Origin of the sequence: Streptomyces sp. LUP47B (assembly GCF_001746295.1) — a bacterium.
In the GTDB taxonomy this organism is placed as follows: Bacteria; Actinomycetota; Actinomycetes; order Streptomycetales; family Streptomycetaceae; genus Streptomyces.
Genome location: NZ_MJAH01000026.1, coordinates 1 through 56,177 on the forward strand (window position 1 = coordinate 1; position 56,177 = coordinate 56,177).

Genomic DNA, 56,177 nt, shown 5'->3' on the forward strand with positions numbered 1-56,177 from the left:
ATCTGGAAGCCCAGTAATGGGTGGAGGTGACCGGTACTAATAGGCCGAGGGCTTGTCCATATTTGCTCGCGTCCACTGTGTTAGTTCTGAGGCAACGACCGTGTCATGTTTCCGGTCGTAACTTCATAGTGTTTCGGTGGTCATAGCGTGAGGGAAACGCCCGGTTACATTCCGAACCCGGAAGCTAAGCCTTACAGCGCCGATGGTACTGCAGGGGGGACCCTGTGGGAGAGTAGGACACCGCCGAACTCCTTTTAGAGCTCTGGCTCTTGGGCACACAGCCCAAGAGCCAGAGCTTTTTTGCGTTGAGGTAGGGTCAGGGAGCATCGTTGGCACGTTTCCCACAGGAGGCCCCCGGGTGGAGGTCCAGGAGACCCGCGTCCAGACGGACCGGGTCCTCACCATCCCCAACATCCTCAGCATGGCGAGGCTCGTTGGGGTGCCGCTCTTCCTGTGGCTGATCCTCAGGCCCGAGTTCGGAGGGCCGAAGAGTGACACCTGGGCGCTGCTGGTACTCGCTCTGAGCGGCATCAGCGACTACCTGGACGGCAAGCTCGCCCGACGCTGGAACCAGATCAGCAGTCTTGGCCGGCTGCTCGACCCCGCGGCCGACCGGCTCTACATTCTCTCGACCCTGGTCGGTCTCACCTGGCGCGAGATTCTGCCCATCTGGTTGACGGCTGCACTGCTCTTGCGAGAGCTGGTTCTCCTGGTGATGGTGGGCATCCTCAGGCGTCACGGTTATCCACCGCCGCAGGTGAACTTCCTCGGCAAGGCTGCCACCTTCAACCTGATGTACGCCTTCCCGCTGCTCCTGCTCAGTGACGGATCTGGATGGATCTCGTCACTCGCTGCTATTTTCGGATGGGCGTTCGCAGGATGGGGTACAACGCTGTACTGGTGGGCAGGAGTGCTCTACGTGGTACAAGTCCGCCGCCTGGTCCGTGCGGACGCCAAGGCCGACTGACCCCGCCCATTGGCACGGCCGTGGCGGCTCGATGGCCCCCGGCAGAAAAGTGCGGGACAATCTGGACGGGTGAAGTCGGCTAGACCGTCGTCTCTTAAGGAGGACGCTTCCGACATGAAGGCCGTCGTGATGGCCGGAGGCGAAGGCACACGCCTTCGTCCCATGACCTCGAGCATGCCCAAGCCGCTCCTGCCGGTGGTAAACCGGCCGATCATGGAGCACGTTCTGCGGCTGCTCAAAAGGCATGGGCTCAACGAAACCGTCGTCACCGTCCAGTTCCTGGCCTCACTGGTCAAGAACTACTTCGGTGACGGCGAGGAGCTCGGCATGGAGCTCTCCTATGCCAACGAGGAGAAGCCACTCGGTACCGCCGGAAGCGTCAAGAACGCCGAAGAGGCGTTGAAGGACGATGCTTTCCTCGTCATTTCCGGTGATGCCCTGACCGACTTCGACCTCACCGATCTCATCAACTTCCACAAGGAAAAGGGCGCGCTGGTCACCGTCTGTCTGACCCGCGTGCCCAATCCGCTCGAATTCGGCATCACCATCGTCGACGAGGAAGGCAAGGTCGAGCGCTTCCTGGAGAAGCCGACCTGGGGGCAGGTCTTCTCGGACACCGTGAACACGGGCATCTATGTCATGGAGCCCGAGGTCTTCGACTACGTCGAGGCCGATGTGCCCGTGGACTGGTCCGGCGATGTCTTCCCGCAGCTGATGAAGGAAGGCAAGCCGGTCTACGGCTATGTCGCGGAGGGGTACTGGGAGGACGTCGGCACGCACGAGAGCTATGTGAAGGCTCAGGCCGATGTTCTGGAGGGCAAGGTCGACGTCGAGATCGACGGCTTCGAGCTCTCCCCGGGCGTCTGGGTGGCCGAGGGTGCGGAGGTGCATCCCGATGCCGTTCTCCGTGGTCCGCTGTACATCGGGGACTACGCGAAGGTCGAGGCCGGCGCCGAGATCCGCGAGCACACCGTGGTGGGCTCGAACGTGGTTGTGAAGAGCGGCGCCTTTCTGCACAAGGCCGTCGTGCACGACAACGTGTATGTCGGGCAGCAGAGCAATCTTCGTGGCTGTGTCGTCGGAAAGAACACCGACATCATGCGCGCGGCCCGTATCGAGGACGGCGCGGTCATCGGTGACGAGTGCCTCGTCGGCGAGGAATCGATTATTCAGGGGAATGTGCGGGTCTACCCGTTCAAGACCATCGAGGCCGGCGCCTTCGTCAACACCTCGGTCATCTGGGAGTCCCGGGGCCAGGCGCATCTCTTCGGCGCCCGGGGAGTCTCCGGCATCCTGAATGTCGAGATCACTCCGGAGCTCGCGGTGCGGCTCGCCGGCGCCTACGCGACGACCCTCAAGAAGGGGTCGACCGTCACCACCGCCCGTGACCACTCCCGCGGCGCGCGGGCACTGAAGCGGGCGGTGATCTCCGCTCTGCAGGCAAGCGCCATCGACGTACGCGACCTGGAAAACGTACCGCTGCCCGTGGCGCGGCAGCAGACCGCTCGAGGAAGCGCCGGCGGAATCATGATCCGGACCACGCCCGGGGTGCCGGACTCCGTCGACATCATGTTCTTCGACGGGGGAGGCGCGGACCTTTCTCAGGGCAGTCAGCGGAAGCTGGACCGGGTGTTCGCGCGCCAGGAGTACCGGCGTGCGTTCCCCGGTGAGATCGGAGACCTGCATTTCCCTGCCAGTGTCTTCGACTCGTACACCGGTTCTCTGTTGCGGAACGTCGACATCACCGGGATTTCAGAATCCGGGCTGAAGGTCGTCGTGGACGCGTCCAACGGCAGTGCGGGTCTGGTGCTGCCCAGTCTGCTCGGGAAGCTCGGCGTGGACTCGCTGACCATCAACCCTGGGCTCGACGAGTCCAGGCCGACGGAGACGGCGGACGCTCGGCGGTCGGGTCTGGTGCGGCTGGGTGAGATCGTGGCGTCCGCGCGGGCCGCGTTCGGGGTGCGGTTCGACCCCGTGGGCGAGCGGCTGTCCCTCGTGGACGAGAAGGGGCGGATCATCGAGGACGACCGGGCGCTGCTCGTCATGCTCGACCTGGTCGCCGCGGAGCGGCGCAGCGGCCGTGTGGCGCTGCCTGTGACCACCACGCGGATCGCCGAGCAGGTGGCGGCGTACCACGGCACGCAGGTGGAGTGGACGACGACCTCGCCCGACGACCTCACCCGGGTCGGACGCGACGACTCGACGATCTTCGGTGGTGACGGCAAGGGCGCCTTCATCATCCCGGAGTTCAGCAGTGTCTTCGACGGTGCGGCGGCCTTCGTACGGCTGATCGGGCTGGTGGCGCGGACGCAGCTCACGCTCAGCCAGATCGACGCGCGGATTCCGCGGGCGCATGTCCTCAAGCGGGACCTGGCGACTCCGTGGGCCGTCAAGGGACTGGTGATGCGCAGGGTCGTGGAGGCGGCGGGCGATCGCTTTGTCGACACGACCGACGGTGTCCGGGTCGTGGAGACCGACGGACGCTGGGTGATGGTGCTGCCGGACCCGGCCGAAGCGGTCACCCATCTGTGGGCCGAGGGGCCCGATGACGCGTCCGCGCAGGCCCTGCTGGACGAATGGTCGGCCGTCGTGGACAGCGCCGGCCGCTGAGACCCGCACGCGCGCGTGCCGGACAGGTGTCCCCAAAGGGGCCTGTCCGGCACGCCGATGGGGCCATTCGGAGGTAGGGGCCGCGACGTGCGACGATGTGCGGCATGCCGCAGCAGCCCCCCATTCGGAGCACCCCCACGCGCCACACGCGTCCGGACGCCTCCATGTCGCTGCTCACCAACGTCATGGACCACAGCCTCGACGACGGGTACGCCGAGGCGGCGGCCCGCACGAAGGCGGCCGGTGGCACTGGACTGCCCAGGACGCTGCGGGCGAGGCTGGGGCTGGCTGTCGGCCTGGTCCTCGCCGCTCTCGTGGTCACCGTGGGGGCGGCGCAGGCGCGGGTGGCGGCTCCGGTCGTGGCCAAGGAGCGCGAGGAGCTCATCGACCGAATCGACCGCGAGACCGAGACGGCGGACAAGCTCGAAAAGAGCGTCGACCAGCTGCGCGGCGACGTGAGCACGCGGCAGCGCGAGGCGCTCAAGCAGAGTGGCGGCAGCGGCCAGGCCGACCTCGTGGGCATCCTGTCGGGCGCGGTGGACGTGCACGGCCAGGGCGTCAAACTCGTCGTGAACGACGCCAAGGAAGCCAGCACGGGCGGCGACGGGAATCCGCGTGAGACGACGGGATTCTCCGACACCGGGCGGGTGCGCGACCGTGACATGCAGCGAGTGGTGAACGGGCTGTGGGAGTCGGGCGCCGAGGCCGTCTCCATCAACGGACAGCGACTGACCGCGCTGTCGGCGATCAGGGCCGCGGGTGACGCGATACTGGTCGACAACAAGCCGCTGGTTCCGCCGTATACGGTGCTTGCGGTGGGGGACGGGCAGCGGCTGAGCACCAGGTTCCAGGACAGTGCCGACGGGTTGTATCTGCACGCCCTGCAGGAGAACTACGGCATCCGGACCGCCATCTCCGTGGAGGACGACCTCCGGCTGCCGGCCGCACCGAGTGTGATCGTACGTACAGCAGAGCCGAGAACTGAGAAGGGCACATCGTGATCGCCGTACTGGGCCTCGTCGTGGGAGTCGTGGCCGGCCTCTTGGTCCGGCCTGAGGTTCCGGCGGTCGTCGAGCCGTATCTGCCGATCGCCGTGGTGGCGGCGCTCGACGCCGTCTTCGGGGGCCTGCGGGCCATGCTCGACGGCATCTTCGACGACAAGGTCTTCGTCGTTTCGTTCCTGTCGAACGTGGTCGTGGCCGCGTTGATCGTCTTCCTGGGCGACAAGTTGGGCGTGGGAGCCCAGCTCTCGACCGGTGTCGTCGTCGTGCTCGGCATCCGGATCTTCTCGAACGCCGCGGCGATCCGTCGACACGTCTTCCGGGCGTGAGGCCGATGAGCGACCAGGAAGAGACGCCCGGCAACAGGCTGCGCAAGGAACTGCCCGAGGAACTCCCGGCGACCCCTGCCGAGGAGACTGAGACCCCGGCGTCGGAGCCGGGGCTCACCGGCCGTCAGCGGCTGGTGAACGGGCTGTGGCCGCCGCGCGTGACCCGGGCCCAACTCATCGTCGCGGTGCTGTTGTTCGGCCTCGGATTCGGCCTGGCCATCCAGGTGGCCTCGAACAGCGACAGCGACAGCGCGCTGCGGGGGGCGCGGCAGGAGGATCTCGTACGCATCCTCGATGAACTGGACGACCGCACCCAGCGTCTTCAAGACGAGAAGCAGGGCCTCGAGAAACAGCGGGACGAGCTGGAGAACAGCTCCGACCAGGCCGAGGAGGCCCGCAAGCAGACGGTCGAGAAGGAGCGGCAACTCGGCATCCTCGCGGGCACGGTGGCCGCGCAGGGGCCGGGCATCACGATGACGATCGACGACACCAAGGGGACGGTCGAGGCGGACTTGCTGCTCGACGCGATCCAGGAGCTGCGCGCGGCCGGCGCGGAGGCGATCCAGGTGAACGGCGTACGGGTCGTCGCGGGCACCTTTCTGTCGGACTCGGACAAGAGCGTGAGTGTCGACGGGAACAAGATCACCGCACCCTTTCGTTTCAAGGTCATCGGCAATCCGCAGGACCTCGAACCGGCGCTCAACATCCCTGGAGGCGTGGTGCAGACTCTTGAGAAGGAGCAGGCCACCGTTACCGTCGAGCGGTCGGACAAGATCATCGTGGACGCCTTGCGAGCGGCGAAGCGGCCTGACTACGCTCGGTCGTCCTCCCGGTGAACCGGTGGTGCATGGGGGACGTCGGGCCAGGGCATGAGGTTGCGGGGGGTCGGCGCACCGAATGGGTGGTGCGTGGTGGAAACTGTCTGGTGGAAACGGACGTTGTGAGGATGTCCGGGTCAACCGGTGTGTTCAATCAGGGTTCGTCCTGCCCCACGGGCGGGTCTGTTTCGGTCAAGGGGAATCGCCCGTGAAGTTGTTTGCGAAGTTGTTCGGCAAGAGCGCGCGAGAGGGTAGCGACAACGCGACCGCTCGTCACCGCGCACAGCCCGACGCCGAGGGCCAGCGCCCGCTGTTCCGGGACCAGGTGGGCGGCCAGGGCGGCGACATTTCCGGAGGTCAGGGCGTGCCGTCTGTTGACCCTGCCCAGTCCGGCGGCATAGGTTTCGGGCAGCCGTCAACCTCAAGTACGGGTGGAGGGTTTTCCCCTATGTCGGCCCTGGTGTGTACGAGGTGCGGTAACCGCAACGCGGAGAACAGCCGCTTCTGCTCCAACTGCGGCGCCCCGCTGCGGGCCGGGGCCGTGCCCGAGCGTCCCTCGGAGACGACATCCACCATCTCCATCTCGGGACTCGAGGCGTACGACTCCGAGGTCACCGGCCAGACGCAGATGCCGGCGCTCTCCCCGGAGGCGCAGGCTGCCGTCGACGCGCTGCCGCTGGGCTCGGCGCTCCTGGTCGTGCGTCGTGGACCCAACTCGGGCAGCCGCTTCCTGCTGGACGGCGAGCTGACCACGGCCGGCCGGCACCCGCAGAGCGACATCTTCCTCGACGACGTCACGGTCTCGCGCCGGCATGTGGAGTTCCGCCGCGGTCAGGACGGCACGTTCACGGTGTCCGACGTGGGCAGTCTCAACGGCACGTACGTCAACCGTGAGCGGATCGACTCGGTCGCTCTGAACAACGGCGACGAGGTGCAGATCGGCAAGTACCGGCTGGTCTTCTACGCGAGCCAGCAGGGCTACTGACCCTCCCAGGGAAGGTCCATGCTTCGAACACCGAGCGGCGGTGCCGGACACGGCACCGCCGCGACGGACAGTGGGCTGATGAGCATCGGCACGGTGCTGAACGTGCTGCGCGACGAGTTCCCCGAAGTCACCATCTCCAAGATCCGTTTTCTGGAGTCCGAGGGCCTCATAGAGCCGCAGCGGACTCCCTCCGGGTATCGCAAGTTCAGCGCCCGGGACGTCGAGCGCCTCGGCCATGTCCTGAGGATGCAGCGGGACCACTATCTGCCGCTCAAGGTGATCAGAGAGCATCTCGACGCCATGGAGCGAGGCGAGGCCGTCGCGCTGCCGACGGTCGGCCGCCAGCGGGACGGAGAAACGGTCCTGGAGGTCCCTGAAGGCCCCACAGCGGCCCGTATCGGCCGGTCCGAGCTGCTCGCCGCCGCCGAGATCGACGAGTCCGAGCTGGCGGAGTGGGAGTCGTACGGACTCATCACGCCGTTCCCGGACGGGGCCTACGACGCCGAGGCGGTCACCGTGGCCGCGCTTGTCGTCGAGCTCGGCCGGTTCGGGATCGAGCCGCGGCATCTGCGTGCGATGAAGGCCGCCGCCGATCGTGAGGCCGGGCTGGTGGACCAGGTCGTGGCCCCGCTGAAGCGCCACCGCAACCCGCAGACCCGCGCACACGCGGAAGCGCGCGCCAAGGAACTCGCAGGGCTCACGGTGAAGCTGCACGCGGCGCTCGTGCAGACCGCGCTCGGGGTGCGCCTGCCCTGAGGGTGGCGGGGCACCGGATCGTCCCCCGTTTCCTGCCCGACTACCCAAACGTCCCGGGCACGGCCTAGGGTTGCTGTGTGAACGAGCTCGATGTCGTAGGTGTCCGGGTCGAAATGCCCTCCAACCAACCGATCGTGCTCCTGCGTGAAGTGGGAGGCGACCGCTACCTCCCCATCTGGATCGGGCCGGGGGAGGCGACGGCGATCGCCTTCGCGCAGCAGGGCATGGCCCCCGCACGACCGCTGACCCACGACCTGTTCAAGGACGTGCTGGAGGCGGTCGGCCAGGAGCTCACCGAAGTGCGCATCACGGACCTGCGTGAGGGCGTCTTCTACGCGGAGCTGGTGTTCGCCAGCGGGGTCGAGGTGAGCGCGCGGCCGTCCGACGCCATAGCGCTGGCCCTGCGCACCGGGACGCCGATCTACGGCAGCGACGGAGTGCTCGACGACGCCGGCATCGCGATCCCGGACGAGCAGGAGGACGAGGTGGAGAAGTTCCGCGAGTTCCTCGACCAGATCTCCCCCGAGGACTTCGGCACCAGCAGTCAGTGAGACAGCCGCGGCCGATCCGGCGGATCAGTGGTCCGTGACGGGTCGGCCGTGTCCGGTCGTCACTGAAATGCCGGCATTTGCCACCGGTGCGTGAGAGCGTCCTGCGGCCCGCCCGGAGCGCATTCGGCTAGCCTTTCCCCGCGGTGGGGTGCGGGAAACCACTCCTAGGGTGATTATCACTCGGCGTGCCGAGTGTGGCGATCGTTGACGCACCCCTGGTGACTGCCTACCGTCGAGAAGGCAGGTCAAGGACGGAGGTCGGCGTGAGAAGCAGCGGCGACGGTACGGCTGGGGGTGCCCCCGGACGGAGTCTCGGGGCGAGCGGTCCGTACCCTCCCCCAAGCTCTCAACTGCGTTCGAGTTGGGGGGACCCCCATCACGGCAGCGCGGCCGATCACGCACCGCAGCGACCGGCGGTCGTGCCGAGCAGCGGAGGGGCGACGTCCATGGCGTCCGAGCAGATCGGCTATCGCGGCCCTACGGCGTGTGCCGCGGCCGGCATCACCTACCGGCAGCTCGACTACTGGGCGCGCACCGGCCTCGTCGAGCCGACCGTGCGGCCCGCCCACGGGTCGGGGACACAGCGGCTCTACAGCTTCCGGGACGTCGTCGTCCTGAAGATCGTCAAGCGGTTCCTCGACACGGGTGTGTCGCTGCAGAACATCCGCACCACGGTCCAGCACCTGCGTGAGCGGGGATTCCAGGACCTGGAGCGGATGACGCTCATGAGCGACGGCGCCACGGTCTACGAGTGCACCTCGCCCGACGAGGTCCACGCGCTGCTCCAGGGCGGCCAGGGCGTCTTCGGGATCGCCGTGGGAGTCGTGTGGCGGGACGTCGAGAGCGCCCTGTCACAGCTGCACGGGGAGCGCATCGACACCGGGGAGACACTCGTCGGGCACAACCCCGCGGACGAGCTGGCGCGGCGGCGCAACCGGGCGGTCTGAAACCGGCCCCACGCTCTCGGGCGGGGCATTGTCAGTGGCGTAGGGCAGCATCGGACATGTGAGAAAAGCGCCCACGATCCTGCATCTCGACATGGATGCCTTCTACGCCTCGGCGGAGCAGGCGTCCAAGCCGAGTCTGCGCGGGAAGGCCGTCGTCGTGGGCGGGCTGGGGCCGCGGGGTGTGGTGGCCACCGCGTCCTACGAGGCCCGGGTGTTCGGGGTGCACTCGGCGATGCCCATGGGCCAGGCGAGACGGCTCGCGCCGAACGCCGCGTATCTGGTGCCGCGCTTCGGGTTCTACAAGGCGATCAGTGAGCAGGTGATGAGGCTGCTGCGGGAGCTGTCGCCGCTGGTGGAGCCACTGAGCCTGGACGAGGCGTTCGTGGATCTGGAGGCCGGGGGGACGGCCTGGGACGAGGCGTCGGCGCGGCTGGCCGGGGCGAAGCTGCGGGCGGACATACGGGCCGTCACGGGGCTCACGGGCTCGGTCGGGCTGGCCGCGTCCAAGATGCTCGCGAAGATCGGCTCCGAGCAGGCCAAGCCGGACGGGCTGGTGGTGATCGAGCCGGGGACCGAGCGGGCGCTTCTCGGGCCGATGTCGGTGCGGATCCTGCCGGGAGTGGGACCGGCGACCGGCGATCATCTGCGGCGGGCCGGGATCCATACGGTCGACGAGATCGTGGAGGCGGGCGAGGACGAGCTCGTACGACTGCTCGGGAAGGCCCATGGGCGCGGGCTGTACGCGATGGCGCTGGCGTACGACGAGCGGCCCGTGGTCGCTGAGCGGGAGACCAAGTCCGTGTCGGTCGAGGACACGTACGACGTGGACATCCATGACCGGGTGCGGGTGAGCCTGGAGGTGCAGCGGCTGGCGGACCGGTGTGTGCGGAGGCTGCGGGGAGCCGGGCTGTCGGGGCGGACCATCGTGCTGAAGGTGCGGCGGTACGACTTCTCGACGTTGACGCGGTCCGAGACCTTGCGGGGGCCCACCGATGACCCGGCGGTCGTGCGGGAGGCTGCCCTGCGGTTGCTGGAGGGCGTGGACTCCACGGGGGGTGTGCGGTTGCTGGGGGTGGGGGTGAGCGGACTGGCCGACTTCACTCAGGAGGATCTGTTCGCGCAGGCCGCGGGGGAGCGGGTGGAGTCGGCGGCCGAGGAGGAGGTCGATGACGTGGCCGTTCCCGAGGTGACGGCGGTTGCTGAGCGGCGGTGGGTCGCCGGGCACGATGTGCGGCATGCCGAGTACGGGCACGGGTGGGTGCAGGGGAGCGGGCTGGGGCGGGTGACCGTGCGGTTCGAGACGCCGGATTCGGAGCCGGGGCGGGTACGGACGTTCTCCGTCGAGGATCCTGCGCTGGAGCCTGCTGAGCCGTTGCCCCTCACGGAGGACGTGCCGGGCGTTCAGGCCTCCGCGTCCTCCGTGCCCGCCAGCTTGCCGAAGTCCCGGTCGGGGAACGGGGGCGGCGCGGACACGTCGAGACCGTAGTGGTGGTAGAGCTGGAGTTCCTGGTCGGGGGAGAGGTGGCGGCCCACGCCGAAGTCGGGGGCGTCCTTGATGAGGGCGCGGTCGAAGGGGACGTGGAGGGTGCCGTCGACCAGTTCGCTCGGCCCCAGGGGGACGAAGGCGTCCCGCGAGAAGAGGCCGGTGCGTATGGCGGCCCACTCCGGTACGCCGGTCGCGTCGTCGAGGTAGACCTCGTCGACGGTGCCGATCCTGGTGCCGTTGCGGTCGAACGCCTTGCGGCCGATCAGGTTGCGCGGATCGATGTCGGTCTGCACGGGCCCTCCACTTGGTCGCAACTCATCCGAAGCGGTCGTAAGCACTACGAAAGAGCACATCGGGGCGTGCGGCCACTCGAAGACCCGTGCTGTGGCCTCGCTGGTAGGCTTGCGATCGGCTGCTGACCCCGCGCGGGAGAGTTCTCCAGACATCATCGGAGGCGCCGAAGGAGCAAATCCTCCCCGGAATCTCTCAGGCTCACGTACCGCGCGGACGAGGTCACTCTGGAAAGCAGAGCGGGTGTCGACAGCGTCCGCTCTCACCGACGGTGAAAGCCGGCGGCCCTCGGGCGGCCCGGTGAAGCTCTCAGGTTGAGATGACAGAGGGGGAGGCCGTCGGGGTACCCGCGCCGGGGTACCCCTCGCAGGTCGCGTCAGACCAGGAGGCCTCCGCAATGACCGCCCATCGCATTCCGCTCTCCGAGCTCGAACAGGGCATTCCCTTCGAGCAGCGTCACATCGGCCCTGACCACGAGGCGCGGGCCAAGATGCTCGCGCAGGTCGGCTACGGCTCGCTGGACGAGCTCACCGCCGCCGCGGTGCCGGATGTGATCAAGAACGCCGATGCCCTGGAGCTGCCGGGCGGGCGCACCGAGGCCGAGGTGCTGGCCGAGCTGCGGTCGCTGGCCGACCGTAACCAGGTGCTCGATTCCATGATCGGGCTCGGCTACTACGGCACCTTCACTCCGCCCGTCATCCTGCGCAACGTCATGGAGAACCCGGCCTGGTACACGGCCTACACCCCGTACCAGCCCGAGATCTCGCAGGGACGCCTCGAGGCACTGCTCAACTTCCAGACCATGGTCGCCGACCTCACCGGGCTGCCGACCTCCGGCGCCTCGCTGCTCGACGAGGGGACCGCGGCGGCCGAGGCCTTGGCGCTGTCCCGCCGTATGGGGAAGAACAAGAAGGGGCTCTTCCTCGTCGACGCCGACACCCTGCCGCAGACCATCGCCGTGATCGAGACCCGGGCCGAGCCGACCGGTGTCGAGGTCGTGGTCGCCGACCTCAGCGACGGCATCCCGGCCGAGGTCGCCGCACGTGAGATCAACGGAGTGCTCGTCCAGTACCCCGGCGCCTCCGGGGCCGTACGCGACATCAAGCCGCTCATCGACCAGGCTCATGAGCTCGGCGCGCTCGTGACCGTGGCCGCCGACCTGCTCGCGCTGACCCTGCTGAAGTCGCCGGGTGAGCTCGGGGCGGACATCGCGGTCGGTACCACGCAGCGGTTCGGTGTGCCGATGGGCTTCGGCGGGCCGCACGCCGGCTACATGGCCGTACACGAGAAGTTCGCGAGGAGCCTGCCCGGGCGGCTCGTCGGAGTGTCCGTGGACGCCGACGGGAACAAGGCCTACCGGCTCGCGCTGCAGACACGTGAGCAGCACATCCGTCGGGAGAAGGCGACCAGCAACATCTGCACCGCTCAGGTGCTGCTCGCGGTCATGGCCGGGATGTACGCCGTCTACCACGGCCCTGAGGGGCTCAAGGGCATCGCGCGGCGGACCCACCGGTACGCGACCATCCTCGCCGCGGGACTGACGGCCGGTGGCGTCGAGGTCGTGCACGGCTCGTACTTCGACACGCTCACCGCGCGCGTGCCCGCGAGGGCCGCCGAGGTCGTCTCCGCCGCGCGACGGAACGGCGTCAACCTGCACCTCGTCGACGCCGACCACGTGTCCGTCGCGTGCGACGAGACCACCGCGCGCGCCCAGGTGGGTGCCGTGTGGAACGCGTTCGGCGTCGAGGCCGACATCGAAGCGCTGGACGCGGCCACCGAGGAGACGCTGCCGGACGCGCTGCTGCGCGACGGCGACTTCCTCACCCACCCCGTCTTCCACCAGTACCGCTCCGAGACCTCGATGCTGCGCTACCTGCGTCGGCTCGCCGACCGCGACTACGCGCTCGACCGCGGCATGATCCCGCTGGGCTCCTGCACCATGAAGCTCAACGCGACCACGGAGATGGAGCCGGTCACCTGGCCCGAGTTCGGGCAGCTGCACCCCTTCGCGCCCGCCGAGCAGGCGCAGGGCTATCTGACCCTGATCCGGGAGCTGGAGGAGCGGCTCGCCGAGGTCACCGGATACGACAACGTGTCGCTGCAGCCGAACGCCGGGTCGCAGGGCGAACTGGCCGGGCTGCTCGCCGTGCGCGGGTATCACCGGGCGAACGGTGACGAGCAGCGGACCGTTTGTCTCATCCCGTCCTCGGCGCACGGGACGAACGCCGCGAGCGCCGTCATGGCCGGGATGAAGGTCGTCGTCGTGAAGACCGCCGGGGACGGCGAGATCGACGTCGACGACCTGCGGGCGAAGATCGAGCAGTACCGGGACGAGCTGTCCGTGCTCATGATCACGTACCCCTCGACGCACGGTGTGTTCGAGGAGCACGTCGCCGACATCTGCGCCCAGGTGCACGAGGCCGGCGGGCAGGTGTACGTCGACGGAGCCAACCTCAACGCGCTGGTGGGGCTGGCCAAGCCGGGTCACTTCGGCGGTGACGTCTCCCACCTGAATCTGCACAAGACGTTCTGCATCCCGCACGGCGGCGGTGGCCCGGGAGTGGGTCCTGTCGGCGTACGGGCGCACCTGGCGCCGTATCTGCCGAACCACCCGATGCAGCCCGCCGCCGGCCCGGAGACGGGCGTGGGGCCGATCTCGGCGGCGCCCTGGGGTTCCGCGGGGATCCTGCCGATCTCGTGGGCGTACGTCCGGCTCATGGGTGGTGAGGGGCTGAAGCGGGCCACGCAGGTGGCGGTGCTCTCCGCCAACTACATCGCCAAGCGGCTCGAGCCGCACTACCCGGTGCTCTACACCGGCCCCGGCGGACTCGTCGCGCACGAGTGCATCATCGATCTGCGGCCGCTCACCAAGGCGACCGGCGTGAGTGTCGACGATGTGGCCAAGCGGCTCATCGACTACGGCTTCCACGCCCCGACCATGTCGTTCCCGGTGGCCGGGACGCTGATGATCGAGCCGACGGAGTCCGAGGACCTCACCGAACTCGACCGCTTCTGCGAGGCGATGATCGCCATTCGCGCGGAGATCGAGAAGGTCGGTTCCGGGGAGTGGGCCGCCGAGGACAACCCGCTGCGGAACGCTCCGCACACCGCCGGTGCGCTGGGCGGTACGTGGGAGCACGCGTACTCGCGGGAGGACGCCGTCTTCCCGGCCGGGGTGTCGGTCGCGGACAAGTACTGGCCGCCGGTGCGGCGGATCGACCAGGCCTTCGGCGACCGGAACCTGGTGTGCTCGTGCCCGCCGCTGGACGCGTACGAGGACTGACCCGAAGTGACGAGGGCCCCGTTCCGGCGGGGCCCTTTTCCCTTTCCGCTACGCCGTGGCCAGTGACACCTCCGTCGACTTGATCAGGGCGACGACCGGGGAGCCGACGACGAGGGCGAGGTCGGCCGCTGCGTCCGCGGTGATCGCGGAGGTGAGTACGCCTCCCTCGACAGCGATCTTGACGGTGGCCATGGCGGCTCCGGTGGCGACGGCGGTGACCGTGCCGGGGAGCTGGTTGCGGATGGACACGTTCTGGACCGGGGCGGTGGCGAGGGAGACCTCCGTCGACTTCACCAGGGCGCGTACGGGGATGCCCTGGGCGAGGCCGAGTTCAGTGACGGCATCGAGGGTGATCGCGGCCGTGAGGTCCTGGCCGCCGTCGAGGCGGATCCTGACCGTTGCCATGGCCTCGCCGGGGACGACGGTGGTGACGGTGCCTGGGAGCTGGTTGCGGATGCTCAGGGTCATGGGCATCAACGTAGGGCGTGGGATGGGCCGTGGCGGGGATGTGTGCGGTCGTGCCGTTCCGGGCGGATTGCGAGCCCCGGTAGGCGGCGGTGTCAGCCTGTGTGGACTCGTGGACGGCGCTGGCGGTCCGGTTCCGCTTCCCGGAGGACCTCTCGGGTGACCGGGGCCACCTCGCCCTGGCCGAAGAGGAAGAAGCGCAGGAAGTTGGCGAAGGGGCTGCCCTCGGTCCACTCGAAGTAGATGTGGGGGGTGCAGCGGGTGGTGTCGCGGACGTGGAGAAGGAGGGCGGCGAGGGCGTTGGGGATGGAGGAGGACTCCAGGGTCAGGACGCGGTAACGGTTGTGGAGGACCTCACCCCGGACCGTCAGGCTCGCCTCGAATTCCGAGGGGTCCAGGACCGTGACCTCCACGAACACGAAGTCCTCGCCGGGGATGTCGTTGTCCTCGCGGATCTGCTCGATCTTGTCGCGGTACTCGGCCTTGTCGCGCTGGTCGGGCTCGTTCGCGATGAAGCGGATCTTGCGGCTGGCCATGTCCCGGATGAAACGTTCCGCCATGTTGTCGAGCGTCACGTCGGTCACGCGGAGTTCGAAGGCGCGGGCCAGGCGGGAGAGGAGGGAGACGAGGATGATGCCGGCGATGAAACAGGCGCCGATCTTCACGCCGTCCGGGCGTTCGATGACGTTGACGACGGTCGTGTAGAGGAACACGGCGGAGATGACGGCGAAGCCGACGGTCCAGTTGCGCTGCCCGGCCTTGCGGGCGGCGATGGTCACCGCGATCGCCGCCGAACTGATCAGCACCAGCACTCCGGTGGCGTAGGCGCCGCCCTGGGCGTCGACGTCGGCGTCGAAGATCCACGTGACCAGGAATGCGATGAGGGTGAAGACGACGACCATGGGGCGCACGGCGCGGGCCCAGTGCGGGGCCATGCCGTAGCGGGGCAGGTAGCGCGGCATCAGGTTGAGCAGGCCGGCCATCGCGGAGGCGCCGGCGAACCACAGGATGGCGATGGTCGAGACGTCGTAGACCGTGCCGAAGACGCCACCGAGGTAGTGGTGGGCGAGGTAGGCCAGGGCACGGCCGTTGGCCGGGCCGCCCGACTCGAAGTCCTTCTCGGGGATGAGGAGGGTGGTGATGAAGCTGGTGGCGATCAGGAAGACGCTCATCACGATGGCGGCGGTGGTGAGCAGCTTCTTGGTGTCGCGGATCCGGCCCCTGGGATCCTCCTCGGTGTCGTCGGGGTCGCCCTTGACGTGCGGCATGACGGCGACGCCGGTCTCGAAGCCGGAGAGGCCGAGGGCGAGCTTGGGGAAGACGATCAGGGCCACGCCGATCATCACGAAGATGTTGCCGTGCTCGGCTGTCAGCGCGCTGGCCCAGTCGGTGACGACATGGCCCGCGGTGATGACGTGCCACAGGCCGACGAGCACCACGACGACATTGAGGGCGAGGTAGATGCCCACCAGGGCGACGGCGACGCCGACCGCCTCCAGGAAGCCCTTGAGGAAGACCGCGCCGAGCAGGGCGACCAGGACCAGGGTGATCAGCATCTTGTGGTCGTGCAGGGTGCCGGTCAGATGCGGGTTCTCGATCAGGTGCGTGGAGGCGTCGGCCGCGGACAGGGTGATGGTGATCAGGAAGTCGGTGGCGGCGAAGCCGAGCAGGGTGAGGACGAAGAGCTTGCCCTGCCAGAAGGACAGCAGCCGTTCCAGCATGGAGATCGAGCCCTCGCCGCGCGGGCTCTCCTCGGCCACCCGGCGGTACACGGGCAGCGCGCCCGCGAGGGTGACGATCACAAGGACGATCGTCGCGACGGGGGAGAGCAGGCCGGCCGCGAGGGCGGCGATGCCGGGCTGGTAGCCAAGGGTGGAGAAGTAGTCGACGCCGGTCAGGCACATGACCCGCCACCAGCGCTGGCCCTGATGGGCGGGTTCCGGTTCGGCGTGGGGGCCCGTGTGGCCGCCGGCCCTGCCCATGTCGGACAGGCCCTCCAGCATCCAGGAGCGCAGGCGACTGGACGGAGGGTGTTCGGTGGTGGCCATCGGGGGGCTCCTGCGGTGCGGCACAGCGGGGTTCGGCCGCCCGGCTGACGGCGGGACCAGCGTAAGCGGAGAGTGATGTCCGGGCCCACGGATGGAGGGTGCCAGGGCGTCAAGCTTCCGTTAAGACTCGGTCCACGACGGTCTGCGGGAGTCTCTGACCGGGCGACGGTGCAGTTGTGGGGCTCGAACCTGCCGAGTGGGCCCGTACGGACGGACGGGCGGGGGTGGACACGCAGCGTCATGGGGAGGTGGGGCGGAGCTGATCTGCCGGCGTTCCGAGGGCAGGGGGCAGCGCTCCATGCTTGGGGCGACGACTGCGTCAGCAAGCCGTTTGGTAGTGAGTGGGGGGCCGGAGTCCTCGTGCGGTTCCGTTTCGTAAGGATCGCCGAAGAGATCGAATGTTTCGGACTGGCGGAAGGGGCGGGGGCTCGTGGTCGTCGAGGTGAGCACCTAGCGTTGCCTCAGCGTCCATTGCCGCGCCCGGTAGCCGAGGGGGCGTACGAATCCGCCCTGGCGCCCGTCCAACTCCCTCCGGCCCGCGACGACTTCAAGCCCGAGAGTCGGCGCCCGACGGAATCCTCCCGTGCAGCGGTTCGCCGGCCCATGGTCGCTCACTGACCGCCCCGGACACCTGGCCCCGCACACCGCGAACGGCTGCGTCGGCCGGTCCGTCCGCGTGGATCAGGGCCCAGCACCACGACGTCGAGGAGGAGCCGCTCCGCCCGCTCTGACCGTCGAGATCCGCACGGCGGCCTGCCCTTCTCAATGAGCCCGGAGAAGCTGCGCATTGGCGTCCCCGACCTGCTCGGCCCCGGCGTCGGCAGTGTCCCCTCGGCCGCACCCGACGGCCGCCGTCACCCCACGCAGGTGGCCTGCGGAATTCACCGGCCGGGCGATCGGCATGGACGCCGGCCAGGGTTCCGTGGCCATCGACTGGTTCGACTCCTCAACATTCCCTGTGCACAAGGGGTTGCCACGGTTTGGCAGCTGTCTCTAGGGTGCGGCAGCAGCGAAGCTTTCTGGATCAACTCCGAAACTTTCGGACCGCAGGACGGACAAGGACGGCTCCGTCCCGTACCCAAGGAGCGCATCATGGGCGACCCGGCACTGTCCCGCCGTGGCTTTCTGGCGGCATCCGCCGCGGCCGGTCTGGGCATGACGACACTGACCGGCTGCGGCGGCGACTCGGGCGGAGGATCGTCCGACGGGACGACCACGGTGGAGTGGTGGAACATCTCCACCACCGAGCCGGCGAAGAGTGTCTGGGCGGCCCTCGCCAAGAAGTTCGAGGCCGCGAACCCCAAGGTCAAGATAAAGATCGTCCAGCTGGAGAACGACGCCTACAAGTCGAAGATGACGGCGCTGACCGCCTCCGGGAAGCTCCCCGACATCTTCCACACCTGGGGCGGCGGCGTCCTCAAGCAGCAGGTCGACGCGGGGCTCGTCGAGGATCTGACCGACCGGACCAAGCCGTGGGCCGACGGTCTGCTGAAGGTCACCAAGGAGCCGTACATCCTCGACGACAAGGTCTACGGCATCCCGTTCGACATGGGCATGATCGGCTTCTGGTACAACAAGAAGCTCTTCCAGCAGGCCGGCGTCAGCGAGCCGCCCACCACCTGGGGCGGGTTCCTGGAGGCCGTGAGCAAGCTGAAGTCCAAGAACATCACGCCCATCGCCCTCGCGGGCAAGGAGAAGTGGCCCGGCATGTACTACTGGGCCTACCTCGCGATGCGCACCGCCGGCATCGACGCCCTCCAGAAGGCCAGTGAGGACAAGGACTTCACCACCGCCGGGTTCGTCGAGGCCGGTCGGCACCTCAAGGAACTCGTGGACCTGCAGCCCTTCCAGAAGGGGTTCCTCAACGCCGCCTACTCCACCCCCACCGGCCAGGCGGCCGCCGTGGGCAACGGCAAGGCGGCCATGGAACTCATGGGCCAGTGGGCTCCGTCCGTGGAGGCCGACTCCGGCAAGGGGCTCGGCAACGACCTGGGCTTCTTCCCGTTCCCCGCGGTCGAGGGCGGCAAGGGCGCCATCACCGAGGTGTTCGGCGGAGGCGGCGGACACGCCCTGCGCCGGGGTGCCCCGCAGGAGGCGGTCGACTTCCTGAAGTTCTTCGCCTCCGAGGCCACCGAGCTGGAACTGGTCAAGAAGACCAGCATCCTTCCCGTGCTCCCGAACGCGGAGAAGGCCATGACCGACCCCAACCTCAAGCTCGTCCAGGCGCAGTTGAAGGCCGCCACCGGCTTCCAGCTCTACCTCGACCAGGCGTACGCGCCCGCCGTGGGCCAGGAGGTCAACGACAGTGTGGCCGCGCTGATCGCCGGCTCCAAGTCCCCGGAACAGGTCACCCAGTCGATCACGCAGACCGCGAAGGAAGAGCAGTAGCCCGCGATGACCTCCACGTTCCTCGCAGACAAGCGGAGCGGTCCGGGCACCGATCTCCCGCCCCCGGAATCGGTCAGGGCCCGGGGGCGGGGCCGACGGCGCGTACTGCACTGGCTGACCGCGGTCGGTTTCCAACTGCCCGCCCTGGTGCTGTTCATCGGCATGGTCCTGCTGCCGATGCTGTTCGCGCTGTACGCCGCGTTCTTCCGGTGGGGCGGCTTCGGCATGCCCTCCGACTACGTCGGCACGGACAACTTCACCCAGCTCTTCGACAACCCGGTCTTCCTGGGCGACCTGTGGCGCTGCCTGGTCCTGGTCGTGCTGTCCCTCGCGTTCCAACTGCCGTTCGCGCTCGCCATGGCGGTCCTCCTCAACCAGAAGCTGCGCGGCAGAGCCGTCTACCGGATGCTCTTCTTCGCGCCCTACGTCCTGTCCGAGGCGATCACCGGCGTGCTGTTCAGCATGGTCTTCGCCCCGGACTCGGGACTCGCCGACCACATCTTCGGCGCGGTCGGCCTGGACGGCGTGGGCGGGCTGTGGTTCGCCGATCCCTCCTACGTCATGGCGACGCTCTTCCTGGTCATGATGTGGAAGTACTTCGGCTTCCACATGATGCTCTACCTGGCCGGACTCCAGTCCATTCCAAGGGAGTTGACCGAGGCGGCCCTCATCGACGGCGCCGGCGCCTGGCAGCGGTTCCGCAACGTCACCCTGCCGCTGCTCGCGCCCACCCTGCGGATCAGCATCTTCCTGTCCGTGATCGGTTCGATCCAGCTCTTCGACCTGGTGTGGGTGGTCACCCAGGGCGGCCCCGACCACCACTCCGAGACCATGGCCGTGACCATGTTCCAGTACGGGTTCAAGCGCTACCAGGTCGGCTACGCCAGCGCGATCAGCGTGGTCATGTTCGGCATCTGCCTCGTCTTCGCCCTCGCCTACCAGCGGTTCGTGCTCCGCCGCGACCTCGAAGGTGCCACCACGACGATGAGGGGGGACGGCAAGTGACCGCCCGCAAGACCACCGCACGGACCCTGCCCCTGCACGTGATACTCGTCGCCGTCGGCGCGGTGATGGTCGTACCCCTGGTGTACGCCGTCCTGTCCGGCTTCAAGTCCACCGACGAGCTCTCCAGCAACCCCTTCGGGCTGCCGAAGCACTGGCTGACCAGCAACTACACCGACATCCTGGCCGGCGGTGACTTCTGGCGGCTGCTCGGCAGCAGCACGCTGATCGCGGTCGGTACGACGGTGCTGGTGGTCGCCGCGTCGGCGCTGGCCGCGTTCTCCTTCGCGCGGTTCGCCTTCCGGGGGCGGGAGGCGCTGTTCACGCTCTTCACGATGGGGCTGATGTTCCCCTTCGCGGTGGCGGTGCTCCCGCTGTTCCTGTTGCTGCGCTCGCTCGGCCTGCTGGACAACCCGCTGGGCGTGATCCTGCCGCAGGCCGCCTTCGGGCTGCCGATGACGATCATCATCCTGCGCGCCTTCTTCCGGGAGATCCCCGGTGAGCTGGAGGAGGCGGCCACTCTCGACGGGTGCAGCCCGTTCGCGTTCTTCTGGCGCGTCCTGCTGCCGATGGCACGGCCCGCGCTCGGAACCGTCTCGGTGCTCGCCGTCGTGACCAGCTGGAACAACTTCATGCTGCCGCTGCTCGTGTTCACCGACAACACGTGGTGGACGCTTCCCATCGGTGTGCAGCAGTTCCAGGGCCAGTACTCCGCGGAGTACGCCCGCGTCTTCGCCTATCTCGTCCTGGCGATGGTTCCCGCCCTCGCCTTCTACTCGGTCGCTGAGCGCCAGCTCGTCGGCGGCCTCACCGCCGGTGCCACGAAGGGCTGACCCCGGCGCTTCGAAAAGTACGGCTCACCCCGCCCGCACGTGAGGAGTCGCACCATGCACAAGAACCGTCTCAGACTCGCCGGCGTCCTGGCCGCAGTGGTGGTCGCGGCCGCCGCTCCCACCGCCCAGGCCCACGGCAAACCGTCCACTCTCGCCGACCTCGCGCAGCGCCACGGCCGCTACTTCGGCAGCGCGACCGACAACCCCGAACTCGTCGACGGGCCGTACAAGAAGATCCTCGGCAGCGAGTTCGACCAGATCACGCCGGGCAACGGCATGAAGTGGTACGCCACCGAACCCGAGCAGGGGGTCTTCGACTGGACCAACGGCGACGAGATCGTGAACCTCGCCCGCGCGAACCACCAGAAGGTGCGCGGGCACACCCTCGTGTGGCACAGCCAGTTGCCCGACTGGATCACCTCGCGCGAGTGGACGGCGTCTGAGCTGAGGCCCGTGCTGAAGAAGCACATCCAGACCGAGGTGCGGCACTACCGGGGCAAGGTCTTCGCGTGGGACGTCGTCAACGAGGCGTTCAACGAGGACGGCACCTACCGCGAGACCGTCTTCTACAAGACCCTCGGCCCCGGCTACATCGCCGACGCGCTGCGCTGGGCCCGCCAGGCCGATCCCAAGGTCAAGCTCTACCTCAACGACTACAACATCGAGGGGATCGGGGCGAAGAGCGACGCCTACTACACCCTGGCCAAGGAGCTGAAGGCGCAGGGCGTCCCGCTCGACGGCATCGGTCTCCAGACCCACCTGGCGCTCCAGTACGGCTATCCGACCACGCTGGAGGACAACCTCCGCCGCTTCTCCAAGCTGGGCCTCGACACCGCGCTCACCGAGGTCGACATCCGGATGATCCTGCCCGCGACCGAGGAGAAGCTGGCCCAACAGGCGCAGTGGTACGCCGACTTGACCGACGCCTGTCTCGCGGTGCGCCGGTGTGTCGGGATCACCATCTGGGACTACACCGACAAGTACAGCTGGATCCCCGCCTTCTTCGAGGGCCAGGGGGCCGCGCTGCCCTGGGACGAGCAGCTCCAGCCGAAGCCGGCGTACTACGCGATCCGGGCGGCGCTGAAGTAGGGGACGGCGGGGGCCTACGCGACTCCCGTCGACTCGGCGGTGCGCTTCCGTCGGGCCCTGGCCGGAGAAGCGCGCTCCGGGCGACGCGGTGGCTCGATGGGGTGCGCCGGTGGCCGGCTCGGGCCGCTCGGCCGCCTCGTGCAGCGGTTGGCGGTGGTGGGCCGGCCCGGGACGCCGACCACCACCCATGGGTCGGCGGCGGGCCAAGCTCCCGACCCGCCTCCCTCGGAGCCTCTCTCCGCAGCAGGCGCTGCATCGCCAGGGCGCGGGTGGCCTCGGGCGGTGCGCCCGAGGGGTGCCCAGCGGGTCCGGCCGGTGGTGCGGGGCCGGGCAGGCGTGCCGGGACAGCGGCTCGACCCAACGGACGGGCTGGACCCGTGCGGGGATGGCCGGTGGTGCGGGGCTGGCAGGCGTGCTCGTGTCTGCCCGGATGGCTGCCTGATCCGCCGTCCGGCTGGACCCATATGCGGATGGTTGGTGGTGCGGGGACGGGCGGGGGTGCTCATGCCTGCCGGGACGGCGGCTCGGCCGATCGGACGGGCTGGACCCTTATGGGGATGGCCGGTGGTGCGGGGCTGGCAGGCATGCTCGTGTCTGCCGGGATGGCCGCCTGATCCGCCGGACCGGCTGGACCCATATGCGGACGGCTGGTGGTGCGGGGACGGGCAGGCGTGCTCATGCCTGCCGGGACGGCGGCTCGGCCGATCGGACGGGCTGGACCCGTACGGGGATGGCCGGTGGTACGGGGCTGGCAGGCATGCTCGTGTCTGCCGGGATGGCCGCCTGATCCGCCGGACCGGCTGGACCCATATGCGGACGGCTGGTGGTGCGGGGACGGGCAGGCGTGCTCATGCCTGCCCGGACAGCGGCTCGACCGACCGGATGGGCTGGACCCGTATGGGGATGGCCGGTGGTGCGGATGGGCAGGTCTCGTGTCTGTCGGGATGGTCGCCTGATCCGTCGGACCGGCCGTGGGGCGTCAGTGGATGGTCGGTGGGGCGGTGCTCGAGCGCACCACCAGCTCCGTGCCCAGCTCCACTCGTGGTGAGTCCGGGCGTTCGCCTCGGGCCAGTTTGAGGACCGTGCGGACGGCCAGCTTGCCCATGTCGGCGAGGGGCTGGCGCACGGTGGTCAGTGGGGGTGCCGACCAGCGGACTTCCGGAAGGTCGTCGAAACCCACCAGGCTCATGTCCTGCGGCACCCTCAGCCCGCGTCTCCTCAGCGCCTCGACCGCACCGAGGGCCATCTGGTCGCTGGCCGCGAAGACGGCGGTCGGCGGCTCGGGCAGCTCGAGGAGCTTCTCGCAGCCGGCGAAGCCGGACTCCGGGTGGAAGTCGCCGGGTACGACCAGGGACTCGTCGAAGGTGAGCCCGGCACCCTCGAGTGCGGCGCGGTAGCCGTCGTAGCGGGCCCGCGAGCACAGCAGCCGGGGCGGCCCCGCGATCAAACCGATCCTGCGGTGCCCCAGCGACAGCAGGTGCTCGGTGGCCGCGAGCCCTCCCGACCAGTTGGCGGCGCCGATGGTGGGGGCGTCCAGCGCGGGGGACCCGGCCGGGTCGACGACCACCAGCGGGACGCCCAAGGCGCGCAGCTCGTCGTGGAGGACCGTGTCCAGCGCCGAGGTGACGAGGACGACCCCGTCGGAGGCGCGGGCGCGCAGATTTCGCATCCACTCGCGTGCGGTGCCCGAGCGGCCGTGGATCGCGGAGACGACGGTGCCGACGCCCTCCGCGTGGGCGACCTCCTCGACACCGCGGATGATCTCCACGGCCCAGGGGCTGTCGAGGTCGTTGAAGACCAGGTCGAGCAGGGCGGCGCGGGTGCCGGGGGCCGCGGGGCGCTTGCGGTAGCCGTACTGCTGGAGCAGCTCCTCGACGCGGGCGCGGGTGTGCGGGGACACGTCCGACCGGCCGTTGACCACCCGGGACACCGTCGGCACCGAGACTCCGGCCTGCCGGGCGATCTCCGTGATGGTGACCCTGCCCCGGGGCTCGGCGCCGGCCTTGCCTGCTGTCACTTGCCCACCTCCGCGTCAAAGCCTCGAAACTTCCAGGAGTCTTCCGGAAAAGTGGGGTCATACACAAGGCGTCACAGGGAGTGATCGCCGTGGGACATGCGTCGGGGCCGGTGCGCGGACAGCCGCTGCGAGCCGGCCCCTCAGTTCTCCGGGCGGTACGGCGTCCGCCCGGGCGTTCTCAGGCGGCCGCCACCGCGAGCGGGCGGTGCGGCGCGATGACCCGGCCGTCGGGCAGGAGCTCACCGGTGTCCTCGAAGAGCAGAACGCCGTTGCACAGCAGGCTCCAGCCCTGTTCCGGGTGGTGCGCCACGAGGCGGGCGGACTCCCGGTCGGCGGAGGCGGCGGTGGGACACGGCGGCTGGTGCTGGCACATTGGTGGGATCTTTCGCTGTGTTGTGGTCATGACGTCCCCCGTTGCGATAACTCAGTCGGAACCCAGTGTTGCCCTACGGGCGTCAATCCGCAGGTATTTCGCATCACCACTTCTTCACAGGTTGGAGACGCGTCACCCGGCCGGACGGTTCATCCCAACTGCACTGTCACTTCGGATGGTTCGCAGTGGCCGGATAGGGCTAGTCCACCTGGAGTCGGGCCCGAGTTCGGCTCGTCCGAGCAATTGTGCGCTCGTACGAGCAAATGGTCTTCTGTGTGATCCCTGGGGATTGTCTACGACCCTAATGGCACCGGAAACAAAGCCGTACCCCGCTACCCGGAATTCGGGGCGGGGTACGAGGGGCGTGGGCGTGCGCGCGGACGTGGATTCAGGCGGGTGAGCCCAGCAGTGGGGCCGGAGTCACCCGATGGGCCAGTACCGGGAGCAGTTCGGCTGCCCGGTGCGGGCGGTGGGCGGCGATGCCGGGCGGAGCCGGTGCCAGCGGGACGAGCAGGTCGGTGGCGGCGAGGCGGCCTGTGCCTGCGTCCGCCGCGCAGTCGCCGTGCAACCACAACGCGAGCATGTACAGGCCCGGGATCGACAGCAGGCGCGGCTGATACGGCTGCTGCATCACCTCCGCCTGCCGCAGTGCCCGCTCGGTGGACGCGATGTAGGGGCCCTCGAAGAAGTGCGAGAAGGCCCAGCCGTCGGGGGTCAGCATGGTCTCGGCCGCGGCCACCGAGCGCTCACCGCAGCGGATCAGGAAACGCCACCCGGTCAGCCGGGTGGCGGTGCCGTCCAGGACGTGTACGGGTAGGGGCAGCTCGGGTGTGACAGGTCCCTGGGCGCGGAGCAGGGAGGGGGTCCGGGCCTCGCGGACCGCGGTGGGCGAGGCGAGTGCGGTGAGGACGGAACGAAGTGCTGGGGCGGGAGCCGGGAGGACATGCAGCGGCATGGTGGGTCGCCTCTCATTCGACAGGCACGGTGGCGCGAGGGCGGGGGCGGACGGCGCTGTCAGCTCACGAAGGTCAGAGAGGCGGGGGCCGGGGTCCGGTGACGCGGGTGCGGGTGAGGACTGCGGCACGTCACCTGACGGCAGGATCCAGGACCACGGGTGCCAACCCTCTGCCTTGTTCGCGAAGTTTATACGACATGTGTTCAGACAGTGTTTCGTCTAGCCGCTTCCAACGCGCGGGGCAAGGGGCCATTCGGTCGGCGATACGCGAGAATGATCCCGATACCGTGACTCTCCGCGGCGGTGACCTCGGAAAATGCTCCGGAAGTGGTCGGCCAATTTTCGTCGGCGTTTTTCACGAGTTCTTCGGGGCACTTGAAACTGCTGAGTGCTCCATGCCGAGTGAATGTGCCACCGGTCACTTCCGACAGGGTAGCGCGCTCGGGGCCGACGCGGGACGTTACCGATCGTTCCGGCTGGGCATCATCCCACCTGACTCATGACGCATCGAGGAGGGACCCTTCGATGGGGGAGAAGGTCGTGGCAGGGCAGTTCGACCTGTCCGATCGCCAGCGCTACCGCGACAAGCTCCGCAGGTGCGTGACGGGGCTGGAGCGGCTCCTGGCGGAGCAGCGGTTCGATCGTCCCCAGAACCTGATGGGGCTGGAGATCGAATTGAATCTGGTCGGCACCGACGGTATGCCGAGAATGCTGAATGGAGAGGTCCTCGAACGCATCGCAAGCCGAGATTTCCAAACAGAACTCGCCATGTTCAACCTGGAAGTCAACATAGCCCCACACCGGTTGGGCGGCAGGGTATTCGACCGGCTCGCCGAGGAACTCCGGACCTCGCTGGCGTATGCCGACCGTAAAGCGGGCGAGGTCGACGCGGGAATCGTGATGATCGGCATTCTGCCCACCCTCGACCGGGACGACCTGGTCTCCTCCAACCTGTCCGACGTCGACCGCTACACCCTGCTCAACGACCAGATCGTGGCCGCCCGCGGTGAGGACTTCGTCCTCGACATCGACGGCGTGGAACGCCTCACCTGCACCTCGAAGTCGATCGCCCCGGAGGCGGCCTGCACCTCCGTGCAACTGCACCTCCAGGTCACGCCGGGACGTTTCGCCGACGTGTGGAACGCCGCGCAGGCGGTGGCCGGCGTGCAGATAGCCGTGGGCGCCAACTCGCCCTTCCTCTTCGGGCGCGAGCTGTGGTGCGAGTCCCGCCCGCCGCTCTTCCAGCAGTCCACGGACACCCGTCCGCCCGAGCTGCAGGCCCAGGGGGTGCGGCCGCGCACATGGTTCGGGGAGCGGTGGATCTCCTCGGCGTACGACCTCTTCGAGGAGAACCTGCGCTACTTCCCGGCCCTGCTGCCGATCTGCGACGAGGAGGACCCGCTGGAGGTCCTCGACCAGGGTGGAGTGCCCTCCCTCGCCGAACTCGTCCTGCACAACGGCACGGTGTACCGCTGGAACCGGCCCGTCTACGGCATCGCCGACGGCGTCCCGCACCTGCGCGTCGAGAACCGCGTGCTGCCCGCCGGCCCCACCATCACGGACGTCATCGCCAACGCGGCCTTCTACTACGGCCTCGTCCGCGCCCTCGCCGAGGAGCCGCGGCCGGTGTGGACCAGGCTTCCCTTCGAGGCGGCCGCGGCCAACTTCGACGCGGCCTGCCGGTACGGCATCGACGCGCGCATGGTCTGGCCCCGGCGCTCTCGCCACGGCGGCACGGTCGAGGTCGACGCGGTGACCCTCGTACGCGACGAACTGCTGCCGCTCGCCGACGCGGGCCTCGCCGGGTGGGGCGTCGAGCCCGCCGACCGGGACCTCTACCTCGGGGTGATCGAGGAGCGGTGCCGACGCCGGACCAACGGGGCGTCCTGGCAGACGGCGACGTTCCACCGGGCACTGGAGGCGGGACTGTCCCGGGACGCGGCACTGGCGGCCACGACACGGCGGTACGGCGAGCTGATGCACCAGGGAGAGCCGGTGCACACCTGGCCGGTGGGGCTGCCGGAGCCGGTGCCGCTGGGGTGAGGGCCCCGGCGATGCGCGGAGTCAGTCGCCGGCGCTGCCGCCCTGGGCGCCCGCGGCCACGATCGCCTTCAGGATCACCGTGTGGATCTGGGCCGGGTCGTTGACCTGCTGGCCGGAGCCACCGGTGGCCTCGGCGAGCTGCTCGGCCTCCGCGCGGTCGGCGTCGGGGCCCACCGCGATCACGATCAGGGGTACCGGGCGTTCGGGGCTGGAGAGTTTCTCCAGTTCGGAGACCAGCGCTCCACGCGAGATGCTGCCGGGGTCCTGGTTGACGCCGTCGGTCAGGACGACCAGCGCGTTGAACTTGCCCTCGGCGTAGGAGGAGGTCGCCGCCTTGTACGCGGCGAGCGTGGTGTCGTACAACCCCGTCGCTCCGCCCGGCACCGGCTCCAGGCCGCCGAACGCCGCCGACAGCCGCTCGCGCTGGGTGCCGGCCGCGTCCGTGCTGTCGCCCAGCCGGTCCGTCGGCACCAGGACCTTGTAGTCCTTGTCGCCGTCGAGCTTGGTGGAGAACTCCCACAGGCCGATCTCGTCCTCCTGGGTGAAGGTCGCGAGGGCCTGGAGGAGGGACGCCTTGGTGACGTCCATCCGGGAGCGGCCGGTGCCCGGCACGGCCTCCGACATGGAGGAGGACGCGTCCACGACCGTGGTGATCCGCGCACTCTGCACGGTGATCGTCCAGGTGCCGAGGGCCTCCTGCAGTGCCGCAGCCGAGGCGGGCTCCCCGGCCGGTTCCGTATACGGCTGCGGCACCTCGCCACCGGCCTTCGCGACCAGCGTCTTCGACACCTGGTCGTCGGAGGTGCGGAACCCCTGGTCCGTGAGCAGCTGTTCCTGCTCGGGCTTGCGCAGGTAGGTCATGAAGCGGATCGCCGCGCGGCTCTCGTCGGTGGTCAGCCGTGTCTCGTCGACCAGGGCATAGGGGTAGTCCAGCCGCGGTGAGCCGTCCTTGGGATAGAAGAAGTCCAGACCGTCCCCGGACTCCGCCGAGGAGTTCCGGGCGAAGGCCGCCTGCTCGGAGAGGACCAGCGCCTGATTGCGCTTCGGATTGCCCTGCTCGGTGCCCGAGGAGTCCTGCGGCAGCGTCTCCACGAGCTGGCCGTCGCTGTCGGAGATGCGCTGCGAGAGCGCCTTCATCATGGCCGCGGCCCGAGTCTCCCCGCCCGCGGCCGCGCCCGCCGCACTGGTGAGCCGGGTGAGGGCGAGCAGACCGGTCGCGCTGCGCGCGGGGTCGGCGGCGCCCAGCTTGAGGGACTCGTCCTGGAGGGTGGCGCCCGCCAGTTCGAGCCAGCCGTACGTCTTCTTCGGCCAGCCCAGCGACTTCGCGGCGGTCGGAACCATCGCCATCCCGACCGGGCTGGAGGCCACGTTGCCGACCCGGGCCACCTCCGTCGCGTCGCTGTTCGCGGAGATCTGCTCCATCCACACGTCCGAGTCCGGCACCCACACCTGCGCGCCGGGGTCCTTGCCGGTCGCGAGCGTGTCCCTGACCTTGTACGACTCGCGCGCGGTCACCGTGATGTCGACGCAGCGTCCGTCGGAGGTGAGGTTCTCGTCGCGGGCCCGCTCGGCGGCGCTACGCAGGGCGGGGGCGATGTCGGGGGAGGCGGCGAGCTCGAGCCGTACCGCCTCGTCCCGGCAGGAGGAGCCGAAGGAGAGCAGACCGCCCTGCACGGCGGCGGCCGTACCGCCGGCGACGGTCAGGACGAGCACCGTCGCGATGGCCACGGTACGGCGGCGTGCGCGTGGGCGGGGGTCGCTGCCGCCCGCCCCATACTGATCGGGCAAGCTGTGACGTCCCATGGCGGTGGTGCCCTCCCCTGTCGATCTCCGTGCCGGCACGGCCGTGTGTGGCAGGAAAGAGGGAGGCACGCCCCCGTACGGCGTCCGTCCCCCCGACGGCCTTGCGCACGATCTTCGTCATTTCTTTCGAAGGACCCTAGCGGGGCGGGGATAGGGATGAGGCTGGATTAGTCAACTGGAGGCAGGTGTGCAGGCGGAGGAAGGGGCAGTGGCCGATTCTTTCCCGCAGAAGGCGCTCTCGCGGAGATTTTTCCGTGACGAGACGCTGCTCGTTCTGGGGCTTTCGCTCGGTGCGAGTGGTGTGTCCGCGCTGATCAGTTTTGTCGGGTCGGTCACCAAACCAGGGGGTCTCAAGGACCAGGCGGCGACCCTCAACGCCTCGGCCGCGCCGGGCCGTCCCTGGCTGGATCTCGCCTGGCAGCTCTTCGGGATCGCGTCGGCCCTGGTGCCCGTGCTGCTCGTCGCGCACCTGCTGCTGCGCGAGGGGCAGAGCCTCAGGACCCTCGGCTTCGACCGCACCCGGCCCGGGTTCGACCTCGCCCGGGGGGCCGGGGTCGCGGCCGTGATCGGCAGCACCGGTATCGCCTTCTATCTGGCCGCGCGTGGTCTGGGTTTCAACCTCACCGTGGTGCCCGAGGCGCTGCCCGACGTGTGGTGGAAGTACCCCGTGCTGATCCTGTCGGCGATGCAGAACGCGATCCTCGAAGAGGTGATCGTCGTCGGCTATCTGCTGCGCCGGCTCCACCAGTTGGGCTGGACCCCGGGCACCGCGCTGGTGGCCAGTTCCGTACTGCGTGGCAGTTACCACCTCTACCAGGGCGTCGGCGGCTTCATCGGCAACATGGTGATGGGCGTGGTGTTCGTCTACCTGTACCGCCGGTGGGGGCGCGTGGGTCCCCTGGTGGTGGCGCATTCCCTGCTCGACATCGGGGCGTTCGTGGGCTACGCGCTCCTCGCGGGGAAGGTGGGCTGGCTGCCGACCGCGTGATCAGGCGAGCAGCTCGCCCTCGATGACCGTGACCGCGCTGCCCGTCAGCAGCGTGCGCCCGCCGCGCAGCCCGGTGCGGACCCGGCCGGAGCGCGGCGAGGCCTGCAGTCCCGTGAGATCCGTACGGCCGAGACGCTCCGACCAGTAGGGGGCCAGAGCGGTGTGCGCGCTGCCGGTGACCGGGTCCTCGTCGATGCCGACGTTCGGGAAGAAGCAGCGGGAGACGAAGTCGTAGCCCAGGTCCGGGTTCTCGGCGCGGGCGGTGGCTATGACGCCGCGCTCCGAATGGGCGGTCAGGGCCTTGAAGTCGGGGCGCAGGGCGTGGACGGTCTTCTCGTCGGCCAGTTCGAGCAGCAGGTCACCGATGTTCGGGCCGGTGTCGAAGGCGGTGAGCGGTTCGGCGCCCAGCGCCTCGGTGATCCCCTCGGGAAGTTCGACGGGGGTGAGCGGGGCCGTCGGGAAGTCCAGGGTGATCGAGCCGTCCTCGCCCCGTGTCGCGACGAGGACTCCGCTGCGGGTGGCGAACCGCACCGGTCCCTCGTGGGCACCCGTGCTGTACAGGACGTGGGCCGTGGCGAGCGTCGCGTGGCCGCACATGTTCACTTCGGTGGCCGGCGTGAACCAACGCAGCGCCCAGTCGGCCTCGTCGTCCCCGGGGAGCCGGTGAGCGAAGGCCGTCTCGGCGTGGTTGACCTCCAGGGCGATGTCCTGGAGCCGGTTGTCGTCCGGGAAGGCGTCGTCCAGGAGCAGGACGCCGGCCGGGTTGCCGGTGAAGGGGCGGGCGGTGAAGGCGTCGACGATTCGGATGCGCATGGTCCGACGGTACGAGGTGATCTCGCGGCCCGGACAAGGCCAATTTCGGGTCGCTGGACTGTTTCCCGTGCCGGGACCGGGATCACGTCGGGGGAGTGGCCCTCTGCCCATTGCGCTCTCGGCGGCAAACACTCATTATCAGGAAACCTGTTATTTTAACCTTGTAGCGATGGGTGTTCAGTCATGGCGTTCAGCCCCCGAATCCAGGCCAGAGGGATCCAGCTCCTGCTCGGTCGCGTGATGTCCCGCGTACACAAGGACCTGCGCTTCACCGACGTCCCGGCGCGGACCGAGAGCCTTCGGGTGGAGACCGGTGCCGGACCGGTGACGTGCACCGTCTACCGTCCGCCGGCCGCCACGGACACCCCCGCACCCGTGTACGTCAACTTCCACGGCGGCGGGTTCGTGGTCGCCCGGCCGGAGCAGGACGACCACATCTGCCGCTACATAGCCGCCACGGCCGGCTGCGTCGTGATCAACGTCGACTACTCGGTCGCGCCGCAGCGGCCGTTCCCCACGCCCGTCACCCAGGCCTACGACGTCACAGCGTGGGTCGCCGAGAACGGCGCCGCCGGTGGCTGGGACGGTTCGCGGCTCGCCGTGGGCGGACACAGTGCCGGGGCCAACCTGACCGCCGCGGTCTGCCGCCTGGCGAGGGAAAGCGGCGCCTTCACGCCCCGGCTCCAGATCCTCGACTCGGCACCGCTGGACCAGGTCGCCGATCCGGCCACCAAGCGGTCCCTCGTCGCCAAGCCGCTGCTCACTCCGCAGCTCATGCGGATCTTCACCGCCGCCTATGTGCCCGATCCCGCCGACCGTGCCCGCCCCCTCGCCTCGCCCGGCCTCGCCGACGACCTCGCGGGGCTTCCTCCCGCCCTGGTCATCACCGCGGAGAACGACCGCCTGCGCGACGAGGGGGACGCCTACGCCAAGGCCCTGGAGGCCGCCGGCGTCCCGGTCACCCACCGCGTCTTCGAAGGCGTCGACCACTACTTCACCCACACCGGCCCGGTGCCGTCCGGAAAGGAAGCCATCGATCTGATGGCCACCGCGTTGCGCGACGCACTGAGGTGACCTTGCTGTCCTTTCAGACTCTGGCGGCAGCGACTCCTGCGCTGTCCATGTAGTCGCGGACTCGTGTGATCAGTCCGTCGCGGACGTGGAGTATCAGGAGACCCGGAACGGTGAACGTGGTGGCTTTGGTGGTCACGTTCCCCTCACGGCATGCTCGGCGATGATCACCTCCGGATCGGCGGTCTCGTAGGCGGCGACCCTCCGGACCTCCTGCACCTCGGCGGGGGAGGCGCCCCAGGCCGCCCGGTATCCCGCGCGCACGGCCTCGCGTCCCTCGAAGCGCGCGGGGAAGCCGGGAGAGGTGAACGGGAACTCGTGCACCGCCTCCGTGGCGTAGAGATCGGCGAGATCGTCCGGGGACTTGTCGAGCATGGCCTGGTAGTAGCAGGTCAGCACCTCGCGAGGGGTGCGAGCGGCAGGTGTGTCCAGAGGTGACACGGGAGTCGTCCCTTCGCTCAACACTTGTTGACCCAGTCAGCGTAGGGTGCCACCACGACCGTGCGCGGGAGCTGTTCGCCGAGAAGGGGTTGGTAACTGTTGGCCGCGGAGTGTGCGTGAGGTCGAGTTAGCTCGATCGTGTGATCGTCGGCTTCTGGGCTTGCGGCGCCTTGGGTCGTGCGGAGTAACGCCGTACTCACCTGGCCAGGCCGCTCAGAGCACTGGCCTCCCGGGCTTGGACCACGCACAGGATGTGTGTCGCCGCCCCGGGGTCGAGTACGCCGGGGATCTGGGGGCACCTCCCACGCCGTTCGGGCAGTGGGGGAGCGCTCAAGACCGTTCGGGGCGTGCGGCTGGCTGGGGCTCGCTCCTGCTCAGTCTTCAGGAACGGTTCGAGCGCACCACCATCCGCGCCGTGGCGGGTCACCGCGTTGCTGGGCGTCACCAGCGGCCATCAGCTCCTCGGCCGGGGCCTCGCTGTGTGAGGTCCCGGCCGATCGCATCGCCGCGTTGCTCCGGCCGGCCATCAAGGCCTCGGCGGGACCGTCGCCGGAGTGAACCTGACGCGCTGATGTCCGGTTCGTGGAGCGCGGTTTCCAGCATCCCCACGTGACGCCGCCCTGCCCGAGGGCCTTGCCATGCGATCGGTTCCGATATATCGTTGAAGCATCGCGACAGATCAACGATGGAATGGAGTGATTGCGATGCGTTCCCACGGATTCGAGCGTGGACATGGTGGAGCCGGTCGTAGGGGCCGTGGTGGCCCCGAGAGCCTGCGGGGTGCCTTCGGGCCCTTCGGTCCGGGCGGTCCTGGTGGCCCCGGCTTCGGAGGGCCGGGCTTCGGCCCCGGGCCCTGGGGGCCGAGGGGTGGTCGGGGCGGACCCAGGGGGAGGGCGCGGCGCGGTGACGTGCGGGCCTCGATCCTGGCCCTGCTCAAGGACCGGCCCATGCACGGTTACGAGATGATCCAGGAGATCGCCGAGCGCAGCGGCGGGGCGTGGAAGCCCAGTCCCGGCTCGGTGTACCCCACCCTCCAGCTACTGGAGGACGAGGGGCTGATCGCCAGTGAGAGCGAGGGCGGCAAGAAGCTGTTCGCCCTCACCGAGGCCGGCCGTACCGCGGCCGACGAGGGCCCCGACGCGCCTTGGGAGGAAGCCTCCCGTGGCATCGACTTCGAGGCGCTCGGTGAGATCCGGCAGGCCGGCTTCGGTCTGATGGAGGCCTTCGGTCAGGTCTGGAAGACCGGCAGCAAGGAACAGCGCGAGAAGGCGCTGGCCGTCATCAACGAGACCCGCAAGAAGCTGTACCTCATCCTCGCCGATGAGGACTGAGGCAGCGCCGGGCAGTCGTGAGGCGATCAGAAGGCGCCCCGTGGAGCGATCCGCGGGGCGCCTTCCTGTGGGCGGCGCACATGGGCAGCACTCCCTTGTACGGGGCGCGCTTGTGCGGGCTCACTTGGGCGGCGCTCACTCCACCAGTCCGGCCAGCTTCCGCAGCGACTCGTTCAGTGCGGCCGTCCCCGAGTCCTTCAGCTTGCCCGCCATCAAGGAGACGGCGGCGCCCGTGAACTCGCCGTCGATGCGGACCGTGGTGGCGTCGCCGTCGGGGGTCAGGGTGTAGCGCGTGGCCACGCTCACCGCCATCGGGCCCTTGCCCCGGATGGCGAACAGCCGGGCAGGCTCCACCTGGTCGATGGTCCATTCGACCTCGGCGGGGAAGCCCATCAGCTTCATGTTCTCCTGGAAGGTTCCGCCCGGTTCGAGAACCGTCGGGCCGCCCTTGGGGAAGCTGGTGTGGGTCGCGTTCCACTCCCCGTGCGCGGACCAGTCGGTGAGCTGGGCCCAGACCTTCTCCGCGGGTGCCGAAATGCGTGCCTCCGCGCTGATTTCCGCCATGCGGCCACCTCTTCGTGTCGGGCTGTGGTGTCGCGGAAAGTAGCCGCAGGGGGCGCAACATTCAATACTGATGAACCGTCAGAAAACGCGGAGGCGCGTTCAGTCCACCTGTCGTATCACCGCCGCGTCGAACAGGTCCCACGCGCGCGGGAACGCGCTCTCGTCGTGGCAGTGCCACGCTTCCCAGAACGGGTCGGCGAGCAGCGCGTCCCCCAGGGCGCACGACGGGGCGGCGGACGTCGACCGGGGCGGAAAGGTTTGATCTCATCCGTAAGGAGGAGATTCCGGCTGCGGGGTCCGCTCTCCGTGGGACGCGAAGATGCTTCCCCTCGGGGATGACCCGATGCGGTGGGGCTGATGAGGTGGGGGATGTGCACCCCCGTATCCCCCGGCAGTCGGCCCGCGAACAGAGCGGCCCGCCGCCGGTCAGTCCGGACGGCGATGTCAGGCTCAGCGCGGAACTGACAGCGGTGGTCTCCGGTGCCCGCAGGCGCGCGCTGCGGGACGGGGACCGGCAGATCGACACGGCCCATCTGCTGCACTCACTCCTGGACGCCGACGCCGAGGCGTACGCCGTCTTCGACGCGGAACCCCAGTTGCCGAGGCTCCTCGGCTATCTCGTGCAGCGCAGCATCGGCTACGGACTGCGCTGGCAGGGCACCGTGGAGGACTCCGGCGCCGTTCCCGCGGTGACGACGGCCGAGGGACTCTCACCGCTCGCCGCGGGCGCGATGGAATACGCCTGCGCAAGGGCCGAGCGCCGCGCCGACGGACCCGCCCGCGGGATCGATCTGCTCGCGGCGATCCTGGTGGACCCCGAGTCGCGGGCCGTCGAGGTGCTGACCCGGGCGGGAATGGACGCCCGTGCCGTGTCCGCGCGGATCGACGACCGCCTGCCCGGAGGACTGTGGGGCGGCCCGCCACGGTCCAGCCGCTGAGACAGGAGTCATCGGGGGTGACGCTCATGTCCTGCCCTGTCATCATAGGCCGGTGCATACGTCTGAGAGCAGCAGGGCCAGTGAGGGCAAGGGCGTCGGACTCGGTCTCGCGCTGGTGTCCGCGCTCGCCTTCGGCGGATCAGGGGTGGCGGCCAAGCCGTTGATCGAGGCGGGCCTCGATCCGCTGCACGTGGTGTGGCTGAGGGTGGCGGGCGCCGCCCTGGTGATGCTGCCGCTCGCCGTCCGCCACCGCGCGCTGCTGCGCAGCCGTCCCGCCCTGCTCGCCGGCTTCGGGCTGCTCGGCGTGGCCGGCGTGCAGGCCTTCTATTTCGCCTCGATCTCCCGCATCCCCGTCGGTGTCGCCCTGCTCGTCGAGTACCTCGCCCCCGCCCTGGTGCTCGGCTGGGTGCGGTTCGTGCAGCGACGGCCCGTCACCCGTGCCGCCGCGCTCGGCGTGGTCCTCGCCGTGGGCGGGCTCGCGTGCGTCGTCGAGGTCTGGTCGGGTCTGAGTTTCGACGCTCTCGGACTGCTCCTCGCGCTCGGCGCCGCCTGCTGCCAGGTCGGCTACTTCGTCCTGTCCGACCAGGGCAGCGACTCCGGCGAGGTCCCCGATCCGCTCGGCGTGATCGCGTACGGCCTTCTCGTCGGGACCGCCGTCCTGACCGTCGTGGCCCGCCCCTGGACGATGGACTTCTCCGTCCTCGCGCAGCGCGCCGACATGAACGGCACCCCGGTCGCGGCCGGCCTGCTGCTCGGCTGGATCGTGCTGATCGCCACCGTCCTCGCCTACGTCACCGGTGTGGTGTCGGTGCGCAGGCTCTCACCGGCGATAGCCGGGGTCGTGGCCTGTCTCGAAGCGGTCGTCGCGACCGTCCTCGCCTGGGTGCTGCTCGGTGAACACCTTTCGGCGCCGCAGATCGTGGGTGGCGCGGTGGTCCTGCTCGGCGCCTTCATCGCGCAGTCGTCGACCCCGGCCAAGGGTTCCGTGGAACCGGTCGCGACCGGTGGCGCCGAAAGTCGGTTGTCCGCCCGGGAGAACGCCGCCTAGGCTCCCGGTTCATGCACACGCGCACGTTGATCGTTTCTCCGCCGGCCGCCTGAGGCGGGCCCTCCGGAGACCACGCCCGGCCATGCCGCCGGGCTGAACGGTGCTGCCCGCAGACGAAGTCCGCGGACCCCGCCACCGAGCGGGTGTCCTCTTCCGAACTTCCGCGCCTCGGCGCATCTGCGGAGAGAACACGTGTCGCATGCTTCTTCAGGCCTGCCCGTCGGGCGAGGCCTCATCTATCTGATCGTCGCCGGTACCACCTGGGGCACCGCGGGTGCGGTCGCCACGCTGGCCTACCGGATCAGTGACCTGGGCCCGGTGGCCCTGTCCTTCTGGCGCTGCACGGCCGGTCTGGCGGTGCTGCTCGCCGTCCGTCCCGTGCGGCCACGCGCGCGTACGGCCGTCTCGGAACCGCTCGGCCGCAAGGCCCTGCGGGTCGGCGCGTCGGGCGTGGGTCTCGCGGTGTTCCAGACCGCCTACTTCGCCGCCGTACGGTCCACCGGGCTCGCCGTGGCCACCGTCGTCACCCTCGGCGCCGGCCCCGTACTCATCGCGCTCGGGGCACGATGCGCCCTGGGGGAGCGGCTCGGGCGCAGCGGAGTCGTCGCCGTCGCCGGAGCCCTCGCCGGACTCCTGGTGCTGACGCTGGGCGGCGCGGAGGCTTCCGTCCGTCCCCTGGGTGTGTTGCTCGGGCTGCTCTCGGCGGCCGGCTGCTGTGTGATGACCCTGATCACGCGCGCGGCCCGGGCGGAGTCCTCCGGAACGTCCGTCGGGGTGTTCGCGGTCGCCGGCCTCTGCCTGCTGCCCCTCGCGCAGGCCGAGGGCCTGGTCCCGCACACGGCCCGACCAGCCCTGCTCCTGGTCCTGTTGGTCTACTTGGCGACCGTCCCCACGGCTCTCGCCTACGCCCTCTACTTCGCGGCCGCCGCGGTCGTCCGCTCCACGACCGTCTCCGTGATCATGCTGCTCGAACCGGTGAGCGCGGCGGTGCCGGCCGTCCTGCTGTTCGGCGAGCGCCTCACTTGGACCACCGTGCTCGGCACCTTGCTGATGCTGGGCGCGGTCGCGGGGCTCGCGGTGACGGAGGCGCGTGTGCCCGCATGACGAACCGAGGGGCCCTTCTGTCCGAAGGGCCCCCTCGCTCAGGCCTGCTGCCGCCGCAGCAGATGCTCGCGCGCCGCCGCGTCCCCGGGGCCGTTCCGGTCCGCCAGCCCGTCCGCGATCCGGTCCTGCACCTGAGCCGTCCGCTTGCCGGCGTACTTGAACTTCGCCCGCACACCGGTCACTTCGAGCCGCAGCCCGCGAATCCCCGACAGCTGCCTCCCGAACGGCACCTCGTCCGCCGCCACCCGCGCGGTGCCGCCCTCCGGCTGGAAGTGACCGATCTGGTGGTTCAGGAGCACGGCCTTCTCGGCAGGGTCGTCCACCACGTGGGCCCGGCACCGCAGTTGGACCGCCGCGTAGAAGCTCGTGGGCGTGCCGTGTTCGGACGGAACGTCCGGGTCGGCCTGCCACGGGCCCGGGACGTACGCGTAGTCGTCGACCACGCTCAGTACGACGTCCGGGCTCGCCTCCAGTGCGCCCCACAGTGGATTGGGCCGGGCGAGGTGTGTCAGGACCTCGCCCCGCGAGGGGTCGTAGGCGAAATGCAGCGGCTGGACGAACGGGGGCTCGCCCGCAGGTCCGTTGACGGCGAGCTGCCCGAAGTCGTGGACGGACAGCCACTGCTGCCACTCGGTGTCGTCGCGGGCCGCGTCCCAGGGATGGATCAGCATCACAGGACCGCCAGGTAGTCCGGGACCTCGGTGCCGGGGGCCAGGCCGTCGTCGGCGACCGGGGTGCCGTAGCCCTTGCGCAGCGGGACCACACCGGCCCAGTGGGGGAGGGCGAGGTCCTCCGGCTCGTCGTTGACCCCGCCGGTGCGGAGCTTGGCGGAGACCTCGTCGAGGTCGAGGCGGATGACGGCGGTGGCGGCCAGTTCCTTCTTGTTGGCGGGGCGGGAGTCGAGAGCGCGACCCGGCACCACATGGTCGACCAGCGCGTCGAGGGCGAGGCGCTTCTCCTCGGGGTCCGTGACGTCGTACGCGAGTCCGTGCACCACCACGGACCGGTAGTTCATCGAGTGGTGGAAGGCCGAGCGGGCCAGGATCAGCGCGTCGACGTGCGTGACCGTCAGGCAGACCGGCAGTCCCGGGTCGGCCTGGCCGGTCATCCGCAGCGGGCGCGAACCCGTCGAGCCGTGGACGTAGAGCCGCTCACCCACCCGGCCGTACAGCGTGGGCAGGACCACCGGGGCGCCGTCGCGGACGAAGCCGAGGTGGCAGACATAGCCCTCGTCGAGTATCGAGTGCACCAGTTCCCTGTCGTACGAGGCCCGATTGGGGGAGCGCGTCGGGACGGTGCGGTCGGTCGGCGCGTAGGCGGTCGGCTCCGGCGTGGTCGCGGTGGTCCCCTGCATTGCGATCTCCATTGCACTAGTGCATAATCTTCTTTGTGCTAGGAGAATATCGGATCGAAGGCCGACGTGCATCGGAGATTGCGGCGAGCGTCGAGAGCGCTGTGGGTGCCGGGGGGCTGGCTCCGGGGCAACTGCTGCCTCCCATGCGGGAGTTGGCGGTGGAGCTCGGGGTGAATCCCAATACGGTCGCGGCCGCCTACCGCACCCTGCGTGAGCGCGGGGTCATCGAGACCGCCGGGCGAAGGGGCAGTCGGGTCCGGTCGAAGCCGGCCACCACGGGACGCGACTACATCCGGGTGGAGGTCCCGGAGGGCGTGCGGGACGTGGCGAACGGCAACCCGGACCCGGCGCTGCTGCCCCCGCTGGCGCCGGCCTTCGCCGCCGCCGCGGAACAGGGCGACCGGGAGCCGGTCCTGTACGGAGAGGCGACCGTGGACCCGGAGCTCGCGCGCCTGGCGCGGGAGGCGCTGGATGCGGACGGCGTTCCGGCGGGCCCTCTCGCCGTCGCCTCCGGCTCCCTGGACGTGATCGAGCGCGTCCTGGCCGCCCACCTCAAGCCGGGTGACACGGTCGCGGTGGAGGACCCCGGCTGGGGCAGCCTCCTCGACCTGGTCCCGGCACTCGGGCTGCGCGTCGCCCCGGTGGGTGTGGACGACGAGGGCCCCCGCGCCGATGACGTTCGCACGGCCCTGGAGTCGGGCGCCCGCGCCCTGATCATCACCGACCGGGCCCAGAACCCGACCGGTGCCTCGGTGACCGCCACGCGTGCGCGTGCCCTGCGCGCGGTCCTCGAGGATCACCTGGACGCCCTCCTCATCGAGGACGACCACGGCCACGGCATCGTCGACCTGCCCCTGCACCCCCTGGCCGGAGTCACCCGCCACTGGGCCTTCGTCCGCTCGGTGGCCAAGGCCTACGGCCCCGATCTGCGCCTGGCCGTCCTCACCGGCGACGCGGTCACCGTCGACCGCGTCCACGGCCGCCACCGGCTGGGCCCCGGCTGGGTCAGCCGCATCACCCAGCGGGCGGTGGTGCAGCTGTGGGCCGAGGGCGTACTGGACACGGCGGAGGTGGCGGCGGCGTACCGCGAGCGCCGCGACCGGCTGATCGGCGCACTCGCGGAACGCGGAGTCGAGGCCCACGGCCGCAGCGGCCTGAACGTATGGATCCCGGTCCCGGACGAGACGGGCGCGGTGTCCCGCCTGCTGCACGCGGGGTGGGCCGTGGCCCCGGGCGCCCGCTTCAGAATGAGCGCACCGCAGGGGATCCGCGTGACCGTGGCGACGTTGGCGACGACGGAGGTGCCCCACCTGGCGGACGCGATCGCGAGGGCCTTGGGTCCGTCACCGACCCGGAGTCATGTCTAAGGGGAAGGTGACCTGCTTCACGGGTGGGCGCGGGAAACCGCACCTGAGTGAGCGCTGCCCCCGCAAGCACGATCACCGCGCCCACGGGCGTCGACGAGCTCAACGACTCGCCGAGCACCGCGACCCCCGCTCCCGTGGCGATGACCGGAATGAAGTACGTGACCATCTGCGCGGTGGTCGGCCCCACTTCGGCGACCAGCCCGTACTGGAGCAGCAGCGCCAGCCCCGTCCCCAGCGCGCCCAGCGCCGCGATCGCCAGCAACGGCAGCACATCGACATGGGTGGGTATCCCGGAGAACAGCGAAGTGACGGCCGCCAGTTGAACCGTGGCCAACAGCAACTGCGCCCCCATCAGGGATATGTGGGAGTACCCGGCACCGGCCAGCGTCCGACGCACGTAGATCCACCCGATCGGATAGCTGAGCGAGGCCAGCAGAGCCATCGCCGTCCCCCTGCCGTCCAGGCCGCTGAACCCCTGCCAGGCCCCCAGAACCGTCAGCACCCCCAGGAACCCGAGCCCGAGCCCGGCGACCCGCACGCGCGTGGGCCGGTCCTCGGACAGCGCGACCACGGACAGAACCATCCCCCACAGCGGCGAGGTCGCGTTGCAGATCCCCGCCAGCGTGGACGGGATCGTCAACTCCGCGTAGGCGAAGAGCGAGAACGGCAGCGCGTTGAGCAGGAACCCCGCGACCGCCAGATGGGTCCATGTCCGCACCCCACGAGGGAGCCGCTCCCGCCGCACCGTCATCGCCGCCGCGAGCACCAGCGTCCCGAACACCAGCCGCCCGAGCGTGACCTGGAAGGGCGCGTACCCCTCGGTGCCCACCTTGATGAGCAGAAAGCTGAACCCCCAGATCAGCGAGAGGACGCCGAAGCGCAGACGCCAGTCGAGGGCGGGGCGGCGGGTGGCCCGCGGCGGGGCTGCGGTAACGGTCGCGGTGGTCATGACGGCCACGATCCGGCACACGATCTCGTAGTACAAGCGAGTTTTTGAGCGAGATATCTCGTAGTATTGCTTACATGTTGAACCTGGAGCGCCTGCGCACCCTCGACGCCCTCGCCCGGCACGGCTCGGTCAGCGGTGCCGCCGAGGGCCTGCACATCACGACCTCTGCCGTCTCGCAGCAGATGTCCAAGCTGGAGCGCGAGGTCGGCCAGCAGCTCCTCGCCAAGAACGGCCGTGGGGTGCGGCTCACCGACGCCGGCCGGCTCCTGGCCGACCACGCGGCACGCATCCTGTCCCAGGTGGAACTCGCCCAGTCCGACCTGGAGGCCCAACGCGGCCAGGTGGTGGGGGAGTTGAGGCTCGCCGCGTTCCCGACCGCCGCACGCGGACTGTTCCCGGGCGCGCTCGCGGGCCTGCGCTCGGCACATCCGGGCCTGCGGATCAGTTCGAGCGAGATGGAGCCGGAATCGGCGGTCCTCGCCGTGATCCGCGGTGACTACGACCTCGCGGTCGTCCTGGACTGGTACAACAAGCCGCTGCCCATGCCCGACGGGCTCGTGAAGGCCTCGATCGTCGACGACACGGCCGACGTGGCGATGCCCGCGACCCACCGCCACGCGCACCGGAGCGAGGTCGACCTGGAGGACTTCGCGGACGACGACTGGGTCACCTGGGGAGAGAGCGAGTTCTGCCACGAGTGGCTGATGCACACCCTCCGCTCCAAGGGCATCGAACCCCGCGTCGCGCACCGCGCGGAGGAGCATCCGACCCAACTCGCCCTGGTCGATGCCGGACTCGGCGTGTGCGTGGCACCCCGGCTCGGGCGCGGGCCGATCCCGGAGGGCGTGCGGACCGTGCCCGTACGGCAGTCGGTGAGCCGGCACATCTACGCGGTGTGGCGCGCGGACGCCGACCGCCGCCCGTCGATCCGGGCGGCGGTCGAGGCACTGAAGTCGGCGGCGGTGAAGGCCGTTTGAGCGGCGTTTCTCTCCGCCCGCAGTCGGTCTCGTCCGCCGGACAGCCCTACGCCGGGCCCAGCTTGCGGAAGTCCCAGGAGACGATCTTCTCGGGGGTCAGCCGTATCCAGGCGTGCCGGCCGTCGTGCGGCATCTCCTCCAGGCGGAAGTTCTTGCGGGCGAACAGCGTCTCCGGGACGTCGAGTTCCGCGCGCAGCTCTCCGGTGCGCGGAGCCTCGCCCACGAAGTCCACCGTCCCGGACAACTCCACGCCCTGCAGCTCGTCGTACTCCTCGCCCGTGTCGACCACGATCGCGACCCGTGGATCGCGGCGCAGATCGGTCCAGCGCTTGCTGCGCACGACGGAGTACAGCCACAACGAGGTGCCGTCCCAGGCGAACCAGAGCGTGCTCACATGCGGAGCGCCGTCGGCGGAGACCGTGGCGACCCGGCAGGTGCGCTGGCTGGTCAGGAACTCGTCCAGCTCGCCCGGCGTCATCATGATCTTCCGGCCGCGGCGCTGAGTGACGGTCATGCGTCCCCCCTCTTTCTCTCACGTCGTGTCAGAGGAGAGATCCTCTGACATCACGTCAGAAAAGGATGGGTCGTCTTCCGTCCCGACGCAATGGTGGCTACTGTCACCGGCTCCGGGCCGTCGGCGACCAGGGGGAACCGTGCCGTCGTACGAACAACTCAGCGAACTCCTCGCTCCCGAGAGCACTGTCCTGCTCACCGTCGAATGCCAGCAGGGCGTCGTCGGGCCGGAGAGCGCGCTGCCCGAACTCGCTCGTGAGGCGCGGACCTCGGGTGCCCTCGCCAACGTCGCCCGACTGGTCGACGCCGCGCACGGGAACGGGGTCCAGGTGATCCACGCGATCGCCGAACGCCGTCCGGACGGGCGCGGCGCCAACCATAACGCCCGCCTCTTCCGAGCCGCCGAACGCCTGCCCGTCCAGCAGCTGGCCGGGACCATCGCGGTGCGGGTGGCGGCCCCGATCGAGGTGAGCGAGGAGGACTTCGTCGTACGACGCCTGCACGGGCTGTCGCCGATCCAGGGCACCGAGGTCGACGCGCTCCTGCGCAACCTCGGCTGCCGCACCCTGGTGGTGACCGGAGTCTCCGCCAACGTGGCCGTCCCGAACGCCGTGTTCGACGCCGTGAACCGCGGCTACAGCGCCGTGGTGGCGACGGACGCCATCGCCGGGGTGCCCTCCGACTACACCCCGGCGATGATCCGTCACACGCTCGCCCTGGTGGCCACCCTCGCCACCACGGACGAGATGCTGACCTGTCTGGGACGACCCCGCCGCCCCGGGCGCGTCTGACCTCTCATGCGAGTGAGATCGAGTCGCCGCTGACGGTGATCTTCTCCTCGGGCAGCGGCTGGGTCGCCGGCCCCTTCTTCACACTGCCGTCGGTCACCGAGAACTCGCTCTTGTGGCACGGACAGGTGATGACCCCGTTGGTGATGCCCGTCACCGCACACCCCTGGTGGGTGCACTTCGACGAGAACGCCTTGAACTCGCCCGCCGTGGGCTGGGTGACCACCACGCCCGAGTCCTTGAAGATCTTGCCGCCGCCCTCGGGGATGTCCGAGGTCTTCGCGAGGACACTGCCGCCGGCGGCAGTGTCCGACGACGAGGAGGACGACGACGAGGAGGAGTCGTCCTCCGACCCGCACGCGTTCAGGGTGAGGGCGAGTCCTGCCGCGCCGACCGCCGCCACGACGACCCGGCGACTGGGGGCCGATGCGGGATGAATCGATTCGCTGGCCATTCTGACGTCCCCTTCCACGGAATCCTTGAACTGTCCTGAGGTACGGCCCCGGAGTGCCCGTTGTTCAGACACCCCCCAGTAACCTGGGGCGATGCTCGAGGAAGCCATCGCGACCCGCTACATCACGCCTCTGCGCGAGGGCGGCTCGCTGCCGGGGCTCGTCGAGGCCGACGACCGCGGGACGTACGTCATCAAGTTGTCCACGTAGGGGAGCTGACCTGCGGCGATGTCCCGCTGCAGGCACGCATGCGGGTGCTCTCGAACGGACGACAGCCCGATTGCGCCCATACACTCCACGCTGGCTCGAGTTGCCCCGGGACTGCTGGAGCGCTTAGCCGAGGTGGACGACCCGCGTGATCCGCGCGGTGTGCGACATCCCCTGACTTGCCGTGCTTGCCCTGACCGCAAGTGCGGTGACGATGGTGGGTTGGCGGCTTGCCCCCCTCGACGGACGCTCTTGGCCGGGCCGTCGGCCGCCGGCTCGCAGACCGCCGCCCCAAGACGAACGGCCTCGCCGGGCTGGCGGTGGACGGCGAGAGTCTGCGCAGGTCAAGGCCGACGGCCGGCTTTTGGGTGTCTTCGCTGAGCGCATGATCGAACGATCCGCAGTGGCGCAGGACTGCGAGAGCGGGAAGCTCTTTCGCACCGGCCTTGAGAAGGGCCGCAGCTCCGGACCCCGGGCTCCAGGGCGAAGGTATCTGTGCCTGCCGGTGTGCGTCGGCATAACAGCGAGTTAACGCGGCTCGGGATGCTCTGAGCGGTTCGGTCCCGCACGGGACCGAACCGCTCAGAGCATCCCGCCCTCTCGGAGGTATCCATGCGCCGCCGTTACACAGCCCCGTTGGCCGCCCTCGCCCTCGCCCTGCCCGCCCTGTTCCTCTCGGCCGCCGACGCCTCGGCCGTTCCGGCGGACAAGAGCCAGGTGCTCAGTTCCTGGACGCAGACATCCGCGAGCAGCTACGACGCCTGGAGCGCCGCCCGGCAGAATCAGGCCGCGTGGAGCGCGTACGCTTTCGACTGGTCCACCGACTACTGCACCACGTCCCCGGACAACCCCTTCGGGTTCCCCTTCAAGAACGCCTGTGCCCGCCATGACTTCGGTTACCGCAACTACAAGGCGGCCGGCACCTTCGAGGCCGACAAGTCCCGTCTCGACAGCGCCTTCTACGCCGACCTGAAACGGGTGTGCGCGAGCTACTCCGGCGCGTCCCGCAGCGCTTGCGACGCCACGGCCTGGACGTACTACCAGGCCGTCTCCGCCTTCGGGAACTCGGCGGCCGTGGACGGCGCGGCCGTGGCCTGAGCCTGCCGCATTCCCCCATTCCCGCTCGCCGGCCCGGGCGTCACCTACGGGGTGACATACCCGGGTCCGGCGGCACGCTCGCGGAGCATTTCGGCAACGAGAAACGCCAGATCGAGCGACTGGCTCCGGTTGAGCCTCGGGTCGCACGCTGTCTCATAACGCCGGTGAAGGTGGCCCACCTGGATTTCGTCGCTGCCACCCACGCATTCCGTGACGTCGTCACCGGTGAGTTCGACATGAAGCCCCCCGGGATGAGTTCCCAATTCCCGGTGGACCTCGAAGAATCCGCGTGCCTCGTCCAGGATTTCCGCCACCCTGCGCGTTTTGCGGCCGTCCGGAGCGGTGAACGTGTTGCCGTGCATGGGATCGCACACCCAGCCCACCCGCATCCCTTCGGCGAGGGTCTTCTCGACGAGCGGGGGCAGCAGTTCCCGGACGTTCGTCGCGCCCATCCGCACGACGAAGGTGAGTCGGCCGGGCTCCCTTTCCGGGTCGAGCCGATCGACGTAGCCGAGTACTTCGTCCGGCGTCGTGGCCGGCCCCAGCTTCACCGCCAGCGGGTTGGCGACACGGGAGAAGAACTCGACGTGAGGGCCGTCCAGGTCCCGGGTGCGCTCGCCGATCCACAGCAGATGGCCGCTGGTGGCATAGGTCTTTCCGGTGACCGGGTCCCGGCGTGCCAGGGCCCGTTCGTAGTCGAGCAGGAGACCTTCGTGGCTGGCGAACACCTCCGTGGTACGCACCCCGGCCGGATCGACCCCGCACGCCGCCATGAAAGCGAGAGCCCGGTCGATCTCCTCGGCGAGCGCGGCGTAGCGCGCGCCTCCGGGGGAGTCCGCGACGAACCCTTGGTTCCAGGTGTGGGCCCGGTGCAGATCGGCGTCCCCCAGGGCGAAGGCCCGCACCAGATTCAGGACGACCGCCGACTTCTCGTACATGGTGCGCATACGGCGGGGGTCGGGCGTCCGGTCCCCGGCGGTGAAGGCCGGTCCGTTCACCGCGTCGCCCCGGTAGGAGGGCAGGGTGGTGCCGTCCCGTGACTCCATGGGGCTGGACCGGGGTTTGGCGAACTGACCCGCGAGCCGGCCGACCTTGACCACGGGCACGGACGCGCCGTAGGTGAGCACCACCGCCATCTGCAGCAGCGTCCGCAGCTTGCCGCGAATCCCGTCGGCGGTCACCCCGGCGAATGTCTCCGCGCAGTCGCCGCCCTGCAACAGGAAGGCCCGGCCCTGCGCCACCGCGCCGAGCTGAAGCCGGAGCTGGTCGCATTCCTGCCCGAAAACCAGGGGCGGGGCCGTCGACAACTCCTCGACCACGGAACGCAGGACCGTGGTGTCCGGCCACGGGGGCTGTTGTTTCGTGCGCGGTCCCGGTTGGTGATTCGGCTGCGATTCCATGGCGTTCGATCAGCCCTTCCAGAAGATGGCCGCGGAGTATTCCGTGACGGCTGTCGTGAAGTCCGGTTGTTCCCACAGTGAATCCGGGTCTCCCGGCTCGGGGCAAGGATCGCGGCAGTGGTCCGTATTCCGGCTCGGGAAATGGTCTGGTCCCGTGCGTGCGCCTGGTGATTGTCTGGAGCACAATTCGCCGGGCCCGAATGCTCTGGGTATCCACCGGTGGGCATCCGGAAGACGGGCCCCGGACATCGCCTAAGCGAAGGAGTCCCATGCACGCATCCGTGCGCACACCGGACCACGGTCCCGCAGCCGGTCCCCTGGGGGTGCGGGTCACCGAGACCCGGCTGCCGCGGCACGCCCCTCTCGACCTCTACACCATGCTGCGCCACGAATTCGGCGTCCGGGAGGTGTTCCTGCTGGAGAGCCTGGGCGGGCCCGAGGAACACCGGGGGCCGACCGCCGTGGGGTTCGGCCGACTCGCCGAGATCCGGGTGCACGCCCGGCACGTGGAGATCGACGGCGCCCCGGCCGTGGCCGCGGCATTCGCCGAATGCGCCACCGGCGTCGGGCTCACCCCCGAACCCTCGGGCGACGCCGGCGCGCTGAGACTCGCGCCCACCGGACCGGAACAGATATGGCGGCTGCTGGCGGCCGCCCAGGGGGTGTTCCAGGTGGACACCGCGCTGCCCCCGTCCTCGTACACCTTCGGGTTCCTGACCAGCATCGCCTACGAGGCGGCCTGGCACATGGAGGAACTGCCCCGCCGCGACGACGCCTTGGGCCCACCGGACCTCACCCTCACGCTGTTCCGCGACACGGTGTGGTACGACGTCGACTCCGGCGGCGTCCGACTGCTGCGGACGGACTCCACGGACGGCCGGCTCTTCCCGGTCCGGCCCCCGCTCGACCTCGTGGACCTGGCCGCCCGGGCGGCCGCGGCTCCCACCACCGTCGTCCCGGAGGCGCCCCGACCGCGCGCCGTACGGGACTCGGTGCCCCGTGAGACCTTCCTGGACCAGGCCCGGGTCTGTCTGGAGCACATCGGCGTGGGCGACATCTACCAGATCCAGCTCGGTCATCGTATCGACGTGCTCACCGAGTTGACGCCGCCGGACGTCTACCGGAGGTTGCGCGCCCGCAACCCCTCGCCGTACATGTATCTGCTGCCCCGCGCCGGCGGTGAACTCGTCGGCGCCAGCCCGGAGTTGTTCTTCCGAAGCGAGGACGGCGAGATCACCATGCGTCCGATCGCGGGAACCACCCGGCGCGGCGACGACCCGGATGAGAACGAAAGGCGCGTCAAGCAGATGCTGGCCAGCTCCAAGGAGCAGGCGGAGCACATCATGCTGGTGGACCTGTGCCGCAACGACATCGGCCGGGTCAGCCTGCCCGGCACCCTGCCGGTGGAACGGCTGATGACGGTCGAGGGCTTCTCGCACGTCTTCCACCTCGTCTCCACGGTCCGAGGCCGGCTCGAACCCGGCACCTCCGCCTGGGACGCGCTGCGCGCGACCTTCCCGGCCGGCACCATGAGCGGCGCCCCCAAACTGCGTGCCATGGAGATCATCAACTCCCTGGAGCGCCAGGCGCGGGGCAGTTACGCGGGGGCTGTGGGGCTCGTCGACGTCCGCGGGTGGACCGAACTCGCCCTGTGCATCCGGACGATCACCCACGACGGCGGGGTCTACTCGACCCAGAGCTCGGCCGGCATCGTCGCGGAGTCCCGGATCGAGGCCGAATGGGACGAGACGCTGGCGAAAATGGGCGCCGCGTACTGGGCCCTGACCGGGGCGGAACTCGTGGGTGACGGACTCGGAGCCGGGGCCGACGTGGAGCCGGCCTGGGAGGGGTGGACGGCGTGAACGTGCTCATTGTGGACGCGTACGACAGCTTCACGCACATCATCGACCGGTACGTCCGCTCCCTCGGAGTGCGGACGCAGGTCGTGCGCTCCGGCACCAGGAGCCCGGACGAGCTCGCCGCCGGGTGCCCCGACGCGGTCGTCCTCGGGCCGGGTCCCGGGCATCCCGCGGACTCGGGACACGTCGAACTGGTCCACCGGTTCGCGGGCGAGGTGCCCCTGCTGGGGGTGTGCCTCGGGCACCAGGCCATCGCGCTCGCCCTCGGGGGCCGCGTGCAGGTCGCTGACCACCTGATGCACGGGCGGACCAGCACCGTACGGCATGACGGCACCGGGGTGTTCGCGCGGGCGCCGCAGACCGTGGAGGTCACGCGCTACCACTCCCTCGTCGTGGCCGAGCCACTGCCTGCGCAGCTGACCGTTACGGCCCGCTCCCAGGACGACGGGTACGTGATGGGTCTGCGTCACCGCGAACTGCCCCTTGAGGGAGTGCAGTTCCATCCCGAGAGCATCACCACCACCGGCGGTCTGGACATGCTCGCGGACTTCCTGTCCGTGACACACCGCTGACCGGCTCATCGGCCGCCGCCTCACGCGGACCTGGCCACGCCCCGTTCCCCGCGGGGCAGTCTCGCCCAGACCCGGCCGAGTTCGCGTACCGCGTCGAGCAGCGCGGTCGTGGGCAGGCCGGCGTAGCCGACCACCAGAGCGGGGTCGGGCCTGCGGGCGAGGGTGCCGAACTCGCTTCCCCCGCGCACCAGTACGGAGTGGCGCAGGGCCCCCGCCACCAGCAGCGCCTCGTCGGTGTGCGGGGGAAGTCGCAGATAGGCATGCAGCCCGGCGGCCGCGCCGGTCACCATCGTGCCCGGCAGGTGTCGGTGGACCGCCAGGGTGAGGGCCTCCCGGCGACCCCGGTAGCGGGCCCTGAGCCTGCGCAGGTGGCGGTCCAGGGCGCCGCCGCGCAGCAACTCGGCGAAGGCCAGCTGCGTCAGCGCCTCCGAGCCCAGATCGCGTTCGCCGCGCACCTGCTCCAGCGCGGCGAGCACCGTCGGCGGGGCGGCCAGCCAGCCGAGCCTCAGGGCGGGAGCCAGGGCCTTGCTCGTCGTGCCCGCGTACACGACGCGTTCGGGTGCCATCCGCTGCAGGGCCAGTGGATGCGGCCGGCGCTCCAGCCAGAAGTCACCGTCGTAATCGTCCTCGATCACATAGCCATCCGTTCCACGGGCCCAGTCGACCAGTTCGGCCCGGCGCCGTGCCGACAGAGTGACACCCGTGGGGAACTGGTGGAACGGCGTCACCAGGACCGCGCGTACCCCGCTGCGTGCCAGCGCCGCCACGTCGACGCCCTCGGCGTCGACGGGAACGGGCACGGTGGACAGCCCGGCTTCCTGGACGAACCGGTGCTGGCGGACCAGGCCCGGATCCTCCACCGCCACCGTACCGATGCCCAGTCGGGGAAGCGCCGAGCACAGCAGCGCCAGGCCGTGGGCGAAACCCTGGACCACCATGATCCGTTCGGGCGCGGTCCGCACCCCGCGCACCCGGCCCAGATAGCGCGCCAGCTCCTCACACAGCGCCCGGGCGCCGGACAGCGGGGGATAGTCGAGCTCCGCGCGCCCCACGTTCCGCAGGGCCCGCTGGTAGGCGCCGACCCACTCACGGTGCGGAAAGTGCGCCGGCACCGCCCCGCCGGTGCGCAGGTCCCAGCGCACCGCGGGCACCCGGCCCTCGTCGAGGAGCGTCGGTACCCGCGCAGCGGGGGCGAGGTGACCGGCCACCCGGGTGCCCGAGCCCTGTACCGCCTCCAGATACCCCTCGGCGATCAGTTGCCCGTACGCCTCCACCACCACACTGCGCGAGACGCTCAGATCGTCGGCGAGCGCTCGGCTGGACGGGAGTCGGGTGCCCGGACGCAGCACACCCTCGGTGATCTCCCGCTTGACCGCCGTCTGGATCTGGCTGGTCAGCGGCTGCGAGGAGTCCCGGGAGACCTCGACCGAGGCGAGCCAGACCATCACCAACGTCCTTTCAGCGCAAGGGAATTGGACTGCCGATGACGCTCACGACTGGTCTGGCGGTGCATGTGCGGCGGCTCCCAGACTGATCCATGGGACGGCCCGCGCCCGCATGGCGGGGGCGCGACGACGGTGGAGGGGGTTGCGGTGAAAGCAGCGGAGCCTGACTGGCCCGGACTGCTCGACGCGGTGCTCGGCGGCGCGGATCTGACGTCCGACGACACGGTGTGGGCGATGGAACGCGTCATGCGCGGTGAGGCGAGCCCGGCTCGGCTGGCCGGCCTGCTGGTGGCGCTGCGCGCCAAGGGCGAGACGGTGGACGAGGTCACCGGCCTGATCCGGGGACTGCTCGCGCACGCCCTGCCGCTCGCCGTGCCTGGGCCGACCCTGGACATCGTCGGGACCGGCGGCGACGGAGCCGACACCGTCAACATCTCGACCATGGCCGCGATCGTGGCGGCCGGTGCGGGTGCCAGAGTCACCAAGCACGGCAACCGCTCGGCCTCCTCCGCGTGCGGCTCCGCCGATGTGCTGGAGCGGCTCGGAGTCGTCCTCGAACTGCCGCCGCACGAGGTGGCCGACGTGGCCGAGGAGGCCGGGATCACGTTCTGCTTCGCACCGCACTTCCATCCGGCGCTGCGACACGCTGCCCCGACCCGGCGGGAGCTGGGCATCCGGACCGTTTTCAACCTGTTGGGCCCGCTATCCAACCCGGCCTCGCCCACGGCCCAGGCGGTCGGCACGGCCGACGCCCGGAACGCCCCGCTGATCGCCGGAGTACTGGCCCACCGGGGGACCAGCGCACTGGTCTTTCGCGGTGACGACGGGCTGGACGAACTGACGGTCACCACTACCTCCGAGGTCTGGTCGGTCCAGGACGGGACGGTCCGCCGGGAGACGTTCGACCCGCTGGACATCGGCATCGCCCGCGCCCGCCGCGAGGAACTGCGCGGTGGCGACGCCGATCACAACGCGGGTGTCGTGCACGCACTGCTCGCCGGGGAACGGGGACCGATACGGGACGCGGTGCTGCTGTCGGCCGCCGCGGGACTGGCCGCGCTGCGCCCTTCGTCACTGCCCGTCGCCGAGCGCATCGCCGCGGGACTCGGGCCGTGCGCCGAGGCGATCGACTCGGGCGCGGCCGCCGCCGTACTGGAGCGGTGGGTGGAGCTCACCGCCAAGCGGGCCGCCGCGGGATGAGACCGGTGCCGGCCGCCGGGCCGGGGCCCGCGGCCGGTGGCTCAGCGGCGGCCCGCCGCGCAGAGGGCGCGGACCGCGGCCATCGGCTCTCCTCCCGTCACCAGGGCGGTGCCGACGAGTACGGCGTCCGCGCCCGCCGCGGCACAGGCGGCCACGTCCCCCGCGTCGCGGATGCCCGACTCGGCGATCCGCACCACGCCGTCCGGGATCCGCCCCGCGATCCTCGCGAACGCCGTCCGGTCCACCTCCAGGCTGCGCAGGTCCCGGGTGTTGATCCCGATCACCTGCGCCCCCGCGTCGGCGGCCCGGGCGATCTCCTCCGCGTCGTGCGCCTCCACCAGCGGGGTCAGCCCCGCGGCACGCGCCTCGGCCACCAGGGTCGGCAGCCGCTCGCCGTCCAGCGCGGCCGCGATCAGCAGCACCAGGTCCGCGCCATGGGCGCGTGCCTCCCACACCTGGTAGCGGGTCACCACGAAGTCCTTGCGCAGCACGGGAATCCGTACCCGTTCCCGCACCGCGTCCAGATCGCCGAGACCGCCCCCGAAACGCCGTTCCTCCGTCAGCACGCTGACGGCGGCCGCGCCACCGTCCTCGTACGCCCCGGCCAGCGCCGCGGGATCCGGGATGTCCGCGAGCCGTCCGGCGGACGGACTGATCCGCTTCACCTCGGCTATCACCCGCACCCCGGGCCCCGCGCGCAGCGCCGCCACCCCGTCCAGGGCCTCGGGTACGGCGGCCGCCCGCTGCCGCAGTTCCTCCAGCGACACCCTGCCGCGGCGCACCGCCAGATCGGCGAGCACGCCGTCCACGATCGAGTCGAGTACGTTCACGCCGTGCCACTCCTCGGGGCCGGGGCCGCGGGGACGAGCCCCGACAGCCGCAGGATCAGGTCCTTCACGTCCGTGACATGGAACCGCTCGCGCTCCGCCGTCCGGTCGGAACAGAGCAGCACCGGAGCGTCGCGCGGATCGTCGGGCAGCCGGCCGTGGGTGCCGCGCACCACCGACGCGTCCAGCGGTACCACGGTCAACGGAGCCCGCATCCCGGCCCGCTTGCGCAGCAGCGCCAGCGCGGCCCGCCCCTTCACCCAGCGGTCGTGCGGATCGAAGAAGAGTTCCGCCGGGTCGTAGCCGGGTTTGCGGTGGATCTCCACACCGCGCGCGAAGTCGGGCGCGCGGGTCGAGTCGAGCCAGTAGTAGTACGTGAACCAGGCGTCCGGTTCCGCGACCGCGACCAACTCGCCCGACCGCTCGTGACCGGCCCCCAGCTTGCGCTGCGCGGACCGGTCGAGCACCTGGTCCACGCCTGGTAGTTCGCGCAGCACCTCGCGCGCTCGCGGGAGGTCCGCCGGATCGGCTACGTAAACGTGCGCCACCTGGTGGTCGGCCACGGCGAACGCGCGAGAGGTGTGCGGGTCCAGGTACTCCATGCCCCGCTGGGCGTACACCGAGAGCAGGCCCGCCCGGCGCAGCGCCCGGTTGATGTCGACAGGCCGGCGCGCGGCGGTGATGCCGTACTCGCTCAGCGCCACCACCGTGATGCCCCGCTCCCGCGCCTCGTCCAGCAGCGGGGCGAGGGCGGCGTCGGTCATGCGGGCCGCCCTGATCGCCTCAGGGCCGTCGGGCCCGTACCGCTGCAGGTCGTAGTCGAGATGCGGGACGTAGACGAACGAGAGGTCGGGCGAGACGGTGCGCAGTACGAGACGGGCCGCGGCGGCGATCCACCGGGAGGAGGAGATGTCCGCGGCCGGACCCCAGTACCGGAACAGGGGGAACGGGCCGAGCGCGTCGGTGAGGGCGTCCCGCAGCCCGGCCGGGCGGGTGTAGCAGTCGGGTTCCTTCCGGCCGTCGTAGCGGTAGACCGGGCGCGGGGTCAGGACGGTGTCGACGTCGGCGCCCATCGCGTACCACCAGCACAGGTAGGCGCTGCGGTGGGCAGGGTCCAGCAGCCGCGCGGCCTGCCACACCTTCTCGCCCGCCACCAGGCCGTTGTGCTGCCCCCAGAAGGTGACCTCGCCGCGGTCGCGCGCGTACCAGCCGTTGGCGACCGCGCCGTGCTGCCCGGGCTGGAGCCCGGTGATGACGCTCGCCTGGACCGTGGAGGTCACCGCGGGGAAGACGGTGCTCAGCGCAGCGGTGAAGCCCGCCTCGCCGATCGCGCGCAGGTTCGGCATGTGGGGCAGCAGCCGCGGGGTGACCCCGACCGTACACAGCACCACCACCGCTCGGCGTGCGCTCATCGGTCGTCCTCCTTCAGCCCGAGTCCGAGGAACTCGCCCCGCGTCCAGTCCAGTTCGGCGGCGATGCCCGCCGCCAGAGCCGACGGTCCGGCGGGGCGCTGGTCGGACGGCAGCACATTCCAGGTGTACGTCTCGACCTCGATGTGGTCCGTGCCGGCGGTCGGCGCGCCGAGCAGACCGGCCAGGGTGGCTTCGAGTACCTGACGGGTGGAGCCGAGCGGCGGCCGCGGAGCAGCATGCAGCGGTACGTGGAAGTGGACCCGCCAGGGAGCGCGTCCCGGCAGCCCGTCCGGACCGATCGCCTCGTCCAGGTCGTCCGCGGCCAGCGGCAGGGGACTCGCCGACTCCCTCGTCTGGTGCAGGAACCGGGGTTCGTCGAAGGCGGCGAGCACGGGCGCCGTCTCCGCGGACCGGGGCCGCGGCACATGCAGCGCGCAGGAGGCCTGGAGCTTCACCACGGACACTCCGGCGGCCGCCAGCCGCCGCAGCGCGGCCGCGGGTTCCTCGAAGGCCACGGCGAGATGGCAGGTGTCCAGGCAGATGCCCAGCACCTCCGGGTCGCGGCCCGCCAGCAGTTCCACCGCGTGCTCGGTGCGCTCGACGACGCACCCGGGCTCGGGCTCGAAGCCGACCCGGACCGGGCGCCCTTCCTCGGCGGCGAGGCGGGACAGGCCGGCGGCGAGCCGGTCGAGGGCGGCCTCGGCCGCGGTCTGCCGCTGCGGCGACCACCAGGCCCGCCAGCCCAGCGGCAGCGTGGAGATGCTGCCCCGGGCCGTGTCGTCCGGCAGCAGCCGGGACAGCACGCGGGCCAGATCGAGGGTGTAGCGCAGCCGCACGGGATCGGCCCAGTCGGGCACATAGACGTCCCGTTTCACCCGGGCCGCGTGAAAGCCCTGGTAGGGAAAGGCGTTGAGGGAGACGACTTCCAGGCCGCGGGTGGTGAGCGCACGACGCAGACCCGCCACGGCGGACGGGTCGCCCGCAAGTTCACCCGCGGCCTGCCGGGGGATCCACAGCCCGACGCCGAGCCTGTCCACGCCCAGGCGCTGCCGGACCGGGACGGCATGGCGGTCCAGCTGGGCGAGGATCCCGTCGAGCGACTCGGCCGCGTGCACGTTGGTGCAGTACGAGAGGTGGACGGTGCTGCCGTCGGGATGCCTGAAACGCATGCTCTGGCTCAACTCCCCCCACGATCGATGGAGTTGCCCTGGTGAGTAGCGGAGGTCGCCGAGGCCTGGGCGTCCGGCTCCGGCCGAAGCCGCCCGCTCTGCCCGTAGAAGGCGACCGGATTGCGCCACAACACCTGGTCCACGGCGTCCTCGTCGAATCCTGCCGCGAGCATCGCCTCACCGGTCGCGCGGGTCAGCAGGGGATCACTGTGACCCCAGTCGGCCGCGGAGTTCACCAGGACCCGCTCGGTGCCGTATTCCTGGAGGACGCGCACCATCCTGGCCGGGTCCATCTTCGTGTCGGGATAGATGGAGAAGCCCATCCAGCAGCCGGTGTCGACGACGTCTGCCACCGTCACCTCGTTGAGGTGGTCCAGCACCACCCGGCCCGGATCGATGCCGGACGCGGCGATCAGCTCGAGGGAGCGCGCGGTGCCCGCGGCCTTGTCGCGGTGAGGCGTGTGCACCAGGGCCGGCAGCCCGTGCTCCCGCGCGAGGTCGAGCTGGATCGCGAACGCCTTCTCCTCCTCGGGCGTCGCGGAGTCGAAGCCGATCTCGCCGACGGCGACCACCGAGTCCTTCGCCAGGTAACGGGGCAGCAGATCCAGGACGCCCGAGCAGCGTGGATCGTTGGCCTCCTTGGGGTTGAGGGCCAGTGCGCAGTGGTGGGCGATGCCGAACCGGGCGGCTCGGTAGGGTTCCCAGCCCAGCAGCGCGTCGAAGTAGTCGGTGAAGCTGCCCACGTTCGTGCGGGGCTGACCCAGCCAGAATGCGGGCTCCACGACGCAGCGCACCCCGGCCGCGCGCATGGCCCGGTAGTCGTCGGTGGTTCGGGACGTCATATGGATGTGCGGGTCGAGAATCCGCATCAGTCACCACTCCTGGTCGGCAAGACGGTGGGGGCGGCGGCGAGCAGCGCCACCGCGTCGGGCGGCGCCGGGCGGCCGGCGGCCTCCCGTTCCCGGACGAGGTCGGCCAGCATGCGCAGCAGCGGCGGGTCGCAGCGCTCGTGCAGCGCGGCCACGGACGCCAACGGCACACCGGTGAAAAGGCACTTGAGCACCGCGTGCCGCCACAGCGGCCGGCTCAGATGGCGTGCCGCGTACGGCCCGACGGCGGCTTCCACCAGCCTGCCGTCGTGGGTCCGCAGCGCGTCCTCGGTCAACTCGATCGCCGCGGGGCCGAGCTCGAGCAGCGGCAGCGACCGCAGTACGGAGAGGCGTTCGGCCGCGTCGCCGTACCGGTAGCAG

At 70.1% G+C, this 56,177-nt stretch carries 50 protein-coding genes, 1 rRNA gene, 1 pseudogene and 1 riboswitch (1 of these 53 running past the window's edge); of the genes and pseudogenes, 30 read left to right on the forward strand and 22 right to left on the reverse strand.

Annotated elements, in window-relative coordinates; translation table 11 throughout:
- Positions 1-132 precede the first annotated feature (132 nt).
- The 11 genes from rrf to BFN33_RS45340 all read left to right on the forward strand — a co-directional run bounded on the left by rrf (position 133) and on the right by BFN33_RS45340 (position 10,450).
- Positions 133-249 (forward strand): 5S ribosomal RNA (gene rrf / locus BFN33_RS45290).
- 109 nt (positions 250-358) lie between these two features.
- A complete protein-coding gene (locus BFN33_RS45295) occupies positions 359-967 on the forward strand; it encodes a CDP-alcohol phosphatidyltransferase family protein (RefSeq protein WP_057610497.1) in 609 nt (202 codons plus the stop codon).
- Positions 968-1,081: 114 nt separating this feature from the next.
- Entirely contained in the window at positions 1,082-3,577 is a 2,496-nt protein-coding gene (locus tag BFN33_RS45300; RefSeq protein ID WP_069766073.1) for a mannose-1-phosphate guanyltransferase, read from the forward strand.
- 104 nt (positions 3,578-3,681) lie between these two features.
- The gene (locus tag BFN33_RS45305; RefSeq protein ID WP_256123048.1) at positions 3,682-4,578 is read left to right on the forward strand and encodes a DUF881 domain-containing protein; all 897 of its coding nucleotides are present in this window, start codon (positions 3,682-3,684) and stop codon (positions 4,576-4,578) included.
- The gene (locus BFN33_RS45310) at positions 4,575-4,907 is read left to right on the forward strand and encodes a small basic family protein (RefSeq protein ID WP_003988855.1); all 333 of its coding nucleotides are present in this window, start codon (positions 4,575-4,577) and stop codon (positions 4,905-4,907) included. Before BFN33_RS45305 ends, BFN33_RS45310 begins: the two co-directional genes overlap by 4 nt.
- Before the next feature lie 5 nt (positions 4,908-4,912).
- The gene (locus tag BFN33_RS45315) at positions 4,913-5,743 is read left to right on the forward strand and encodes a DUF881 domain-containing protein (RefSeq protein ID WP_069766075.1); all 831 of its coding nucleotides are present in this window, start codon (positions 4,913-4,915) and stop codon (positions 5,741-5,743) included.
- Positions 5,744-5,804: 61 nt separating this feature from the next.
- Positions 5,805-6,710, forward strand: coding sequence for an FHA domain-containing protein (locus BFN33_RS50915; RefSeq protein WP_079141362.1), 906 nt, complete (start codon positions 5,805-5,807; stop codon positions 6,708-6,710).
- A gap of 18 nt (positions 6,711-6,728) precedes the next feature.
- Positions 6,729-7,466 (forward strand): MerR family transcriptional regulator, encoded by a 738-nt coding sequence (locus BFN33_RS45325; protein ID WP_069766077.1) that lies wholly within the window; start codon positions 6,729-6,731, stop codon positions 7,464-7,466.
- Between the two features lie 77 nt (positions 7,467-7,543).
- Entirely contained in the window at positions 7,544-8,017 is a 474-nt protein-coding gene (locus tag BFN33_RS45330) for a bifunctional nuclease family protein (RefSeq protein WP_004002801.1), read from the forward strand.
- 263 nt (positions 8,018-8,280) lie between these two features.
- Positions 8,281-8,964 (forward strand): MerR family transcriptional regulator, encoded by a 684-nt coding sequence (locus BFN33_RS45335; RefSeq protein ID WP_176742638.1) that lies wholly within the window; start codon positions 8,281-8,283, stop codon positions 8,962-8,964.
- Positions 8,965-9,022: 58 nt separating this feature from the next.
- A complete protein-coding gene (locus BFN33_RS45340; RefSeq protein WP_079141363.1) occupies positions 9,023-10,450 on the forward strand; it encodes a DNA polymerase IV in 1,428 nt (475 codons plus the stop codon).
- Here the strand turns inward: BFN33_RS45340 and BFN33_RS45345 are convergent.
- A complete protein-coding gene (locus BFN33_RS45345) occupies positions 10,366-10,743 on the reverse strand; it encodes a PRC-barrel domain-containing protein (protein ID WP_069766080.1) in 378 nt (125 codons plus the stop codon). The two genes, BFN33_RS45340 and BFN33_RS45345, sit on opposite strands and share 85 nt — an antisense overlap.
- Positions 10,744-10,866: 123 nt before the next feature.
- Positions 10,867-10,962: riboswitch (glycine riboswitch) on the forward strand.
- A gap of 176 nt (positions 10,963-11,138) precedes the next feature.
- On the opposite strand from BFN33_RS45345, the gene gcvP reads away from it, so the two are divergent.
- Positions 11,139-14,024 (forward strand): aminomethyl-transferring glycine dehydrogenase, encoded by a 2,886-nt coding sequence (gene gcvP / locus BFN33_RS45350; protein ID WP_069766081.1) that lies wholly within the window; start codon positions 11,139-11,141, stop codon positions 14,022-14,024.
- 48 nt (positions 14,025-14,072) lie between these two features.
- Here the strand turns inward: gcvP and BFN33_RS45355 are convergent, their stop codons facing one another.
- Positions 14,073-14,492, reverse strand: a complete 420-nt coding sequence (locus BFN33_RS45355) for a molybdopterin-binding protein (protein WP_069766082.1) — start codon at positions 14,490-14,492, stop codon at positions 14,073-14,075.
- A gap of 92 nt (positions 14,493-14,584) precedes the next feature.
- Complete coding sequence (locus BFN33_RS45360) at positions 14,585-16,537, reverse strand: APC family permease (protein ID WP_069766083.1); 1,953 nt, start codon at positions 16,535-16,537, stop codon at positions 14,585-14,587.
- 1,092 nt (positions 16,538-17,629) lie between these two features.
- Here BFN33_RS45360 and BFN33_RS45365 point away from each other — a divergent pair.
- The 4 genes from BFN33_RS45365 (at position 17,630) to BFN33_RS45380 (ending at position 21,849) form a co-directional block, all read left to right on the forward strand.
- Positions 17,630-18,925 (forward strand): extracellular solute-binding protein, encoded by a 1,296-nt coding sequence (locus tag BFN33_RS45365; RefSeq protein WP_069766084.1) that lies wholly within the window; start codon positions 17,630-17,632, stop codon positions 18,923-18,925.
- Positions 18,926-18,931: 6 nt separating this feature from the next.
- On the forward strand, positions 18,932-19,930 hold the full coding sequence (locus BFN33_RS45370; RefSeq protein WP_069766085.1) for a carbohydrate ABC transporter permease: 999 nt from the start codon (positions 18,932-18,934) through the stop codon (positions 19,928-19,930).
- A 65-nt stretch (positions 19,931-19,995) separates the two neighbouring features.
- Complete coding sequence (locus tag BFN33_RS45375) at positions 19,996-20,760, forward strand: carbohydrate ABC transporter permease (protein ID WP_370743385.1); 765 nt, start codon at positions 19,996-19,998, stop codon at positions 20,758-20,760.
- A 54-nt stretch (positions 20,761-20,814) separates the two neighbouring features.
- Positions 20,815-21,849, forward strand: coding sequence for an endo-1,4-beta-xylanase (locus BFN33_RS45380; protein WP_069766087.1), 1,035 nt, complete (start codon positions 20,815-20,817; stop codon positions 21,847-21,849).
- A gap of 979 nt (positions 21,850-22,828) precedes the next feature.
- Here the strand turns inward: BFN33_RS45380 and BFN33_RS45385 are convergent.
- The 3 genes from BFN33_RS45385 to BFN33_RS45395 form a co-directional block, all read right to left on the reverse strand.
- Positions 22,829-23,866, reverse strand: a complete 1,038-nt coding sequence (locus BFN33_RS45385; RefSeq protein WP_069766088.1) for a LacI family DNA-binding transcriptional regulator — start codon at positions 23,864-23,866, stop codon at positions 22,829-22,831.
- Between the two features lie 178 nt (positions 23,867-24,044).
- Positions 24,045-24,239: a DUF5999 family protein gene (locus BFN33_RS45390; protein WP_057610513.1), complete on the reverse strand. Its 195-nt coding sequence runs from the start codon at positions 24,237-24,239 to the stop codon at positions 24,045-24,047.
- A gap of 388 nt (positions 24,240-24,627) precedes the next feature.
- A complete protein-coding gene (locus tag BFN33_RS45395; RefSeq protein WP_069766089.1) occupies positions 24,628-25,194 on the reverse strand; it encodes a hypothetical protein in 567 nt (188 codons plus the stop codon).
- A gap of 525 nt (positions 25,195-25,719) precedes the next feature.
- Here BFN33_RS45395 and BFN33_RS45400 point away from each other — a divergent pair.
- Positions 25,720-27,237: a glutamate-cysteine ligase family protein gene (locus BFN33_RS45400; protein ID WP_069766090.1), complete on the forward strand. Its 1,518-nt coding sequence runs from the start codon at positions 25,720-25,722 to the stop codon at positions 27,235-27,237.
- A gap of 21 nt (positions 27,238-27,258) precedes the next feature.
- On the opposite strand, the gene BFN33_RS45405 is transcribed toward BFN33_RS45400, so the two are convergent.
- Positions 27,259-29,040: a substrate-binding and VWA domain-containing protein gene (locus BFN33_RS45405; RefSeq protein WP_069766091.1), complete on the reverse strand. Its 1,782-nt coding sequence runs from the start codon at positions 29,038-29,040 to the stop codon at positions 27,259-27,261.
- 187 nt (positions 29,041-29,227) lie between these two features.
- Between BFN33_RS45405 and BFN33_RS45410 the strand changes: the two genes are divergently transcribed.
- Positions 29,228-30,028, forward strand: a complete 801-nt coding sequence (locus BFN33_RS45410) for a CPBP family intramembrane glutamic endopeptidase (protein WP_069766092.1) — start codon at positions 29,228-29,230, stop codon at positions 30,026-30,028.
- Here the strand turns inward: BFN33_RS45410 and BFN33_RS45415 are convergent, their stop codons facing one another.
- Positions 30,029-30,841, reverse strand: a complete 813-nt coding sequence (locus BFN33_RS45415) for a PhzF family phenazine biosynthesis protein (RefSeq protein ID WP_069766093.1) — start codon at positions 30,839-30,841, stop codon at positions 30,029-30,031. It abuts the gene before it with no gap.
- Between the two features lie 183 nt (positions 30,842-31,024).
- Between BFN33_RS45415 and BFN33_RS45420 the strand changes: the two genes are divergently transcribed.
- Positions 31,025-31,915, forward strand: coding sequence for an alpha/beta hydrolase (locus BFN33_RS45420; RefSeq protein WP_069766094.1), 891 nt, complete (start codon positions 31,025-31,027; stop codon positions 31,913-31,915).
- Between the two features lie 132 nt (positions 31,916-32,047).
- Here BFN33_RS45420 and BFN33_RS45425 read toward each other — a convergent pair whose 3' ends face one another.
- The gene (locus tag BFN33_RS45425) at positions 32,048-32,353 is read right to left on the reverse strand and encodes a nuclear transport factor 2 family protein (RefSeq protein WP_256123049.1); all 306 of its coding nucleotides are present in this window, start codon (positions 32,351-32,353) and stop codon (positions 32,048-32,050) included.
- A gap of 704 nt (positions 32,354-33,057) precedes the next feature.
- Between BFN33_RS45425 and BFN33_RS45430 the strand changes: the two genes are divergently transcribed.
- Complete coding sequence (locus BFN33_RS45430; RefSeq protein ID WP_079141365.1) at positions 33,058-33,684, forward strand: PadR family transcriptional regulator; 627 nt, start codon at positions 33,058-33,060, stop codon at positions 33,682-33,684.
- 135 nt (positions 33,685-33,819) lie between these two features.
- Here BFN33_RS45430 and BFN33_RS45435 read toward each other — a convergent pair whose 3' ends face one another.
- Entirely contained in the window at positions 33,820-34,248 is a 429-nt protein-coding gene (locus BFN33_RS45435) for an SRPBCC family protein (protein ID WP_069766096.1), read from the reverse strand.
- 371 nt (positions 34,249-34,619) lie between these two features.
- Here BFN33_RS45435 and BFN33_RS45440 point away from each other — a divergent pair, with 371 nt between their 5' ends.
- The 3 genes from BFN33_RS45440 (at position 34,620) to BFN33_RS45450 (ending at position 37,338) form a co-directional block, all read left to right on the forward strand.
- On the forward strand, positions 34,620-35,186 hold the full coding sequence (locus BFN33_RS45440; RefSeq protein ID WP_069766097.1) for a Clp protease N-terminal domain-containing protein: 567 nt from the start codon (positions 34,620-34,622) through the stop codon (positions 35,184-35,186).
- A gap of 52 nt (positions 35,187-35,238) precedes the next feature.
- The gene (locus tag BFN33_RS45445; RefSeq protein ID WP_069766098.1) at positions 35,239-36,234 is read left to right on the forward strand and encodes a DMT family transporter; all 996 of its coding nucleotides are present in this window, start codon (positions 35,239-35,241) and stop codon (positions 36,232-36,234) included.
- A 192-nt stretch (positions 36,235-36,426) separates the two neighbouring features.
- Positions 36,427-37,338, forward strand: a complete 912-nt coding sequence (locus BFN33_RS45450) for a DMT family transporter (protein ID WP_069766099.1) — start codon at positions 36,427-36,429, stop codon at positions 37,336-37,338.
- Between the two features lie 38 nt (positions 37,339-37,376).
- On the opposite strand, the gene BFN33_RS45455 is transcribed toward BFN33_RS45450, so the two are convergent.
- Together BFN33_RS45455 and BFN33_RS45460 are read right to left on the reverse strand one after the other, a co-directional pair.
- A complete protein-coding gene (locus BFN33_RS45455) occupies positions 37,377-38,009 on the reverse strand; it encodes an FMN-binding negative transcriptional regulator (protein ID WP_069766100.1) in 633 nt (210 codons plus the stop codon).
- The gene (locus tag BFN33_RS45460; protein WP_069766101.1) at positions 38,009-38,692 is read right to left on the reverse strand and encodes a pyridoxamine 5'-phosphate oxidase family protein; all 684 of its coding nucleotides are present in this window, start codon (positions 38,690-38,692) and stop codon (positions 38,009-38,011) included. Before BFN33_RS45460 ends, BFN33_RS45455 begins: the two co-directional genes overlap by 1 nt.
- Before the next feature lie 35 nt (positions 38,693-38,727).
- Between BFN33_RS45460 and BFN33_RS45465 the strand changes: the two are divergent.
- Positions 38,728-39,957, forward strand: a pseudogene (locus tag BFN33_RS45465) (aminotransferase class I/II-fold pyridoxal phosphate-dependent enzyme); the annotation flags it as partial.
- Here BFN33_RS45465 and BFN33_RS50920 read toward each other — a convergent pair.
- Positions 39,935-41,008: a DMT family transporter gene (locus BFN33_RS50920; RefSeq protein WP_176742639.1), complete on the reverse strand. Its 1,074-nt coding sequence runs from the start codon at positions 41,006-41,008 to the stop codon at positions 39,935-39,937. The pseudogene BFN33_RS45465 and the gene BFN33_RS50920 overlap by 23 nt on opposite strands.
- A 74-nt stretch (positions 41,009-41,082) precedes the next feature.
- Between BFN33_RS50920 and BFN33_RS45480 the strand changes: the two genes are divergently transcribed.
- Positions 41,083-41,985 (forward strand): LysR family transcriptional regulator, encoded by a 903-nt coding sequence (locus tag BFN33_RS45480; protein ID WP_057610528.1) that lies wholly within the window; start codon positions 41,083-41,085, stop codon positions 41,983-41,985.
- Positions 41,986-42,031: 46 nt separating this feature from the next.
- On the opposite strand, the gene BFN33_RS45485 is transcribed toward BFN33_RS45480, so the two are convergent.
- Positions 42,032-42,499, reverse strand: coding sequence for a pyridoxamine 5'-phosphate oxidase family protein (locus tag BFN33_RS45485; RefSeq protein WP_057610529.1), 468 nt, complete (start codon positions 42,497-42,499; stop codon positions 42,032-42,034).
- A gap of 139 nt (positions 42,500-42,638) precedes the next feature.
- Here BFN33_RS45485 and BFN33_RS45490 point away from each other — a divergent pair, with 139 nt between their 5' ends.
- The gene (locus BFN33_RS45490) at positions 42,639-43,289 is read left to right on the forward strand and encodes a cysteine hydrolase family protein (RefSeq protein ID WP_069766105.1); all 651 of its coding nucleotides are present in this window, start codon (positions 42,639-42,641) and stop codon (positions 43,287-43,289) included.
- 4 nt (positions 43,290-43,293) lie between these two features.
- Here the strand turns inward: BFN33_RS45490 and BFN33_RS45495 are convergent, their stop codons facing one another.
- Entirely contained in the window at positions 43,294-43,740 is a 447-nt protein-coding gene (locus BFN33_RS45495; protein WP_069766106.1) for a Rieske (2Fe-2S) protein, read from the reverse strand.
- An 817-nt stretch (positions 43,741-44,557) separates the two neighbouring features.
- Here BFN33_RS45495 and BFN33_RS45500 point away from each other — a divergent pair.
- On the forward strand, positions 44,558-45,043 hold the full coding sequence (locus tag BFN33_RS45500; protein ID WP_069766107.1) for a phospholipase: 486 nt from the start codon (positions 44,558-44,560) through the stop codon (positions 45,041-45,043).
- Positions 45,044-45,087: 44 nt separating this feature from the next.
- Here BFN33_RS45500 and BFN33_RS45505 read toward each other — a convergent pair whose 3' ends face one another.
- Complete coding sequence (locus BFN33_RS45505; RefSeq protein ID WP_069766108.1) at positions 45,088-46,443, reverse strand: class II 3-deoxy-7-phosphoheptulonate synthase; 1,356 nt, start codon at positions 46,441-46,443, stop codon at positions 45,088-45,090.
- Positions 46,444-46,712: 269 nt separating this feature from the next.
- Here BFN33_RS45505 and BFN33_RS45510 point away from each other — a divergent pair, with 269 nt between their 5' ends.
- Together BFN33_RS45510 and BFN33_RS45515 are read left to right on the forward strand one after the other, a co-directional pair.
- Positions 46,713-48,305: an anthranilate synthase component I family protein gene (locus BFN33_RS45510; RefSeq protein WP_069766109.1), complete on the forward strand. Its 1,593-nt coding sequence runs from the start codon at positions 46,713-46,715 to the stop codon at positions 48,303-48,305.
- The gene (locus BFN33_RS45515; RefSeq protein WP_069766136.1) at positions 48,302-48,874 is read left to right on the forward strand and encodes an aminodeoxychorismate/anthranilate synthase component II; all 573 of its coding nucleotides are present in this window, start codon (positions 48,302-48,304) and stop codon (positions 48,872-48,874) included. The genes BFN33_RS45510 and BFN33_RS45515 overlap by 4 nt, the downstream gene beginning before the upstream one ends.
- Positions 48,875-48,894: 20 nt before the next feature.
- On the opposite strand, the gene BFN33_RS45520 is transcribed toward BFN33_RS45515, so the two are convergent.
- On the reverse strand, positions 48,895-50,319 hold the full coding sequence (locus BFN33_RS45520) for a PLP-dependent aminotransferase family protein (protein ID WP_069766110.1): 1,425 nt from the start codon (positions 50,317-50,319) through the stop codon (positions 48,895-48,897).
- Positions 50,320-50,385: 66 nt separating this feature from the next.
- Between BFN33_RS45520 and trpD the strand changes: the two genes are divergently transcribed.
- A complete protein-coding gene (gene trpD, locus BFN33_RS45525) occupies positions 50,386-51,519 on the forward strand; it encodes an anthranilate phosphoribosyltransferase (RefSeq protein ID WP_079141367.1) in 1,134 nt (377 codons plus the stop codon).
- Positions 51,520-51,560: 41 nt separating this feature from the next.
- Here trpD and trpC read toward each other — a convergent pair whose 3' ends face one another.
- The 5 genes in view from trpC to BFN33_RS45550 are tightly spaced (at most 8 nt apart) and all read right to left on the reverse strand, a layout consistent with a single transcriptional unit that may run on beyond the window.
- Complete coding sequence (gene trpC / locus BFN33_RS45530) at positions 51,561-52,349, reverse strand: indole-3-glycerol phosphate synthase TrpC (RefSeq protein ID WP_069766112.1); 789 nt, start codon at positions 52,347-52,349, stop codon at positions 51,561-51,563.
- A complete protein-coding gene (locus BFN33_RS45535) occupies positions 52,346-53,758 on the reverse strand; it encodes an alkaline phosphatase family protein (RefSeq protein ID WP_069766113.1) in 1,413 nt (470 codons plus the stop codon). Before BFN33_RS45535 ends, trpC begins: the two co-directional genes overlap by 4 nt.
- Positions 53,755-54,927 (reverse strand): metabolite traffic protein EboE, encoded by a 1,173-nt coding sequence (eboE, locus tag BFN33_RS45540; protein WP_069766114.1) that lies wholly within the window; start codon positions 54,925-54,927, stop codon positions 53,755-53,757. Before eboE ends, BFN33_RS45535 begins: the two co-directional genes overlap by 4 nt.
- An 8-nt stretch (positions 54,928-54,935) precedes the next feature.
- Positions 54,936-55,796, reverse strand: coding sequence for a TatD family hydrolase (locus tag BFN33_RS45545; RefSeq protein WP_069766115.1), 861 nt, complete (start codon positions 55,794-55,796; stop codon positions 54,936-54,938).
- Positions 55,796-56,177, reverse strand: partial view of an EboA domain-containing protein gene (locus tag BFN33_RS45550; protein WP_069766116.1) — the 3' portion only. The gene runs 275 nt beyond the window's last position; only the last 382 of its 657 coding nucleotides appear in the window; its start codon lies beyond the right edge, outside the window; its stop codon occupies positions 55,796-55,798. Before BFN33_RS45550 ends, BFN33_RS45545 begins: the two co-directional genes overlap by 1 nt.

Excerpts from the sequence above, each read along its gene's own strand:
- BFN33_RS45300 (WP_069766073.1), top strand. The coding sequence starts at position 1,082 with ATGAAGGCCGTCGTGATGGCCGGAGGCGAAGGCACACGCCTTCGTCCC.
- BFN33_RS45305 (WP_256123048.1), top strand. The coding sequence starts at position 3,682 with ATGCCGCAGCAGCCCCCCATTCGGAGCACCCCCACGCGCCACACGCGT.
- BFN33_RS45315 (WP_069766075.1), top strand. The coding sequence starts at position 4,913 with ATGAGCGACCAGGAAGAGACGCCCGGCAACAGGCTGCGCAAGGAACTG.
- BFN33_RS50915 (WP_079141362.1), top strand. The coding sequence starts at position 5,805 with ATGGGTGGTGCGTGGTGGAAACTGTCTGGTGGAAACGGACGTTGTGAG.
- BFN33_RS45325 (WP_069766077.1), top strand. The coding sequence starts at position 6,729 with ATGCTTCGAACACCGAGCGGCGGTGCCGGACACGGCACCGCCGCGACG.
- gcvP (WP_069766081.1), top strand. The coding sequence starts at position 11,139 with ATGACCGCCCATCGCATTCCGCTCTCCGAGCTCGAACAGGGCATTCCC.
- BFN33_RS45355 (WP_069766082.1), bottom strand. The coding sequence starts at position 14,492 with ATGACCCTGAGCATCCGCAACCAGCTCCCAGGCACCGTCACCACCGTC.
- BFN33_RS45360 (WP_069766083.1), bottom strand. The coding sequence starts at position 16,537 with ATGGCCACCACCGAACACCCTCCGTCCAGTCGCCTGCGCTCCTGGATG.
- BFN33_RS45365 (WP_069766084.1), top strand. The coding sequence starts at position 17,630 with ATGGGCGACCCGGCACTGTCCCGCCGTGGCTTTCTGGCGGCATCCGCC.
- BFN33_RS45370 (WP_069766085.1), top strand. The coding sequence starts at position 18,932 with ATGACCTCCACGTTCCTCGCAGACAAGCGGAGCGGTCCGGGCACCGAT.
- BFN33_RS45375 (WP_370743385.1), top strand. The coding sequence starts at position 19,996 with ATGGTCGTACCCCTGGTGTACGCCGTCCTGTCCGGCTTCAAGTCCACC.
- BFN33_RS45380 (WP_069766087.1), top strand. The coding sequence starts at position 20,815 with ATGCACAAGAACCGTCTCAGACTCGCCGGCGTCCTGGCCGCAGTGGTG.
- BFN33_RS45390 (WP_057610513.1), bottom strand. The coding sequence starts at position 24,239 with ATGTGCCAGCACCAGCCGCCGTGTCCCACCGCCGCCTCCGCCGACCGG.
- BFN33_RS45395 (WP_069766089.1), bottom strand. The coding sequence starts at position 25,194 with ATGCCGCTGCATGTCCTCCCGGCTCCCGCCCCAGCACTTCGTTCCGTC.
- BFN33_RS45400 (WP_069766090.1), top strand. The coding sequence starts at position 25,720 with ATGGGGGAGAAGGTCGTGGCAGGGCAGTTCGACCTGTCCGATCGCCAG.
- BFN33_RS45405 (WP_069766091.1), bottom strand. The coding sequence starts at position 29,040 with ATGGGACGTCACAGCTTGCCCGATCAGTATGGGGCGGGCGGCAGCGAC.
- BFN33_RS45415 (WP_069766093.1), bottom strand. The coding sequence starts at position 30,841 with ATGCGCATCCGAATCGTCGACGCCTTCACCGCCCGCCCCTTCACCGGC.
- BFN33_RS45420 (WP_069766094.1), top strand. The coding sequence starts at position 31,025 with ATGGCGTTCAGCCCCCGAATCCAGGCCAGAGGGATCCAGCTCCTGCTC.
- BFN33_RS45430 (WP_079141365.1), top strand. The coding sequence starts at position 33,058 with ATGCGTTCCCACGGATTCGAGCGTGGACATGGTGGAGCCGGTCGTAGG.
- BFN33_RS45435 (WP_069766096.1), bottom strand. The coding sequence starts at position 34,248 with ATGGCGGAAATCAGCGCGGAGGCACGCATTTCGGCACCCGCGGAGAAG.
- BFN33_RS45455 (WP_069766100.1), bottom strand. The coding sequence starts at position 38,009 with ATGCTGATCCATCCCTGGGACGCGGCCCGCGACGACACCGAGTGGCAG.
- BFN33_RS45460 (WP_069766101.1), bottom strand. The coding sequence starts at position 38,692 with ATGCAGGGGACCACCGCGACCACGCCGGAGCCGACCGCCTACGCGCCG.
- BFN33_RS50920 (WP_176742639.1), bottom strand. The coding sequence starts at position 41,008 with ATGACCACCGCGACCGTTACCGCAGCCCCGCCGCGGGCCACCCGCCGC.
- BFN33_RS45480 (WP_057610528.1), top strand. The coding sequence starts at position 41,083 with ATGTTGAACCTGGAGCGCCTGCGCACCCTCGACGCCCTCGCCCGGCAC.
- BFN33_RS45485 (WP_057610529.1), bottom strand. The coding sequence starts at position 42,499 with ATGACCGTCACTCAGCGCCGCGGCCGGAAGATCATGATGACGCCGGGC.
- BFN33_RS45495 (WP_069766106.1), bottom strand. The coding sequence starts at position 43,740 with ATGGCCAGCGAATCGATTCATCCCGCATCGGCCCCCAGTCGCCGGGTC.
- BFN33_RS45500 (WP_069766107.1), top strand. The coding sequence starts at position 44,558 with ATGCGCCGCCGTTACACAGCCCCGTTGGCCGCCCTCGCCCTCGCCCTG.
- BFN33_RS45505 (WP_069766108.1), bottom strand. The coding sequence starts at position 46,443 with ATGGAATCGCAGCCGAATCACCAACCGGGACCGCGCACGAAACAACAG.
- BFN33_RS45510 (WP_069766109.1), top strand. The coding sequence starts at position 46,713 with ATGCACGCATCCGTGCGCACACCGGACCACGGTCCCGCAGCCGGTCCC.
- BFN33_RS45520 (WP_069766110.1), bottom strand. The coding sequence starts at position 50,319 with ATGGTCTGGCTCGCCTCGGTCGAGGTCTCCCGGGACTCCTCGCAGCCG.
- trpD (WP_079141367.1), top strand. The coding sequence starts at position 50,386 with ATGTGCGGCGGCTCCCAGACTGATCCATGGGACGGCCCGCGCCCGCAT.
- BFN33_RS45535 (WP_069766113.1), bottom strand. The coding sequence starts at position 53,758 with ATGAGCGCACGCCGAGCGGTGGTGGTGCTGTGTACGGTCGGGGTCACC.
- eboE (WP_069766114.1), bottom strand. The coding sequence starts at position 54,927 with ATGCGTTTCAGGCATCCCGACGGCAGCACCGTCCACCTCTCGTACTGC.
- BFN33_RS45545 (WP_069766115.1), bottom strand. The coding sequence starts at position 55,796 with ATGCGGATTCTCGACCCGCACATCCATATGACGTCCCGAACCACCGAC.